Here is a 56672-nt window from a genome sequence, read left to right on the forward strand (position 1 = left end):
GGCCGGCATGCTCTATCTGCCCCGACTGTTCGTCTATCATTGCGAGGCCGAGATCGGCTCGAAACAGTCCGAAACCTTCAAGATGATGGAACGTCGCCTGCTCAAGGCGATCATCAACCCCGCCATGATCGTCACCTGGCTTGCCGGGCTTTACCTTGCCTGGGCCGGCCATTGGTTCACCTTCGGCTGGCTGCACGTAAAACTGGCACTGGTGCTGGCGATGTCTGCGGTCCACGGCTTTTTTTCCCGCTGGCTCAAGGACTTCGCTGCGGACCGGCGCCCGCACAGCCAGAAATTCTTCCGCATTATCAATGAGGTGCCGACCGTCCTGATGATCATCATCGTCTTCATGGTGATCGTGAAGCCGTTCTAGGCAATGATCGGGAATGATCGCCCAGCGCTTCGGCTTGCGGAGTGGGAAGCGATTTTCTATATTATCGATATCCCACCCAACGCAGGCGGATGTGGTTGTGTCCGAGCTTTTTGAAGGCCGGACACCGCATCAGGTTTGAAGCCCCCACCGGCACTTAACCTTGCCAGACCTGCGGACCTTACCTTCTCACGTCCGCATTTCAGAGCCTCCTCGCACCCCTCCCAAGGTTACCCCACAGGACCACCCCAATGCGGGAAATTAAACTCCAGGACCTCAAGTCGAAGACGCCGGCCGAGCTCGTCTCGTTCGCGGAAGAGAACGGGGTCGAGAATGCCAGCACCATGCGCAAGCAGGAGCTGCTGTTCGCCATCCTCAAGCAGCTTGCGCTGGCCGAGACCGACATCGTCGGCGAGGGCGTCGTCGAGGTGCTCTCCGACGGCTTCGGCTTCCTCCGTTCGCCCGACGCGAATTATCTGCCGGGCCCGGACGACATCTACGTTTCGCCGTCGCAGATCCGCCGTTTCGGCCTGCGCACCGGCGACACCATCGAAGGCCACATTCGCAGCCCGAAAGAGGGCGAACGCTATTTCGCGCTGCTGAAGGTCAACACGCTCAATTTCGAAGACCCGGAAAAGGCCAAGCACAAGGTCAATTTCGACAACCTCACGCCGCTGTTTCCGAATCAGCGTTTCCGCATGGAAATCGACGATCCGACGCGGAAAGACCTGTCTGCCCGCGTGATCGATATCGTGGCGCCGATCGGCAAGGGCCAGCGCGCGCTGATCGTCGCGCCGCCGCGCACCGGTAAAACCGTGCTGATGCAGAACATCGCGCACTCGATTACCCACAATCATCCCGAATGCTATCTGATCGTGCTTTTGATCGACGAGCGTCCGGAAGAAGTCACGGACATGCAACGCTCGGTGAAGGGCGAGGTCGTATCGTCGACTTTCGACGAACCGGCCGTACGTCACGTCCAGGTCGCCGAGATGGTGATCGAGAAAGCCAAGCGCCTCGTCGAGCATGGCCGCGACGTCGTGATCCTGCTCGATTCGATCACGCGTCTGGGCCGCGCCTACAACACCGTGGTGCCGTCATCCGGCAAGGTGCTGACCGGCGGCGTCGACGCTAACGCCCTGCAGCGCCCGAAGCGCTTCTTCGGTGCCGCCCGTAACATCGAGGAGGGCGGCTCGCTGACCATCATCGCAACCGCGCTGGTCGATACCGGCAGCCGCATGGACGAAGTCATCTTCGAAGAGTTCAAGGGCACCGGTAACTCCGAACTGATCCTGGACCGCAAGGTCTCGGACAAGCGGACCTTCCCGGCCATCGACATCTCGCGCTCCGGCACCCGCAAGGAGGAGCTCATCACCGACAATCAGGTGCTGAAGAAGATGTACGTGCTCCGCCGCATCCTGAACCCGATGGGCACCATGGATGCGATCGACTTCCTGCTCGACAAGCTGCGCTCGACCAAAAGCAATTCGGAGTTCTTCGACTCCATGAACACCTGAGCCAGGGTGCAGCAAAAAATCAAAGGGCGCCTTCGGGCGCCCTTTTTGTTGTGCGGCTTTGCTGCGGGAAAAGTGCAGCATGACGAGCAGCTGGACTTCAATCCCGTATTTCTTTGAAGCTGTTGATATATCTGGATAATGATTGACTTCTGACCGACCGAAATTGTCTTGGACGGCGATTTCTGCAGCGAAATCCGAAGATTTTATTGCACTGCAATGTGGGAGTTGTTGCGTGCCAGGCCGCAGCAAAATCGTCCTGACCGCGGTCGCGGACGCGACGTTTGCCTTTTCCTCGCCAGCCGGACAAATAGGCCATGCACCCGCGTGACCAGACCATCTTTGCGCTGTCGTCCGGCCGTCCGCCGAGCGCGATCGCGATGGTGCGAGTCTCCGGTCCGCAGGCGAGCTTGGTGCTGACGGCACTCGCGGGCAAGCTGCCGACGCCGCGGCAGGCCAGCCGCCGGCTGCTCCGGGACCATTCCGGCCAACCCATCGACGATGCGGTCGTGCTCTGGTTTCCGGGGCCGGGGACCGCGACCGGCGAGGACGTCGCCGAATTTCACGTCCATGGCGGACGCGCCGTGCTGGCCGCGCTCCTCGCTGCTATTTCGTTAATTCCGAATACGCGCGCGGCCGAGCCTGGCGAGTTCACGCGGCGCGCGTTCGAGAACGGCAAGCTCGATCTCACCGAGGCCGAGGGTCTCGACGACCTCATCCACGCCGATACCGATCGCCAGCGCCGCCAGGCGCTGCGGCAGTTGCAAGGCCTGCTCGGCGATCGCGCGCGTGATTGGCGCGAGCGCATCATCGAGGCCTCGGCGCTGATCGAAGCGGGAATCGATTTTTCCGATGAAGGCGATGTGCCTGCGGAATTGCGTGCGCCTGCGGTGAAAGCGATCAAGGCGCTTCACGACGAAATCACAAAAGTCCTTGCGGCACAGGGACATTCCGAACGCCTCCGCGACGGTCTGGTGGTTGCGATCGCAGGCGAGCCGAATGTCGGCAAGTCGACGCTGATGAACCAACTCGCCCGCCGCGACGTCGCGATCGTTTCGCCGCACGCCGGCACCACCCGCGACGTGATCGAGGTGCAGCTCGATCTCGACGGCTATCCCGTCACGGTGATCGACACGGCCGGCATCCGCGAGACCAATGATCCTGTCGAGCAGGAAGGTGTGCGCCGGGCGAGGGCGCGGGCCGAAGACGCCGACCTCGTGCTGTGGCTGGTGGAGGGCGAGCGCGCCGTCGATCCATCCGGCGGCCAGGTCTGGATCGTCCGCAACAAGATCGATCTTGGGGGAACAGGGGCACGCGGCGAGTTCGGGATCTCGGCGAGCCGGGGCGACGGCATTCCGGAGCTGGTCGAGGCCCTCGTGAAATTTGCGGCGGACTTCTTCGGGACCACCGAGGGCGCATTGGTGACCCGGGCCCGGCAGCGAGACTTGTTGAGCCGCGCCTCGGACAGCTTGCGCCGGAGTCTCGACCTTGTAGAACAGGGCGAAGAGCTCGCGGCCGAAGAGCTGCGTGCCGCGGCTTATGCCCTGGGCCGACTGCTCGGCCGGGTCGATGTCGAGGACGTCCTCGGGGCCATTTTCCAGAAATTCTGCATCGGAAAGTAGCGCTAGTTCTTCAATGTAGAACTAGCGCTTGTTCCATTGCTTGTGTTCCACGTGAAACAGGGTTTGGGGGTTCCGGGCCGTTTCACGTGAAACAGGTACCGTAGGTGGGCAAGGCGGAGCGTGCCCACCATCTCGGTCCGAATATGCCAGCGGCTCGTGGGCACGGCGCGCAAAGGGCGCGCCTTTGCCCACCCTACAGGACCTGTTCCGCACATTGTTTCACGTAAAACAGCAGCCGTTTGGACGCACTTCCTACTGTGCATGGGGTTGTTGTCGCGGAGCCGCGCCGAGCGCTCCAGCACTTCCGTTTCACGTGAAACACCCGCCTCCCCAGTTTCCACTTCCGGCTTTCCTGCCGCTGAGCTAGAAAGTCCGCCCATGCGACCAGAGCGAGAGAGTTTCGACGTCATCGTCATTGGCGGCGGCCACGCCGGCTGTGAGGCCGCGGCTGCGTCTGCCCGGATGGGGGCGACGACCGCTCTGGTGACACACCGTTTCTCGACCATCGGCGCGATGTCCTGCAATCCCGCGATCGGTGGTCTGGGTAAAGGTCATCTGGTCCGCGAGGTCGATGCGCTCGATGGTCTGATGGGCCGAGTCGGTGATGCCGGCGGCATCCAGTTCCGCGTTCTCAATCGCCGCAAGGGCCCGGCTGTCCGTGGTCCGCGGGCCCAGGCCGACCGGAAGCTTTATGCCGCCGCCATGCAGGCCGCGATCCGGGCGACCGAGGGTCTTTCCGTCATCGAAGGCGAGGCCGACGAACTGATCGTGGTCGATGGCCGGGTCACGGGACTTCGCCTGGCGGACGGTCGGGCGCTCCGGGCAGGGGCTGTCGTCATCACCACCGGCACCTTTCTCCGCGGTCTGATTCATCTCGGCCAGAAGAATTGGCCTGCCGGCCGTGTCGGTGAGGCTCCGGCGATGGGTCTTTCGGCCTCCTTTGAGCGCGCCGGCTTCACCCTTGGACGGCTGAAGACCGGGACTCCGCCGCGTCTGGACGGCTCCACGATCGACTGGTCCGCGGTCGAAATGCAGCCCGGAGACGAGCCGCCGGAGCCGTTCTCGGTCATGACCAAGGGGATCACGACCCCACAGATCCAGTGCGGGATTACCCGGACCACGACCGCCACCCATGAGGTGATCCGGGCCAACGTTCATCGCTCTCCGATGTACTCCGGTCAGATCAAGAGCTCCGGTCCGCGCTATTGTCCCTCGATCGAGGACAAGATCGTCCGCTTCGGCGACCGGGACGGCCACCAGATCTTCCTGGAGCCGGAAGGTCTCGACGACACCACGGTCTATCCCAACGGCATCTCGACCTCTCTGCCGGAGGAGGTCCAGCTCGCGATCCTCGCCAGCATCCCTGGCTTGGAGCGGGTCAAGATGGTCCGTCCGGGCTACGCCATCGAATACGACCACATCGATCCCCGCGAACTCGATCCGACCCTGCAGACCAAGCGTCTGCGCGGTCTTTTCCTGGCCGGGCAGATCAATGGCACGACGGGATACGAAGAGGCCGCCGGGCAGGGCATCGTGGCCGGCCTCAACGCGGCGCTCTCCTCCAGCGGAGCCGCGCTGACGGTGTTCGACCGTGCGGACGGCTATCTCGGCGTGATGATCGACGACCTCGTGACCCGCGGGATCAGCGAGCCCTATCGGATGTTCACCTCACGGGCTGAATACCGGCTGACCTTGCGGGCCGACAATGCCGATCAGCGTCTGACCGAGAAGGGAATCGCGCTGGGCTGTGTCGGGAGTGCCCGGACCCAGCATCATCGCGCCAAAATGGACGCCCTGAATGCTGCGCGGACGCTGTCGAAGTCACGGACCATCACCCCGAACGAGGCGATCAAACACGGGCTGTCCCTGAACCGGGATGGCCAGCGCCGCTCGGCCTTCGAGCTGATGGCCTATCCGGATATCGGCTGGAGCCAGGTCCGAGCGATCTGGCCGGAGCTGTCCGCCATCGATCCCGTCATCGCCACTCATCTCGAGATCGACGCCAAGTACGACGTCTATCTCGAGCGCCAGAGCGCTGACGTCGAAGCCTTCCGGCGCGACGAGGGGATGGTGCTGTCGGAGGTCGACTACAGCCTCGTCCCCGGTCTCTCCAATGAGGTTCGGGCCAAGCTGGAGAAGGCGCGGCCGTTCACCGTCGGCCAGGCCGGTCGGATCGACGGCATGACGCCGGCGGCCCTCGGCATCCTCGCGGCCTATCTCCGTCGCGAGGCACGCAAGATTTCCAAAGCAATCGCATAGGCGTTTCACGTGAAACAGCGCGGCGGGGACAAACCGCTCTCCCGACGACCCGGCACAGGTGAGGGCGCCGGTCGTCGAACCGAACCGCCGGCACCGACGAGGCCCAAGATCGACAAGGCCAGCGCCAACGATCAGGCGCTCGATTCCATCATCGCCGCCGACAAGCGCGCGGCCCTGAAGCTCGCGCCCGTTTCACATGAAACAGAGGCGCGGCTTGATCGCTATATCGCGCTGCTGCGGGAGTGGCAGGCCAAGACCAATCTGGTCGCACCCTCGACCCTGCCAAACCTCTGGACCCGGCACATCGCCGACTCGCTCCAGCTCGTCGATCTCGCGCCGACCGCAAAGCGCTGGGCCGATCTCGGCAGCGGCGGCGGATTTCCAGGCGTCGTGCTGGCGTGCGCCATGGCGGGGTCGCCGGGCGCGAGCGTCCACCTCGTCGAGCGAATCGCCAAGAAGGCCGCTTTTTTGCGCGAAGCAATCCGCGTCACCACATCTCCGGGAGTCGTACATCTCGCTGAGATCGGGGATAATGTGGATAGAATCACCGGCCCCGTCGATTGCGTCACCGCCCGCGCGCTGGCTCCGCTACATCAACTCATCGGCTTTGCGGAGCCGCTGATGCGCCAGGGTGCAAAAGCGCTGTTTCCGAAGGGTCAAGATGTAGAGGCTGAATTGACCGAAGCCGCTAAATATTGGAATATTCAGCCGCAACTCCACCGAAGCCGGACCGGTGACGGTTGGATCGTCGAGCTGACTTCAGTTGTACGGCGCGGGTGAGGCGCTCAGGGGTTGAGTTGGGGAATTTTCGATGACCGTGATTGACGAGCCGCAGCAAGAACAGACCGATCAAGTGCCCCATGGTCACCCGCGCATCCTGGCGCTGGCGAATCAGAAGGGTGGCGTGGGAAAAACAACCACGGCGATCAACCTTGGCACGGCACTCGCTGCGATTGGCGAGCGCGTCCTGATCGTCGATCTCGATCCGCAGGGCAACGCCTCGACCGGCCTCGGCATCGATCGCCGCAACCGCTCGTGCTCGACCTATGACGTGCTGATCGGCGAAGCCCCGCTGCGCGAAGCATTGGTCTCGACCGCGGTGCCGCGGCTGCACATCGCGCCCTCGACCATGGACCTTTCCGGCCTCGAGCTCGAGCTCGGCACCACGCCCGGCCGCGCATTCAAGCTGCGCGATGCGATCGGTGCGCTCAACAACAACGTCTCGCCGGACGCCGACTACACCTACGTGCTGATCGACTGCCCGCCGTCGCTGAACCTGCTCACGGTCAATGCGATGGCCGCGTCGGACGCGATCCTGGTGCCGCTGCAGTGTGAGTTCTTCGCGCTCGAAGGTCTGTCGCAATTGCTACAGACGGTGGAGCAGGTGCGCTCGACGCTGAACCCGAACCTGTCGATCCACGGCATCGTGCTGACCATGTTCGACTCGCGCAACAACCTCTCGAACCAGGTCGTGGCCGACGTCCGCCAGTTCATGGGCGAGAAGGTCTACAAGACCATGATCCCGCGCAACGTGCGCATCTCGGAAGCGCCGTCCTACGGCAAGCCGGTGCTGGTCTACGATCTCAAATGCGTCGGCAGCGAAGCTTACTTGCGACTCGCCACCGAAGTCATCCAGCGCGAGCGCGAGCTGCGCGTCACGCATTGAAGCGACGTTGATTTGTAGGATGGGTAGAGCGCAGCGAAACCCATCATCACTTGCACGAACAGCGATGGGTTTCGCTTCGCTCTACCCATCCTACAAGTTTCGATAATTCAGTTCTGGAGTGCTGCAGCGTGAATCCAAGGGAGCTGGCGATGGCCGACGAAGCGCGTTCGCGACTGGGCCGGGGTCTTGCAAGTCTGATCGGTGATGTCGGCGGCGAGGCTCAGCACGTCGACCGTCCGCGCGCGCAGCGCAAGGTGCCGATCGAATTCATCAAGGCCAATCCGCGCAATCCGCGTCGGACCTTTTCGGACACCGAGCTCAGGGAGCTCTCCGAATCCATCAAGCAACACGGCGTGATCCAGCCGATCGTGGTGCGCCCGGTGAAGGGCACGCAGGATCGCTTCGAGATCATCGCCGGCGAACGGCGCTGGCGCGCCTCGCAGATGGCCGGCCTGCATGAAGTGCCGATCGTGCCGGTCGACATCAGCGACAGCGATGCGCTGGAATTCGCGATCGTCGAGAACGTGCAGCGCGAAGACCTCAACCCGATGGAAGAGGCGCTCGGCTACCACGCGCTCGCCAACGAATTCAAGCGCAGCCAGGACGACATCGCCAAGGTCGTCGGCAAGAGCCGCAGCCACATCGCCAACATGATGCGGCTGACCAAGCTGCCGGCCGAGGTGCAGGCCTTGATCACCAGCGGCGATCTGACCGCCGGTCACGCCCGCGCGTTGATCGGTGTGCCCGATCCACTCGCCGCTGCGAAGCGTATCGTCGCGGAGGGCCTCAACGTCCGCCAGGCCGAAGCGCTCGCGCATGAAGAGGGCGTGCCGGAGCGCAAGCCGCAGAAGGCGCGTGCGACTGCCGGGAAGGAAAAGGATCCGGATACGATCGATCTCGAGAAGCGCGTCAGCGATGCGCTCGGCCTCAAGGTCACCGTCAATCACCGCGATCCCGGCGGCTCGGTCCAGATCAACTACCGCAACCTCGATCAGCTCGACGAGGTGATGAAGCGGCTCGCGAAGGGCGCGCTGTAGCTCACGCACACGCTCTATCGCCGTCACCCTGAGGTGGCCGCTTCTTCAGCGGCCCTCGAAGGGCGACGGCCCGGCTACATCGGGGCCGTTCATCCTTCGAGGCTCAGGGCACGATGCTGCGCATCGCGCCACTCGCACCTCAGGATGACGAGTTTGGCGCTTCGCTTCTTTGTTGTGAGCGGTTCTGCATCCACATCGTCATTGCTTCGCTGCGCTCGCAATGACGGGGAGAGAGCTGGGCCTAACCCCGCCGCTTCGCATTCGCGGCGATGGCCATCAGCGTGCGCTGGGCGATGGCGGCGGCGAGCGTTGATTGCTTGCGGGTGTCGAGCGCGGCGGTCGCGAGCTGCTCGATGATGCCGGCGAGCCGTGCCACGCTGAAATTGCGCAGCGCGGTTTCGACCATGGGCTTCCGTGAGAAATGCAGCCGCGGATATCCGCCGTCGAGCACGGCGGAGGCAGGCTGGCCGTCTGCGATCGCGAGCGCGGATTTGTGCAGCCACGCGGCCTGGCGCTGCGCGGCCGAGATGATCACGCCGGGATAAGTGCCGGCGATCATGGCCTTTGCGAATTCGGTCTCGACGATATCGGGCCGGCCGGCGAAGGCGCCATCGACGATCGGATCGAGCTTCAGCTCGGAGGCATCCGCGACGACGGACATCACATCATCCAGCGTGATCTCGCCCTTGCCGTGGGCATAGAGCGTGAGCTTGCGCAGCTCGTTGCGCGAGGCCTGGCGGTCGCCGCCGAGGAACGACATCAGCGCGGCCCGGGCATCTTGCGCGATGCGCAGGTTGGCGATGCGAAGCTCGTCCTCCATCAGTTTGGCGAGGTCGCGCTCGGTGTCGGGATAGCAGCCGATCGCCACGGCCGTCTTGGCTTTCTCGCAGGCCTTGCGCAGCGGCGATTCCGGGCGCAGCTCACCGGCCTCGATCACGATGCGGCATTCCTTCACGTTCATCTCGGCCAGCGTATCGACGCCGCTGGCAAAGCTGCGCGAGCCGGCGCGGATGCGAATGGCGCGGCGGCCGCCGAACAGCGGCACGGTCATGGCCTCGTCGACCAGGCGCGACGGCTCGGCCGAGAGCTCGTCGCCGTCGAGTTTGACCAGCGAGAAGGGATCGTTGGGATCGTCGACGGCGGACGCAATCAGTGCGTCGGCTCGCTCGCGCACGAGGCCGGCATCGGGGCCGTAGAGCAGGATGATCGGGCGGCCCGCGTCGGGGCGGGCGAGGAAGGCGTCGATCTCTTTTCCGCGCAACGCGACCATCGGGCCCAATATGGATCGAGATTCCGGGCTCGCCCGTCAGGCACCCCGAAAGGACAGACTAGGTGCCCGCGGTGAAGAACGCGGCGAGCCTTGTGTTGATGTTGTCGGCAATCTCGTTGGAGGCACGATCCTCGGCGTCACGCACCGCGCGGTTGCGGGAGAAGCGCTGGTAGGAGCCGGGCATGTCGTAAGACACGCGCGAGAACGTCGTGCCGGTCATCACCGATTTGCCGGTCGCGATCTCGATCAGATTGTACTGGCAGTCGATGCCGTAGTTCTCGCTGTTCGGCAAGCCGGTGTTGGGATCGACGATCAGGGACGTCTTGCTGGAGGTGAAGCGGATCACCAGGCGGTGGGTCGGCGGCATGCCCGTGGCCGAACCGTAGAGCTTGAACGCCAACGCGTTGCGGACTTCAACGCCGACGCGGGCCTCGCGGGAGGCATTTGCCTTGTCGATCGGCGGAAGATCGACACCCATCAGCTTCTCGCGCAAGCCGGGGGTGCCGTCGGTATGCTCGGCATACATCGGCTGGAAGCAGCCGGCCGTCGTCGCCGCCAAGGCGGCAACCGCCAGCAAGCGGGCTGCGATACGGATCCTAGCCGACAACATTCACGATCCTCTTGGGGACGATGATCACCTTGCGGACGGGCTTGCCGTCCAGGGCCAATTTTACCGCATCGAGGGCCAAAACGGCAGCCTCGATTTCCGGATTCTGGGCCGCTGTTGCAACTGTGACATCACCCCGTTTCTTGCCGTTGACCTGAACCACGAGGGTCACGCTGTCTTCAACCAGCAAATCGCGTTCGATTTGCGGCCAATTGGCCTCGGAAACCAGCCCCTTGTGGCCGAGAACCTGCCAGCATTCCTCGGCCAGGTGCGGCATCATCGGGGAGAACAGCTGGACCAGGATCTGGCTGGCCTCCCGGATGGCCCAGGCGAGATCGGCCGCCGGCTGGCCGGGGCGCTGCAACACCTCCGAAAACGTATTCGTGAATTCGCGGATATGGGCGAGGCAGACGTTGAAGTGCAGCCGCTCGACGCCGGTCGTCACCTTGTCGAGCGCGCCGTGGGCGGCCTTGCGCAGGAGGAGCGCGTCGTCGCCGAACGAGGCCGGCCGGGCCACGGGGGCGGCCTTGCCGAGTTCAACCGCATCGTTCACCAGCCGCCACAGCCGCTGCACGAAGCGCGAGGCGCCCTGGACGCGCTCGTCGCTCCAGATCACGTCGCGGTCGGGCGGCGAGTCCGACAGCATGAACCAGCGGGCGACGTCGGCGCCATAGGTCGCGATGATGTCGTCGGGGTCGACCGTGTTCTTCTTCGACTTCGACATCTTCTCGATCGCGCCGATCTGGACGGCTTCGCCGGTCGCGAGCAGCGTGGCACGGCGGTCACTGCCGGTGCCTTCGACCTTCACTTCGGCCGGCTGCACCCAGCTGCCGTCGGCCTTCTGGTAGGTCTCGTGCACCACCATGCCCTGCGTGAACATGCCGGCGAACGGCTCGTCGAGCGCGATGTGCCCGGTCGCCTTCATGGCGCGGGTGAAGAAGCGGCTGTAGAGCAGATGCAGGATCGCGTGCTCGACGCCGCCGATATACTGGTCGACCGGCAGCATCCGGTTGGCGACCGCAGGCGTCGTCGGCGCGGTCTCGTTCCAGGGATCGGTGAAGCGCGCAAAATACCAGGACGAATCCACGAAGGTGTCCATGGTGTCGGTTTCGCGCTGCGCCTTGCCGCCGCATTTCGGGCAGGTGACGTGCTTCCAGGTCGGATGATGATCGAGCGCATTGCCCGGCTTGTCGAAGCTCACGTCCTCCGGCAGCACCACCGGCAACTGGTCATCCGGCACCGGTACCACGTCGCACTTCGGACAGTGGATGACCGGAATCGGGCAGCCCCAATAGCGCTGGCGCGAAATGCCCCAGTCGCGCAGGCGGAAATTGACCTGGCGCTCGCCGACCGGCGCATTGCCGCGCAGCTCGTTTTCCAGACGTTTTGCGACTTCGTCCTTGGCTTGATCGATGGTCATGCCGTCGAGGAAGCGCGAATTGATCATGCGCCCGTCACCGTCATAGGCGGTGTCGGATATGACGAACGTCTTGGGATCCTGGCCCTCGGGACACACGACCGGTGTGTTGCCGAGATTGTACTTGTTGACGAAGTCGAGGTCGCGCTGGTCATGCGCGGGGCAGCCGAAGATCGCACCCGTGCCGTATTCCATCAGCACGAAGTTCGCGACATAGACCGGCAGCTTCCAGCTCGGGTCGAACGGATGCACCGCGCGGATGCCGGTATCAAAACCCTGCTTCTCTGCGGTGTCGATGATCGATTGCGCCGTGCCGATCTTCTTGATGTCGGCAATGAACTCCGCAAGCTTCGGGTTCTTCGCCGCGGCCGCCTGCGCCAGCGGATGATCCGCCGAGATCGCCATGAACTTCGCGCCGAACAGCGTGTCGGGGCGCGTCGTGAAGATCTTCAGCTCGCTCTCGCCGGCAGGCGTGGTCGCCTGGTCCAGCGCGAAGCGGACCAGCAGTCCCTCGGAGCGGCCGATCCAGTTGCGCTGCATCAGCCGCACCTTGTCGGGCCAGCGGTCGAGGCTATCAAGCGCGGACAGCAATTCCTGCGAGTACTTCGTGATCTTGAAGACCCACTGGCTCATCTCGCGCTGTTCGACGACAGCACCGGAACGCCAGCCGCGGCCGTCGATCACCTGCTCGTTGGCGAGCACGGTCATGTCGACCGGATCCCAGTTGAGCTTGCGCTTCTCGCGCTCGGCGAGACCTGCGGCGAGCATGTCCAGAAACATCTTCTGCTGATGCTTGTAGTAGCTGGGGTCGCAGGTCGCGAACTCGCGGCTCCAGTCCAGCGACAGCCCGATCGAGCGGAGCTGCTTCTTCATCGCGGCGATGTTGTCGTAGGTCCAGGCCTTGGGCGCGACCTTGCGCTCGATGGCGGCGTTCTCGGCCGGCAGGCCGAAGGCGTCCCAGCCCATCGGATGCAGCACGTTAAAACCCTTGGCGCGCATGAAGCGGGCCAGCACGTCGCCGAGCGTGTAGTTGCGGACATGGCCGATATGGATGCGCCCGGACGGGTAGGGGAACATCTCCAGCACATAGTATTTCGGCCGCGAATCGTCGTTCTTCGAGACGAAGATCGCCTGTTCGTCCCATTGGCGTTGCCAGCGCGGTTCGGCGTCGCGGGCGTTATAGCGTTCGGAGGTCATGGAATCGTTGCGTTTTCGTGGTTTCGGCGGCCTGAAGAGGCCGGACTAGGCCATAGAAGTCCTCGGGGGGTCAATGGGTTGCCGCGGGCGGTGGCGCCCCGCAATGCTGCTCCGCAAAAGTACCGATGAGGGCATTGGGATCGGATTAAGGGGTCGGTGCGAATTTGGCCCTCACAGCACCCCCTGCAGGCGATGGATTCAGGCTTCGACGATCCCGATTACGACTATGCCGCGTCCATCGCCGGACGGGCGGTGCGGAGCATGGAAGACCAGCGGATTCCGCCGACGCCGACCAATTTTGCCATCTGGTTCCAGTATTACGCCGGCAGCCATGATGACCTGCGCAACGCCATCGACCTCCTGATCGACCACAACCGTCCGTTCGACACCAGGACCAATCAGGACCTGTTCGAGACCTATATCGCGCCCCAGGTGAGCGCCGTCGTGGTTCACACGTCCGAGCGGTTGCATGCCCTGATGGGCGCGGCGAAGGAGTTTTTGGCCACCGCGATCGCCGACAATCGCTCCCAGATGCAGGCGATCAGCCAGGTGGCTGACCAGGGCCAGGCCGGCGTCGATCCGAAGACACTGGTTGCCCAGCTCATGAACGAGCTGGCGCGGGCGGCCACCCGAACGACGCGGCTCGAGGCGGGCTTTGCGGAAAAGACACGCGAGCTCGACGTGATCCGTGATTCGCTATCCAAATCCGAAGAGCGCGCCCGGACCGACACGCTGACCGGGCTGGCAAACCGGCGGGCGCTGGATGAATTCCTGCGCAAGGCGCAGACGACGGCGGATTGGGGCGAGCCGCTCAGCGTGCTTCTGCTCGACATCGACCACTTCAAGACCTTCAACGACAATTTCGGCCACGGCGTCGGCGATCAGGTGCTGCGCCTGATGGCCAAGGTGTTGCGCGAAAGGGTGCGCCCGCAGGATCTGTCCGCGCGCTATGGCGGCGAGGAGCTGATCGCGGTGCTGCCGGACGCCGATCTTGCGGCTTGCGCCGAGACGGCCGAGCGCATCAGGCGCGCGATTGCGGAGTGCACCATCACGCGCCGCTCGACCGGCGAAGTGCTGCCGAACATCACGGTCTCAATCGGCGTGGCGCAGTATCGGACGGGTGAGAACGTTGCCGATCTGATCGAGCGCTGCGACCGCGCGCTCTATCTCGCCAAGGGCGGTGGGCGCAATCGCGTGGTGACGGAGAGCGAGCTCGATCGTGCCGAGGCTGCGGGTTAGATCGAGCACAACGCGCGCGGAACAAGCCGTCGCGCTTTAACCTGCCATCGCGATTTCGGCGGTGGTGCCCTCGATCCGCAAAATGCCGTGCTCGACGACATTGTTGCGGCCGCGATGTTTGGCGGCGTAGAGCGCAGCGTCGGCGGCTTCGATCAGATCGCCCGGACGCAAGGTCTCGTTCGGCCGCGTCGCCGCAACGCCGATCGACACGGTCACCACCATGTGGGCCGAGGTGATGTGCGGCAGGCAAAGCTTCAGCACCGCGGCACGCACCAGCTCGCCGATCTCGACGGCGCGGTGCACGTCGGTGTTCGGCAGCAGCAGGCAGAATTCTTCGCCGCCATAACGCGCCGCAAAGCCCATGGTGTCGGCGGCGATGCCGGACAGCGACTCGCCGAGCCGGGTCAGGCAGGAATCGCCTTCGAGATGACCGTAGGTGTCGTTGAACAGCTTGAAATGGTCGACGTCGATCATCAGAAGCGCAAGCTCGCTGCCATATTGCTGCGCGCGCATCCATTCGAAGTCGAGACGGCTCTGGAAGCCGCGCCGGTTGGCAAGCCCTGACAGCATGTCGATCGACGCCATCACCGTCAGCCGGTCATTGGTCGCGATCAGCTCGCGCTCGCGCTGGCTGAGCTGCGCCGCCATCGCGTTGAAGGCGCGCGCCAGCGGCACGAATTCGGACGGCAGCCGGTTGCGCGCCGCGCGGGCCGACAGGTCGCCCTCGCCGAGACGCTTGGCCATGTCGGCAAGCATTTCGATCGGCTTGATCACGAGCTTCTCGGCGGCGATCAGCGCGCCGAGCAGCACGAACACGACGACGAAGGCGAGCTGCAGATAGGCGGTGCGGATGTCGCGGCTGACCGCCGCGGACACCTTGTCCTCGTCGATGCTGGCGATCAGGCGGGCATTGGTGCCGGCGATGCGGGTGTAGCTGACCGCGCGCCGCGAGCCGTCGGCGGCGAGAAACGACAGCGAGCCTTCGTCCTGGTCGGAGCGCAAGGCCATGTCGGCGATCGCCGACATCAGCGGCATGTTGTCGAGCGGGCGTCCGACCGCGCTGTGCTGGTCGGCGGGCGCAGCCAGCACGGTGCCGGCGCTGTCGACCAGCACCGCCGTGATGCCGGCGCGGCCGCCCAGATTGTTCATGACCTTCGACATCCAGTCGAGGTTGACGGTGGCGAGCACGACGGCATCGGCAACGCCGCTGAACGCGGAGACCGGATAGACCGCCATGACGGTCGGCGACTGCACCGGCCGCGACAGGATGAAGTCGGACAGCACGAAGCGGCCGGTCTCCTGCGCCTGCTGGAAGTAGGGCCGGTCGGAGAGATCGAGGCCGACATACATGTTGTTGGTCGCGCACTGGATGCGGCCGTCCTGGCCGGCGATCAGAAGCGTGCGGATCCAGGGAAGACTCGTCGGCAGGCTCGCGCGCAACACGTCGCAGCTCTTGCTGACGCCGCCGGCGGAGGCGCGGATGAAGGCTTCCGATTTCAGGATGGTCTCGACCGACGAGATCACCTCGCGCTGCGCATCGGCGCTGTGCCGTGCGACGGTGGTGAATTCGGCGGTGGCTTGCGCGATCTGCTTGGTGCGGGTGTCCTCGAGCGAGCGAATGCGCTCGAGCATCAACGGCGCGACCAGAATCACCGCGAGCAACGCAAGCCGGGCCCTGATGCCGAGGACCTGCTTGAGTTTTGCTCGTTTGCGGTTGAAACTAACGTTTGCCATCTTCACTGCCCACCCCGCGGGCAAGGTAAAGCGAAGGGTTCAAAAACTCTTTCTTGAACTCGGTAAAATTGGAACTACCTCCGTTACTCCTGCAATTGATCGACGTCATGACAGATGAAAACGCCGCGCCGGTAACCGGCGATTCACCAAATGCGCTCGCCGCGGTCGAAGCGGAAATTGCACGCGCCTGCAAGGATGCGCGGCGCGAGCGCGCCTCCGTGACGCTGATCGCGGTGTCCAAGACTTTCGCGGCGGATGCAATTATCCCGGTTATCGGCGCCGGACAGCGCGTGTTCGGCGAGAATCGCGTGCAGGAGGCCAAAGGCAAGTGGCCGGCGTTAACGTCCGTTTACCCGGACATCGCGCTGCATCTGATCGGGCCGCTGCAATCCAACAAGGCGAAAGAGGCGGTGGCGCTGTTCGATGCCATCCATTCGGTCGACCGTCCGAGCATTTGCCAGGCGTTAGCCAAAGAAATCGAATCCCAGAACAAGCACCCGCAACTCTTCGTGCAGATCAATGTCGGCGAGGAGCCGCAGAAGGCCGGCGTCGCGCCCGCTGACGCCGACGCCTTCCTCGCGAGCTGTCGCGACACCTACGGCCTGACGATCTCCGGCCTGATGTGCATCCCGCCGGTCGACGAGCCGCCGGCGGCGCATTTCGCGCTGACCGCCAAGATCGCTGCGCGCAACGGATTGCAGAACCTGTCGATGGGCATGAGCGCGGACTATGCGACCGCCATCATGCTGGGCGCCACCCATGTGCGCGTGGGCAGCGCGATCTTCGGGCACAGGTAGTTGCTGTCGTCCCGGCGAAGGCCGGGACCCATACCGCGTGATTTTTGATTGGTGCGCGGTCTTCGTACCGGCGAAAGTAAGGTAACTCTGGTCTTCGCCAAACTTCTCCCTTGGGTTATGGGTCCCGGATCTGCGCTTCGCTTGTCCGGGACGACGGTGGAGTGTGAGGCTGCCCCCTACGCGAACCTCACGGACACATTCCCCAACACGCCAAAATCCACCGCAAAGTGATCGCCGGCCTGGATCGGCAGTGGCGGATGGCACGTGCCCGTCGTCACCACCTCCCCTGCCCGCAAGGTGATGCCGAGTCCGCGCAGCTCGTTGGCGAGCCAGGCCAGGGCCACGCGGGGATCGCCGAGCACGTTCTTGCCGTGCCCGACATAACGCTCGCCGCGCAGCGTGATCTGCGGTCGCTCCTCGACGAGATCCATCGCGCGCCAGTTGGCTGACGTCGCGGCACCCAGCACGAACAAATGCGCGCAGGCATTGTCGGCGATCAACTGCGCCTCGCCGGCGCTGGCGAAATCCGTAAAGCGCGAATCCGGAATTTCGATTGCGGGATGCAAGCTGTCGACGGCCGCAAGCACGTCGTCGACGCTGTAGGGCGAAGGCCGCGGCGCCAGATCGCGTCCCATGCGGAAGCAGAATTCGGGCTCGCCAACGCGCATCGCGTTGCCCTTCATCGATGCGGTGCCGCCATCGGCGATGACGGTGTCGCGCATGATGCGACCGGCCAGCGGGCCCGCGACATTGATGTGCTTCTGTCCGGCCTCGCTCGTCGCGGCGATCTTCCAGCCGAATACTTGATCGCCAAGTGCGGCCTGCACCGCGTAACCGTCAGCGCGGCTTTGTGGCCGCAGCGGCGCTTCCAGCGCGTCAAGCTTGCTGCCGTCGCGCCAATGTTGAACGAGGACCTGCGAGGCAGCGGCGATCTGATCCTTGTCGAGCATGTGTCCTCACCCGATGATGATTCTTGTTCTTGGTCCGATCAGCCGCAGCAATTGTAGCATCGCCGCCTTGGTCATGGAGACGCAGCCCGCGGTCGGGCCGAAATTGTCGCGCGCCAGATGCAGGAACACCGCGCTGCCGCGGCCGGCGATGCGCGGCCTGGTGTTGTGGTCGATTTCGATGATGAAGTCATAGAGCTGGTCGGCGCGCTTGAGCCGGTCACCGCCCTCGCCCTCCCCGCGCCGGATCCACCGGTTGTAGTGGCGATCGCCGGGGTCTTCGCACCAGGCGTCCGCGCCGGTGATGAGCCGGGCCGGCAGAAACGTCCGGGGCCGGCTGTGCCGGTCGCCCCGCCACCACAATTGCCGGGGTCGAAAGCTGCCCCTGGGGGTGCCGCCGTCACCCTCGCGCTTGTTGGCCAGAATGCCGCCGCGCCCCAGCGCCACCGGAATCGTCAGCTGTCCGGCCGTCAGCCAGCCCCGGCGCGGATTGCCGGCGGCAGGCTTAACGCGGATCGCCGAGAGCTGCTGGACGCGTCGATTCATGGTATAAGCATCTGACTTGGCGTGATTTTTCATGTGACCGGGCGGTATCGAATTCATTACAGGACATTCATCAATCCGCCCTGCTATTCTGGGTTAGAGTAATTCCGGCTTGTGAATCGGTAACAGCCCACTACTTCAACACGAACAACAATAAAAACAGCGACCCTTTAAACTTCCCATCACGGCTGGGTGCGGCATGCATGCGCGCCTGGTCGACCCCAAAAGGATGATCCCCCATGGCCAATGCCCGCAAGATCCTGATCGTGGATGACGATACCGATCTGCGCGACACGTTGGTGGAGCAATTATCGCTGCACGAAGAATTTGAAGCCTCCGCCGTCGATACTGGCGCCAAGGGCGCCAGCGCCGCAAAGGCCAACGCCCCCGATCTCGTGCTGATGGATGTCGGACTTCCCGACACCGACGGTCGCGAAGTGGTCCGCTCCCTGCGCAAGGGCGGCTTCAAGGCGCCGATCATCATGCTGACGGGGCATGACACCGATTCCGACACGATTTTGGGCCTGGAATCCGGCGCCAACGACTATGTCGCAAAGCCCTTCCGTTTTGCCGTATTGCTGGCCCGCATCCGCGCCCAGCTGCGCCAGCACGAGGCCAGCGAGGACGCGGTGTTCTCGGTCGGCCCCTATTCCTTCCGTCCCGGCTCGAAGATGCTGACCGCTGCCAATGCGCGCAAGGTCCGTCTCACCGAGAAGGAAACGGCGATCCTGCGCTTCCTCTACCGCGCCGGCCAGATGCCGGTGTCGCGCGAGACCCTGCTCCAGGAGGTCTGGGGCTACAATTCGGGCGTCACCACCCACACGCTGGAAACCCACATCTACCGTCTTCGCCAGAAGATCGAGAAGGATGCCGCCAACCCGGAAATCCTGGTGACGGAAGCCGGTGGCTACAAGCTGGTGCCGTGATACGTTCCAGGAACGCGCGATTCGTCGTAAATTAGCGCGTTCCACGAGCCTCGGACCGGAATGTCAATCGATGACGACGTAGCGCTGCTCGAGCGTGTCCCGACACTGCGCCTGTTGGGAGACGCCTCGTTGCGCATGCTGGCGATCGGCTCCGAGCAGCGTGACTTCGTGCGCGGCGACATCCTGTTCAATCTCGGTGACGATGCCGACGCCGGCTTCGTGGTCCAGCGCGGCGCCTTTCGCGTCGACGACGGCGCCGGCGCCGAGATGATTGCAGGCCCCGGTACGCTGATCGGCGAGCTCGCGCTGGTCGTGCCGATGAAGCGGCCCTCGGGCGCGGTGGCGCTGGAACATTCCTCCGTCATCCGCGTCGCGCGCAGCCTGTTTCAGCGCGTGCTCGAAAGCGATCCCGCCGCGGCGCTCCGCCTCCGCGACGAGTTTGCGGTACGCTCCAGCCAGATCGCGAGCGATATTCTGATGGCAGGTGCGAAGCTGAGCACCTGAGCGCGGCGGATTTGGCCGGGCCCTGCTCCGCCGATTTCATTCCTTGTTGAAGGCGTACAGCGCGCTGCGGTCGTCCTGGTAGAGCCGCCGCAGTCCCGGCATGACCGGCAGGCGCGACGCATCGACGTCGAGCAGCCAGATATAGTCGAAGCGATCGCGCGGAATTTGCGCGATCCTTTGCGCGAGCGCAGCGCTCAGATCGCCGTCGCAGTCGACCGGGGCGATTTCGATGTACTGCGACGGATCCGCGTTGAACGCGGTGCCGCGTGCACGGAGCGGTGTCAGGAGTTGCTGACCACCCGATGCGTCCCATTGCGAATTGACGAAGGCGTCCCGCCGGACGATGGCGAGCGACCCCAGATGCGCGACACGCGGTGCACGCCATCGCTCGCAGCTTGGCGGCCGTGTCAGGACCGCGATGCTTGCGCCGCGCGGAACGTCGTTCAGGGCCTGCAGATGTTGTGCGTAACCGGAATCATAGATCGCGAATCCGACAGCCATGGCGGCGATCCGAATCGCAAAAACAGTCAGGGCCATGACGGCGATCATCGCGGCGGCGCGCCGCAGGCGGTCGGTGGGCGCGATGGCGGTGAGGCCGACGATGAAGAAGATGGGCCATAGCCGCACATCGGCATAGACCGCGCCGAACATCTCGCCTGGCATCAGCAGGATCAGAATGAGGAGGCTCGCCGCTCCGACCAGCAGTGCCGGATTGCGCCTGACGTCGCGGCTGCGGATTCCAAAGTACAGCAGGCCGATGGCCAGCAGCAGGCTCAGCGTATCGAGCCAGATATTCTGGTCACGCAGCGTCCAGACCAGTCCAGTGATCTTCGTACTGATGTCGAAGAAATGCCCCGTCGCGGCGGCGCCATTGCCCTGCCGCCAGACGATCATGAGCAAAGCGGGAATCATGACGGGCCAGGCGCGTCGCAGAATGACGAGCACCATGGCAGGCCATGCTGCCGGCGCACGTTTCCAGCTGCGGCAGAGCTCGAAGGCCCCGACGAGGACGACCAGAACGACCCAGCCATAGGCGTGAGCGAGCCAGACCACGCAGGCAGCCGCCGCGAACAGCGCGACGCGCATCAGCGAGCCGTTCTTCCCGGCCGTCTCGACCCAGGATGCGAAAACGTGCAACGCGAGCGCACAGCCGAGCCAGTAATTCACGAAGCCGAGCTGGAACGGATAGGCCACCGCGAACCATGCGGCCGCGATGGCAAAGGGCGTGAGCTCGCCGTGCAGCGCCCGGCTGATACGCCCGATCGCGGAGATCATGAGCAGCGGAAGCGCCAGCGCAATCAGCCAGGCCGCGCGTTCGAGACCGAGCAGAGGCGCCAGCGGCGCGATGAGCAATTCAACGCCGAGATTGCCGACCAGTTGCCAGTGAAAATCCCAGTTCTGCTGGAGCGCCGGCGAGTCCGACAGGTGCAGCTGCACATGGTAACGGCCGATATGGGCGAGGTAATCGATCAGCGGCGGCGTGTGCACGAACCAGAACGGGACCGTGCTCAGCAACATCAATCCCGGCACGACGAAACGGGAATTCCACCACGCACGAACCGGCGGTTCTGGGTGCTCTGACGGTGCGGGCGTGCCCATCGTCGTCTCCGAAGGCCTAGACGTCCAGCGTCACCGTCACCGGCACGTGGTCCGACGGCCGTTCCCAGCTTCGCGCATCGCGCAAGATTTTGAAATCCTGGACCGCGTCTTTCAGCGCGCGCGAGACCCAGATGTGGTCGAGCCTGCGGCCGCGGTCGCCGACGGTCCAGTCGGCGGAGCGATAGCTCCACCACGTGTAGACCTTTTCCGACATCGGGATGCGGTCGCGCGCGACGTCGACCCATTCGCCGGCGCTGAGTGCGGCCTGCAGCTTCTCGGTCTCGATCGGCGTGTGCGAAACGACCTTCAGCAGCTGCTTGTGAGACCACACGTCGTTCTCGTGCGGCGCGACGTTGAGATCGCCGACCAGGATGTGGCGATCATCCCCGCGCGGATGCAGCGGTTCGCACGTCTTCATCTCGTCGAGAAAGCGGAGCTTGTGGTCGAACTTCTCGTTCAGCGCGGGATCGGGAATGTCGCCGCCGGCGGGCACGTAGAAATTATGCAGCACCAGCGGCTTCGCGATGTTCGCCTTCCCGCCGAACGACACCGAGATGTGACGCGAATCCACCTTGTCGCAGAAGGTGCGGATGTCCGTGGATTCGAATGGAATCTTCGAGACGATGGCGACGCCGTGATAGCCCTTCTGCCCGTTCAGCGCGACGTGCTCGTAGCCGAGCCGCTTGAAGCGCTTTAGCGGAAAGGCGTCGTCGATGCACTTGGTCTCCTGGAGACACAGCACGTCCGGCCGCGCGCTCTTGAGAAATTTCGCGACCAGATCGATGCGCAGCCGCACCGAATTGATGTTCCAGGTTGTCAGGGAAAGACGCATGGGAATTGCGTCTTAGCATGGATTGGCGTGGGGGAATCGCTTGTCCACAGGGGCGGTGCCTACCCCGGCGACGGCACGCTGTAATTGGTGAAGTCGATCTTGAACATGCTGGGATCGAGCTTCTTGCCGGCATCGAGATTGTAGACCGCGATCGTGGTGTCGTAGCCCTGCGGATCGGTGACGGTCCATTGCTTGAGCTGGCCGTCCTTGGCGCCGATCATCAGCAGCAGGCGGCTGGTGCCGACCAAAGCCTGCTTCTCCTCGATGGTGACGCTGATGAAGAGATCGTCGGCGGTCACGTTGACCACGTTGGTGTCCTTCATCAGGTCGATGCGGTCCGACAGCAGGAAGCGCAGCGGCGTCTGCGACAGCGGATAGACGTCCTGGGTCGCGAGCTTGCGGTCACGCACCACCACCGAGGATCCGTCGGCGACGATGTCGATCGGGCTCGGCGGATCATATTCGAAGCGCAGCTTGCCCGGCTTCTGAATGTAGAAATCGCCCTGTGTCTTGCTGCCGTCGGGGCCGACCTGGACGAAGTTTCCGACCAGCGTCGACAGCGAGGACAGATAGGCGCTGACCTTGGCCGCCTGCGCCTTCTGCTTGTCGTCGAAGGTCTGGAAGATGCTGCTCGGCACGTTGCGGCGCGGATCGGGAATGATCGGGTTCGGCGGTGTCTGCGTCGCGCCGGTGATCGACGGTCCGCCCGACGGCGGAGCCGCGTCGCGGGCCTTCGGCGCCGGCTTCGGCACGGGCACCGTCTGCGCCATCGACGCCGAGGTCACCATCGCGGCGGTGGCGAGAAGCACGGCCGCCACGCGCGCGCCGCGCGTGGCAAAAGAAGCCGCGAATCGAATGTCCGGATGTTGGGTCAACGCGTCGTCCTGTATGGCTGGGCGTCGTTTTAGCGTGATTTCGGGCAAAAGCAGATAACGATTTTGCGTGAAATAGGACTTTGAGGCGGCTTGCCTCACATATGGCTGTCTTCTTCCTCGACCAGAATCTCGCGCTTGCCGGCGTGGTTGGCGGGTCCGACGATGCCTTCCAGTTCCATGCGCTCCATCAGCGATGCGGCGCGGTTATAGCCGATCTGCAGGCGGCGTTGGATGTAGCTGGTCGAGGCCTTGCGGTCGCGTTTGACGATGGCAACGGCCTGCTGGAACAGGTCGCCGCCGCCATCCGCGCCCATGCCGCTGGCGTCGAACACGGCGCCACCGTCCTCGTCCTCGGTCGGCTCCTCGGCCGTAACCGCCTCGAGATATTCGGGCTGGCCCTGGGTCTTGAGGTGGCGCACCACCTTCTCGACTTCATCGTCCGAGGCGAAGGGACCGTGCACGCGGCTGATGCGGCCGCCACCGGCCATGTAAAGCATGTCGCCCTGGCCGAGCAGCTGCTCGGCGCCCATCTCGCCCAGAATGGTGCGGCTGTCGATCTTCGAAGTGACCTGGAAGGCGATGCGGGTCGGGAAGTTCGCCTTGATGGTACCGGTGATGACGTCGACCGACGGACGCTGCGTCGCGAGGATCACATGCAGGCCGGCGGCGCGCGCCATCTGCGCGAGACGTTGAACGGCGCCTTCGATGTCCTTGCCGGCGACCATCATGAGGTCGGCCATTTCGTCGACGATGATGACGATGTAGGGCAGCGGATCGAGCGAGAGCTTCTCTTCCTCGTAGATCGCCTTGCCGGTCTCCTTGTCGAAGCCGGTGTGCACGGTGCGCGTCGGCTCTTCGCCCTTGGCCTTCAATTCGCCCAGGCGCGTGTTGTAGCCGTCGATGTTGCGCACACCGAGCTTGGCCATGTTCTTGTAGCGCTCTTCCATCTCGCGCACGGCCCATTTCAGCGCGACCACCGCCTTCTTCGGATCGGTCACGACGGGGGTGAGCAGATGGGGAATGCCGTCATAGACGGAGAGTTCGAGCATCTTCGGATCGACCATGATCAGCCGGCACTGGTCCGGGCGCAGCCGATAGACCAGGCTGAGGATCATGGTGTTGATCGCGACCGACTTGCCGGAGCCGGTGGTACCGGCGATCAGCATGTGCGGCGTGCGCGCGAGGTCGATGATGACGGGATCGCCGCCGATGGTCTTGCCGAGGCAGAGCGGCAGCTTTGCAACCGTGTCGACGGTCTCCTTGGCGACCAGCAGCTCGCGCAGATAGACCTTTTCACGATGCGCGTTCGGCAGCTCGATGCCGATGGCATTGCGGCCGGGGACGACGGCGACGCGCGCCGACAGCGCGCTCATCGAACGCGCGATGTCGTCGGCGAGCCCGATCACGCGCGACGACTTGATGCCGGGCGCAGGTTCGAGTTCGTACAGCGTGACGACCGGGCCCGGATTGGCCTTCACGATCTCGCCGCGCACGCCGAAATCCTGCAGCACGCCTTCGAGCGAACGCGAATTGGCTTCCAGCTCGGCCTTGCTGAGCGGCTGGCGATCGCCGGCCTTCGGCGCAGCCAGCACGGAGACGGACGGAAGCTCGAACTTGTCGGAGGATTTCTTGGAAGCGGCTTTCGGTGCAGCCTTCTTGCGCGTCGCGCGCGCGGGCGCCTCTTCCTCTTCTTCCTCCTCCTCGTCTTCCTCTTCTTCTTCCTGCTCGTCCTCGTGCTCTTCGTCCTCGGACTGCGGTGAGATCGAGGGCGCGGCGCGGCCGCCGAGATTGGGTTCCTGCCGGCTGAACGAAACGGCCTTGGTCTTCGAGCCACTCGACACCAGCGAGCGATACGCCGCGCCGAACAGCCAGATCAGCCGCGCCTTGGTGCTCATCAGCGCGTGGAACAGCCAGCCCAGCGATACCGAGCCACGATCGCTCTCCTCGTCGTCCTCGAGCGGCTTGTCGTCGTCCTCGATCTCCGCGAGCTCTTCGTCATGCTCGCGTGCGCCGAGCCCGCAGGCGATCAGGAAGGTCGCAGCCAGCGCGACGAACAGGATGATTCCGAGCACCATGCGATAGATCACACCGGGAGGCCCGAAGATCACCGCCGGCGCGCGCACCAGCGCATCGCCGACCACGCCGCCAAGCCCGGTCGGCAGCGGCCAGGCGCCACCATGCGGCCAGCAGCTGACGAAGCCCGCCGCGATCACGGTGCAGAGAATCCAGGAGCCGAGCCGCAGCGCCTCGCGGTCGAACGGGCGATGCGTCATCATCCGCCAGCCCCACACCGCGACCGTCAGGATCAGCACGATCGCGCCGAGCCCGAGGATCTGCATCGCAAGGTCGGCGCCGATGGCGCCGGCATAGCCGAGAATGTTGTGGATCGGCCGCGAGGTCGCGTGGCTGAGGCTCGGGTCCTGCACCGACCAGGTCATCAGCGCGGCAGACGCGATACCCGACAGCGTGATCAGGCCGAGGCCGGTGAGCTCGCGCACGCGCCGGCTCAGCGCCTCGCGGATCGAGGGCGGCAGATGGCCGACCAGGGGAATCACACGTTCGATTGCCGACATGCTCATGGGCCCGCCTAACCCAGAGTTTCGACCAGCCGGTGCAGCGCCTGCGCCGTGGTCTCACTATCCTGCACCAGTGCCAGGCGAATGTAGCCGGCACCGGGATTGAAGCCGTCGGGCTGACGCCGCGCCAGATAGGAACCGGGCACCACGCGCACGCCGGCTTCCTTGAAAAGCTTGAGAGTCACCGAGACGTCGTCGCCGATCTCGGACGTATTGAGCCAGACGCAGAAGCCGGCGTCGGGCCGGCGATAGCCGTAACGATTGCCGATGATCTGGTCGGCGAGATCGAACTTGATCCGGTACAGCCGGCGGTTCTCCTCGACATGGGCCTCGTCGCCATAGGCAACGGTCGCGACATGCTGGAGCGGCACCGGCACCTGCGGCGCCGCGATGTTGCGCAGCTCCAGGAACATGCCGATGAGCTTCTTGTCGCCGGCAGCGAAGCCGACGCGCAGGCCCGGCAGGTTGGAGCGCTTCGACAGCGACTGGAACGCAGCCACGCGGGTGAAATCGGGGCCCGCGCATTCGAGCGCGCTGCCAGGTGCCTCGCGGGTGTAGATCTCGGAGTAGCACTCGTCGCTCAGGATCACGAAGTTATGGCGATCGGCGAGGCTCTTCAGGCGCGTGAAATAATCGCGCGATGCGACCGAGCCCTGCGGATTGGCGGGCGACGCCAGGTAGAACGCCACCGTGCGCGCGAGCGTCGCTTCGTCGATGGCGTCGAGGTCGGGCAGGAACCCGTTGTCGAGCGTGGTCGGCAGATAGACCGACTCGCAGGCCGCGGCGCCGGCGCCGGCGCCATAGACCGGATAGAACGGGTTCGGCATCAGGATGGCGGGCTTGCCGGGCTTCGGCCCGACATAGCGCGCGGCCGCGATCGCGGCGAGGAACAGCCCCTCTCGGCTGCCATTGAGCACGAGAATCTCGGCCTTGGGGTCGAGCGGCCGCGGCAGCCTGAAGCGCGACGACAGCCAGGCGCTCGCCGCCTGGCGGAATGGCTCGGTGCCCTGGTTCATCGGGTAACGGCCGAAATCGGCGATATGCTTGGCCAGTACCGGACCGACGAAATCGGGCACCGGATGCTGCGGTTCGCCGACTGCGAGCGAAATCAAGGGCTTGCCGGGCTGATGCGGCGCCAACAGCTCGTTCAGCCGGACAAAGGGCGAGCGTTCGGTGTCGGAGCTTCCACTGGCCTGCGGCGCACGGGATGAAGCGGTCATGACCATTCTGGGCGCCAGTACTCTCGGAACGGCCGGTCGCGCGCAGGCGCCGGCGGGAAAGCGGTTCAGTTCACCATAGATAGGGCGAGGTTAAGACGCGATTAACCATCGGTCGGCCGACCCGTCCAGAGCGGGAATAATAAGGCCGGATAACAACGGGATGGCGGGGTTACGGGCGGATGCTGGTTCCCCGACCTCTCCCGCTTGCGGGAGAGGTCGGCGCGCCCCGGGGCGATGCGAAGCATCGTCCCGAGCGTGCCGGGTGAGGGTTCTCTCCACGCAGGGATTGTCCCAATGTTGAAACACCCTCGCCCTAACCCTCCCCCGCAAGCGGAGGAGGGAGCGCACCGTCATCGCAGCTTCAATGCGCCGGCAGCTTCTCGAAGGTCGCCATGCCCGCGGGGATCGCGTGGAACTCCTGCTTGTCGCAGGTGTAGATCGCCATCTGCGGATGGAACTGTTTGGGTTCGTCCAGCGTGCCGACCTTGAGGATGGCCGCCGGCAGTCCCGGAACCTTGGTCACCAGATGGGTGCCGCATTCGGCGCAGAATTCACGGGTGACCGCGCGCTCGAGGTCCTTGCGGGTGAATTGCTTCGGTTGGCCGGTGATGTAGCTGAAGCCTGCCGCCGGCATGGCGATGAAGGTGTTGGGCGCGCCGCCCGAAATGTACTGGCACTCGCGGCAGTGACATTGGGCCTGCATCATCGGATCGCCCTCGGCCACGTAGCGCACTTCGCCGCAATAGCATCCGCCTTCCAAACGCATGACGACCTCCCGTTTTGTTGTTCGTTGTGGTCGTTATTTCTGCGCCGGCTACCTGGAATGGCAATCTTTTTCTGCTGCGCGCGGGTCAAAAAAGAATCCCGCCAAAAAGAAAGGGGCTCCAACTTGCGCTGGAGCCCCTCAACGGTCGGGGCATTGCCGGGTATGTGCCCAAACCGTAGTTGTGGACGCGATCCCCGAGGAGAGATCGCGTCCGGGAGGAGAGGTTACATGTTGTAGGCGCGCTCGGTGTGGTCGGTGATGTCGAGGCCTTCACGCTCGCTCTCGACATTGGCGCGGAGGCCAACGATCACATCGACGACCTTGTAGAGGATCGCCGAACCGACGCCCGACCACACCAGCGTGGTGCAGACGGCTTCGATCTGGGACAGCATCTGCGCCGCGAAGTCGTAATCGGCAACCTTGGGCGGGATCGCGGTGTAGTCGATGATGCCCGCACCACCGAGAGCCGGATTGACCAGGATGCCGGTGCCGAGGGCGCCGACGATGCCGCCGATGCAGTGCACGCCGAAGACGTCGAGCGAGTCATCGTAGCCGAGCGCGTTCTTCACCACGGTGCAGAAGAACAGGCAGACCACGCCGACCACGAGACCGAGGACGATCGCACCCATCACGCCGGAGAAGCCGGCGGCGGGGGTGACGGCCACGAGGCCCGCGACAGCGCCGGAGATGACGCCGAGCACCGACGGATGACCCTTCACGATCCACTCCGCGAACATCCACGACAGCGCGGCGGCTGCGGTGGCGACGAAGGAGTTGGTCATGGCGAGGGCAGCGCCGCCGTTGGCTTCGAGGTTGGAGCCGGCGTTGAAGCCGAACCAGCCGACCCAAAGCAGCGAGGCGCCGATCATCGACATGGTCAGCGAGTGCGGAGCCATCAACTCCTTGCCGTAGCCGGTGCGCTTGCCGATCAGGAGAGCGCCGACGAGACCTGCGATGCCGGCGTTGATGTGCACCACGGTGCCGCCAGCGAAGTCGATCGCGCCCTTCTTGAAGATCCAGCCGGCGTCGGCGTTGATCTCGTCGAGCTTGGCCTGAGCCGCGGTCTTCGCAGCCGCGTCACCCGCAGCAGCCAGAGCCTTGGCAGCGTCCTGGATCGCGTCCGGGCCGGGCCAGTACCAGACCATGTGCGCGATCGGGAAGTAGATCAGCGTGACCCAGAGCGGGATGAACAGGGCGATCGCCGAGAACTTCATGCGCTCGGCGAAGGCGCCTACGATGAGGGCGGGCGTGATCGCCGCGAAGGTCATCTGGAAGCACATATAGACGAGCTCCGAGATGTTGGCGTCGACCGAGAAGGTCGCGGCCTTCGAGTCGGTGGTGACGCCCATCATGAAGGCCTTGGAGAAGCCGCCGATGAAGTCGGAGCCGCCGGTGAAGGCGAGGCTGTAGCCGTACACGGCCCAGATCACGGTAACGACGCAGACGGTGTAGAACACCTGCATCAGGACCGAGAGCATGTTCTTGGAACGAACGAGGCCGCCGTAGAACAGCGCGAGACCCGGGATCGTCATCAACAGCACGAGCACTGTCGATGTCAGCATCCAGGCGTTATCTCCCTTGTTGACCGTTGGCTCGGCATAGGCCGCGGTCGCAGCGAACAGGCCGACTGCGAGAGCCGCCAATCCCGCGCCATAGGGACGCTTAAACGTCATTTCATTTACTCCTGATTGGATTTTGGTTGAGCGCGAAATCAAAGGGCCGCGGCGTCGGCCTCGCCGGTGCGGATGCGGACCGCATGGTCGAGGTTGATGACGAAGATCTTGCCGTCGCCGATCTGTCCGGTTTTTGCAGCCGACGTGATGGCATCGATGGTCTTGTCGACCTGCTCAGAGGCGACAGCGACTTCGATCTTGATCTTGGGCAGGAAGCTCACGGCATATTCGGCGCCGCGGTAGATTTCCGTGTGGCCTTTCTGACGGCCATACCCCTTGACTTCCGTCACCGTGAGACCGTGAACGCCAATGGCGGTCAGGGCGTCACGGACTTCTTCCAGCTTGAATGGCTTGATAATCGCCATAACAATTTTCATGGGTCCTATCCCCGCTTGGGCCCGGTCCGGACGTGGCCGGGCGTTTCTCGACTGGTTCGCCACGAGGGAGAAGTTCACTACGCGGGCACAGCCGGGACCCTTAGAATCAAATGCCGTGCCAGATCGGGCGGCTTGCCTAACGGACTATGAAAACGGGGGTTTTCGCGTTTGACGGGTATTGCGGTGCAGTGCGCTATTACGTCGCGCTCAATCCGTGGTCAGACCTGATCAAAAATCGGGCACGACAGGCTGCCGACACAATTGCTGCCCACGCGTCGGGCAGGTTGAAGGTATTTTGTTACAGGAGAGGTCCGCCAAGGGGCCCCTCCGCGCTGCGAAATGTCGAACCGGCTCTCGGTGTGCTCACGGGATGCGCGCAACCGACCTGGACCTGGACCTGGACCGTCAGGCGGCCTCGCGCTCGGCAAAGACCCGGTCGACCAATCCCCACTCCACCCCTTGCTGGGCGGTCATGAAGTGGTCGCGGTCGAGCGTCCGCTCCACCTCTTCCTCGGTACGCCCGCAATGCTGGGCATAGAGCCGGGTGATGCGCCGCTTGGTCTCCTGCATTTCGTTGGCATGGATCAGGATGTCGGACGCCTGGCCCTGGAAGCCGCCGAGCGGCTGATGCACGTGCAGGCTCGCATTGGGCAGCGCGGCGCGGTGACCGGGCTCGCCGGCCATCAGCAGGAACGAGCCCATCGAGCGCGCGGTGCCCATGCACAGCGTATGAACCGGCGCCTTGATGAACTGCATGGTGTCGTACATGGCGAGCCCGGAGGTGACCACGCCGCCATAGGAGTTGATGTAGAGATTGATCGGCCGGTTCGGATTCTCCGCCTCCAGGAACAGCAGCTGCGCGCATACGAGGCCCGACATCGCATCATTGACCTCGCCGTTGAGGAAGATGATGCGCTCGCGCAGGAGCCGCGAATAGATGTCGAAGGATCGTTCGCCGCGCGCGGATTGTTCGACGACCATAGGGACGAGCTGAAGCATGTCGCGCATCGGCGACCTCCATGTCTGCAGGTGATGAAGTCTTAGTTGGTGTCAGGCCGCCGCGCGCATCAGGCAGCAATTGCTGTTGGCCGCTCGCGGGAGCGGGACCTCGCAGGCTTGCTGGATGATGCGGAAGCGCGTGCCGCCGTCCTCGTTCGGCTCGATCCGGAAGATGACCTGGCTCTCGCGAAACGGCGGTTCTGAATCGCGCAGCCGGTAGCGCACCTCTTCGCCCGTGATCGTTGATTCCGGCTCGGCGCCCGCAAGGTCGCAATCCGGCAGCCAGCGCTCGCGCAGCGCCGGAATGGTCACGGCGCGCCAGACCTTTGCCGGCGGCGCATCGAATTCATATTCGAGCACCAGCTTTGCATCGGGACGATCAGTTTCGGCTGCGTCGCTCATTGATCCATATCCTTCAGGAGGTCAGCGAGTGCTTCCATGCGCTTCGGCCAATAGGCGCGGTAGCGCGCAAGCCATGCCCCGATCGCCACGATTCCGTCGGGGTCGACTTCGTAATTCACAAAGCGGCCCTGCCGCTGCTCGCGCACGAGGCCCGCCGCGCGCAGCACCGAAAGATGCTGCGACATCGCCGGCTGGCTGATCTCCAGACCATCGCGCAAGGCGCTGGCGTTCAGGCTTCCGCCGGCGAGCTTCTCAAAGACTTTTCGGCGCGTCGGATCCGCCAGCGCCTTGAAGATGTCGGCTTCGATCATGCCGACACATAAGCACGTGCTTATGTGTCGTGCAAGCCCTTCCTGACAAGTCCCGCTTACTGGAGCGCTTCGCCGTGCTGCGAGATATCGAGCCCCTCGAGCTCGTGCTCGCGCGACACGCGCAAGGGCACGAACAGGCCGACCAGCTTGAGCAGAATGAAGCTCACCCCCGCCGACCAGACGAAAGTGACGGCGACGCCGTAGAGCTGGATCAGCAATTGCTGCGGATGGCCCTCGAGCAGGCCGGCGGTGCCGCCGATCGCGCTGGTCGCGAACACGCCGGCGAGCAGCGTGCCGGTCAGTCCGCCGATGCCGTGGACGCCGAACACGTCGAGCGAATCGTCGTAATTGAAGCGGTGCTTCAACCAGGTGCAGGCCCAATAGCAAATCCCGCCTGCGGCGATGCCGATGACGATGCCGTGCCACGGCGCGACGAAGCCGGACGCCGGCGTGATGGTGCCGAGGCCTGCCACCGCGCCCGAGATCATGCCGAGCACGGAAGGCTTGCGCCGCGTCGACCATTCGATCGCGCCCCAGGTCAACGCGCCGGAGCAGGCCGCCAGATGTGTCGCGATGATCGCCATGACCGCGCGCGAATTCGCAGCACCGGCCGAGCCGCCGTTGAAGCCAAACCAGCCGACCCACAGCAGGCCGGTGCCCATCACCGCGAGCGAGAGATCGAACGGCGAGAGATTTTCAGTGCCGTAGCCGTGACGGCGCCCCATCACCTTCGCGGCGACGAGGCCACCGGTGCCGGCCGACAGATGCACGACGAGACCGCCGGCGAAATCCAGCACGCCCATGCTGTTGAGGAAGCCGCCGCCCCACACCCAATGCGCCAGCGGAATGTAGACGAAGATGAACCAGGCGACGGAGAACAGCAGATAGGCGGAGAACCGCATCCGGTCGGCGACCGAGCCCGCGACCAGCGCCACCGTGATGATCGCAAACGTCATCTGGTAGAGCATGAACAGCGCTTCCGGGATCGTCTTCGCCGCCGGGTTGACGCTGTCCATGGTCATGCCGGCGAGAAACCAGCGGTCGAGCGAGCCGAGCCACGGGCCGTCGCCGACGAAGCACAGCGAATAGCCGAACGCGACCCAGAGAATGGAGATGATCGTCACCGCGGCGAGGCTCTGCGCCATGGTCGCGAGCACGTTCTTCTTGCGGACCATGCCGGAATAGAACAGCGCGAGCCCCGGGATCGTCATCATCAGCACCAGCGCGGTGGCGACGATCATCCAGGCGGTGTCGGCGGTGTTGATCTCGCCCGTCGCGGCGCGCGCCGGCGAAGCCATGACCAAAGCAAATCCGATCGGCGCAGCCACAGCGGCTACGCGGCGCAACAATCCCGCCATGTCATTTCCCCCGGCATGTAGATGATGACGCACACTGTGGCGTCGTTGCCCGGTGTGTCTCGAAGAAGAAAGAGCCAGTCGCAACTGCGTTCCAAGAACTCCGCCCCTCATCCTGAGGAGCGCGCTTGCGCGCGTCTCGAAGGATGGCCACGGGCGAGAGCTGGGCCTTCATGGTTCGAGACGCGCGTTCCGCGCTCCTCAGGATGAGGGTCTCGTAACGCATTCGAAATCAGAGCGCGTCGCTGTCGGTCTCGCCGGTGCGGATGCGCAGCGCGTGGTCGATCGGCGTGACGAAGATCTTGCCGTCGCCGATCTGCCCGGTGCGGGCGGTCGCGGTGATCACGGCGACCGCCTTGTCGGCGACGTCGGAGGCGACCGCGATTTCGATCCGCAGCTTCGGCAGGAAGTTCACGACATATTCCGCACCGCGATAGATCTCGGTGTGACCCTTCTGGCGGCCATAGCCCTTCACCTCGGTCACGGTCATGCCGTGGACACCGATCGCCGTCAGGGCCTGGCGGACCTCATCGAGCTTGAAGGGTTTGATGATCGCGACGACGAGTTTCATGGTCAGGCCTATTCCCCGGGGATGCGCCGCGCCGTATGTCCCCGGCGCCGCGTCAATCTGGCATCTTTCCGGGCAAATGGCACAAAAAACTTGCAGATTGAAGCGGAAAAACGTTTGGCCAAGGGAGGCCATGTGAACGGCCGCCTCTGTACAGGGCAACGGTTCATCCTTCACAATGCATTTTTCGCATGGATGCGGTGAACCCGCACCTGTCGAGCGGTACATAAGTATTTTGGGGGGCGCTTCATGGCGAGTTGGTTCTACGCATCCGAGGGCAAGCAGCAGGGGCCCTATCCGGAGGGGCAATTCCGCGACCTGATCGCCCAGGGCGTCGTGCGCGGCGATACGCTGGTCTGGTCCGAGGGCATGGCGGGCTGGCAGAAGGCGGCCGAAACTCCCGGTCTGATGGCAGGCGGCGGCGCGCCGCCGATCATTCCCGCCGGAGGGCCGCCGATGATGGGCGGCGGAAGCTATACCGGTGCCGGCAGTGCGGCCGGCGGATCGCTGTCGGTCGATTTCGGCATCCTCGACTTCACCTGGCGCACGCTGGTGATGGTGATTGGCTCGTGCTTCATCATCCCGATTCCGTGGCTGTTCGTCTGGTACACGCAATGGATCGTGTCCTGCGTGAGGGTCCCGGGGCGGCCGAACCTCTCCTTCACCGGCACTGCCATGGCGATCGTGCCGTGGTTCTTCGGCTTCATCGTTGCAGCCATTGTCATCGGCTACATCGGCAGCCAGATTCTGAGCACCGCATTCTACATCGTCCAGATCGTTCTCTACTGGATGCTGCTGAAATGGCTGATCGCCAACATCGCCTCCAACGGGCAGCCGCTCGGCCTCAGCTTCACCGGCTCGGTGCTGGCCTATATCGGCTGGAACCTGCTGTTCGCGATCTCCATCATCACCATCATCGGATGGGCTTGGGTCGCCGCGGCACAGTTGCGTTGGACCTACCGCAACATCCAGGGCACGCGTCGCGAGATCATCTTCCGGGGCAGCGGTCTCGGGATTCTCTGGCGCGGAATCGTGGCCGCGATCCTGTGCAGCTTCATCATCCCGATCCCGTGGGTCTATCGCTGGATCATGAACTGGTTCGCATCGCAGACCGAGCTCGCGCCGCGCGGCGCGATGTAAGCACGACCCAAACAGCCCCGAGCGCGATCGATCGCGCTTGGGGCGCGATCAGCTCCGCCGCTCGCGCACGGAGCCTTCCTGGGCCACGGACGCCACCAGCGTGCCGTCGGGCTTGAAGATCGAGCCGCGGGTCAGGCCGCGGCCACCTTGCGCGCTCGGCGAATCCTGCGCGTAGAGCAGCCATTCGTCGGCGCGGAACGGGCGGTGAAACCACATCGCGTGGTCGAGGCTCGCCGGCATCATGCGCTTGTCGAACAGCGTGCGGCCATAGCGCGCCATGATCGCATCGAGCAGCGAGAAGTCCGAGGCATAGGCGAGTGCGCACATGTGCAGCGCCGGATCGTCCGGCAGCGTAGCCGCCGTCTTGATCCAGACATGGATACGGCCGTCCTCGATCTTCTGGCCGAAGTAGCGGCCGAGCTCGACCGGGCGCAGCTCGATCGGGCGATCCGATTCGTAGTAGCGGCGGATGAAGTCCGGCATCTCGCGGAACATCGGCTGCTTCGCCACCTCCTCCGCCGTGAGCTTTTCCGGCGGTGGCACGTCGGGCATCTTCTCCTGGTGGTCGAACGCGGTCGCTTCCTCGGCATGGAATGACACCATGATCGAGAAGATCGCGTTGCCGTGCTGGATCGCGGTGACGCGGCGGGTCGAATAGCTCTTGCCGTCGCGCAGCCGTTCGACCTGGTAGATGATCGGGATCTGCGGATCGCCCGGCAGGATGAAATAGCAATGCAGCGAATGCGGCAGCCGACCCTCGACGGTGCGGCAGGCCGCGACCATCGCCTGTCCGATCACCTGCCCGCCGAACACCCGCTGCCAGCTCGTCTTCGGGCTGTTGCCGCGGAACAAATTCACCTCGAGCTGCTCGAGGTCGAGGATCGAGATCAGGTCGATCAGGCTCTTGGACATGGAATTCAGCTTTCGCATCGTCATCCCAGCTTCGCTGCTCCGGAATGACACAATGGGGGCGTTCCGCCCTTGTTTCACCGCACTGTTTCGCCCACCTCAAGTCTGCTAGCAAGACCAAGAGTTGGCCGGGAATTTGGTATGTCACAGAATAGCATAGTCATTGGCGGCGGCGCGTTCGCGGGCCTGGCGCTCGCACTTGCCTTGCGCCAGGGGCTCGGACCCGAGATCCCAGTCATCGTCGCCGACCCTGCGCTTGCCACACGGCCGAGCCGCGATCCCCGCGCCACCGCGATCGTTGCGGCCTGCCGCCGCCTGTTCGAGGCGCTCGGCGCCTGGGACGACGTCAAGGCCGAGGTTCAGCCGATCCTCGACATGGTCGTCACCGATTCCAAGCTCGAGGACGCCACCCGCCCGGCATTCCTGAATTTCGCCGGCGACGTCGCGCCCGGCGAGCCCTTTGCGCATATGGTCGAGAACCGCCGCCTGATCGATGCGCTGGTCGTCCGCGCCGAAGCTGAAGGGATCGATCTCCGCGCGACGATTGTTGCGTCCTACGACGCGAGCGCCGATGGCGTCGACGTGACGCTCGGCGACGGCAGCAAGATTGCCGCGAGCCTGCTGGTCGCGGCCGATGGCGCGAAGTCGAAGCTGCGCGAGCGTGCCGGCATCGCCACCCATGGCTGGGAATACGATCAATCCGGCATCGTCGTCACCGTCGGCCACGAGCGCGATCACGACGGCCGTGCCGAAGAGCACTTTTTGCCCGCGGGCCCCTTTGCGATCCTGCCGCTCGCAGGGAAGCGATCGTCGCTGGTGTGGACGGAGCGCCGAGCAGAGGCCGCGCGCATCATTGCGCTCAGCGACGAAGAGTTTCACGGCGAGCTCGAACGCCGTTTTGGTTTGCATCTCGGCGAGATCAAGGCGCTCGACAAGCCGCGTGCGTTTCCGCTGTCCTATTTCGTCGCGCGCTCCTTCGTCGCCGAGCGCCTCGCGCTGGTCGGCGATTCCGCCCACGTCATTCACCCGATCGCGGGGCAAGGCCTCAACATGGGGCTGAAGGATGTCGCAGCCTTGGCCGAAGTCGTGGTCGATGCCGCGCGGCTCGGCATGGATCTCGGCGGCGCCGATGTGCTCGAGCGCTATCAGCGCTGGCGTCGCTTCGACACCATGGCGATGGGGGTTGCCACCAACTCGCTGAACTTCCTGTTCTCCAACCAGTCGACGCTGTTGCGCACGGTGCGCGATATCGGCCTCGGTATCGTCGACCGCACCCCGCCGCTGAAGAATCTGTTCATCCGCCAGGCGGCGGGTTTGACGGGCGAGATTCCGAAGTTGCTGAAGGGCGAGGCGCTGTAGGGAGCTCCCTCCTCGTCGTCCCGGACAAGCGAAGCGCAGATCCGGGACCCATACGCCGCAGCAAGAGTTTTGCGAATATTCGGAGTCACCAGCTTCGCCCCGAACCACGCCCTGTGGTTATGGGTCCCGGCCCCCCGTGCGCAATTGCGCACTAGGCCGGGACGACAGCGAGAGTGTTGCGACGCTATCGCGTAAATCTCGCGCCGGTCTCAATCGATCTTCCGCGCCTCTTCCGGCAGCATGATCGGGATGCCGTCGCGGATCGGATAAGCGAGTTTTGCGGACCGCGAGATCAGCTCCTGCTTGGCCGCGTCGAATTCCAGCGGGCCCTTGGTCAGCGGGCAGACCAGGATCTCCAGCAGTTTGGGATCGACGCTGGCTTCGGGACGTTCGGTGGGCGTGTTCATCGTGGTCTCCGGCGATCGGCTGCCTGTAGCATAGAATAATTCGCCCGCCCATCGCGGGCTAGGCCGAGACCATCCGCTGGATCTCGTCGAGCAGGCCCTGCAGACGTGCGGCCGGCACCGGCGCAGCCGAGAGCGCGTAGCCCAAAAACGTCCAGTACAGGATCTGCGCGCGCGCCTGCGCGCTTGAGGCGGGGAATCCGCGTCGTTGCAGCAGGGCCTCGATATAGTCGAGCCTGCGGCGGTCGATGGCGCGGACGGCCGCCTGCGCCGCCGGATCGAACGCCGCCCAGTTGCGCACCGCGCGCTCCAGATCGAGCCGGGCGCCGAAGGTCCGGCGCAGCAGCGCCGTCAGCGGCTCGTCGCTGTCGGCCTCGACGCGCGCGATGATCTCCTCGGCGGCGATCTCGCGCCAGCGCTTCAGAACGGCCGCGTGGAACGCGCCGAGATCGGCAAAATGCCAGTAAAAGCTGCCGCGGGAGACGCCCATGGCTTTTGCCAATGGATCGGCCTTCAGCGCGGTAAAGCCGCTCCTGGTGAGTGCCTTGAGGCCCTGGCTGATCCAGTCGTCGGCGGAAAGCTGGTCGGTCATGTCGGGTTCCGAAGTCGGGCCATACACTAGTGTATTGACAGGCGGCAGGCCAGCCTCTATCTCACCATACACAGATGTATGGAGGCTTCGATGCGTGATCTCTTGCTCCAGTGCGCCGGAATCCTCGCCATCGTGGTGGCCGTCATCCATGGCGTCCTCGGCGAGACCAAGGTTTTCCCCCGCGCCACGATCGAGCCGCCGCGGCTCCGCACCCTGATCCGCCTGGTTTGGCAGGCTTCGACCGTCGCCTGGATCGGCTGCGGCGTGCTCCTGATCGCGACGCCCTGGATGGACTCCGCGCCGGCGCGCCGCTGGATCGTCCTCACCATGATCTGCGTGTTCGGCTTCTCCGCCTGCGCCAATGCATGGGCGACGCGTGGCCGGCATTTCGGCTGGATGGCGCTGAGCGTGGTCGTGGCGATGGCGGTGGCCGGCTACTGAGGGCGGTGCGGAATTGCAGCCCGTCGAATCCGTGAGACGTAAGGCCGCAGCGCGCCGCAAAACCCGCCCTGCCCTCGGACCGCGCTGATGTTTTGGCGACCGTTAGAATATCTCTAAGGCGTCGCGGCTCCGAACCCCGATTGACTTCACCCTCTCCTTTGTTTCCTTCGGGCGCGCTTCGCGCACACGACAGAGGAGGAGACATTCGTGAGAGTCATTCGTGTTCTTGCCATCGCACTGACGGTCGGGATCGGCATGGGGTCGACGGCGATGGCCGACGGTTTCAAGAACTGCACCAAGCTCGACAAGGCGTCGTGGAAGCCGGCGAGCGAAGCCGAAGCCAAGGCCAAGGCACTGGGCTACGAAGTGCGCCGCTCCAAGATCGAAGGCTCGTGCTATGAGGTCTACGGCGTCAAGGAAGGCAAGCTCTACGAGCTGTTCTACAGCCCGGAAGATCTCAGCCTGAAGCACACGATCGCCAAGTAGGCCTCTGCGCCAAAGGGTGGTCAAGGGTGGTCCCGGCTTGAACGACAAAGCGCTGCGAGAGACGCGCGGGGTGTCCGACCGACGCCCCGCGGATCGGACGGTGGCGGTCTGGGACCTTCCGCTGCGGCTCTGGCACTGGGCGCTCGCGGCCAGTGTCCTGGCCGCGTGGTTCACGCCCACCGTCTACGACAGCCTTCACCGCATCGTCGGCTACACCGTCATCGGGCTTTTGGCGTTCCGCCTGGTCTGGGGATTTTGGGGCAGCCGCTATGCGCGCTTTCGCATGATCGGCGTCAGGCTTCGCGCTGCGCCCAACTATCTCTGGAATCTGCGTCGCGGCATTACCGGCCGCTACATCGGGCTCAATCCCGCCGGCACGTTGATGCTGGTCGCGCTGCTGCTGTCGCTCACCGTCTCGGCGATCACGGGCGCCCTGTCGGTGACCGTCACCTTCTTCGGCGTCTGGTGGATCGAGGACACCCACGCTTACGCATCCGACGCCGCGATCGTCCTGGTCGTGCTGCACATCGTCGGCGTGGTCGCGATGGGCCTGCTTCAGCGCGAAAATCTGATCCGCGCGATGATCACGGGCCGCAAGCGCATCCGAAACCGTCCTTAGGCGGAACGCGCAGCGTTCGAACGGATACAGCCGCGGGCTCACTCACCCGCGTAGTTTCACGGAACTCGCACTCTCTCTTATCCGCACAACTACTGGCAACGGACGCCATTTGCCGCGCAACGTTTACCTCGCGATAGGCATGCAACTGGGCATTGCGGAAAATTAACGCAGAGCAAGTCCGACCGGATCAATTCTCGGTAGTATTGACGAGGGAGCGATATTGCATGTTCCGCGTTTTTAGCTGCCTGACGGCCGAGCACGATTGGCGGCTCGTTGTACTCGCTGGCCTGGTTTGCTTCGCTGCAAGCATTGTAGCCGTCAGCATCTTTCATCGTGCGATCGCGTCGCGCGCCTGGACGCGGCTGATCTGGATTGCGATCGCCGGTGCCGCCATCGGTTATGGAATCTGGGCCACGCATTTTGTCGCGATGCTCGCCTACGAACCCGGCGTCCCGACCGGCTACGGCCTCGTTCTGACAGCGCTGTCGCTCGCTGTGGCGATGATCCTGACGTCGGGCGGCTTCGGAGTTGCCGTCAACAACTCGGGCCGCTGGCGCGCAGCTGCCGGTGGCGGCATCATCGGCGCCGGTATCGCAAGCATGCACTATATCGGCATGTGGGCCCTCGAAGTGCCGGGTCATGTGACCTGGTCGCCGGGACTGGTGCTGGTCTCGATCGGCCTCGGCATGGTCCTGGGTTACGCGGCCCTCGCGGTCGCCATGGGCCGCAAGGGCAAGCGGGCGACCTTCGCCGCGGCGTTGCTGCTGACGCTCGCCATTGTGTCGCATCATTTCACGGCCATGGGAGCCGTGCAGATCGTTCCCGATCCGACGCTGGAAAACGATGCATTGTCGCTTTCGCCGGCCTTCCTTGCCGTTGCAATTGCGGGTGTGGCCCTGTCGGTGCTCGGGATGAGCTTCGTCGGCGTCCTGGCGGATCGTCGCCTTGCGACCCGAACCAGCAGGTTCAGGGAAATCATCAGCGAACTTTCGCGCGCCAGGCAACAGGTGGAAGACTCGCAACGGGAAATCCAGGACCAGAAACTCAGGCTGGATACGGCCATCAACAACATGGTCGAGGCGCTCTGCATGTTCGATGCGGAGAAGCGGCTGGTCGTCTGCAACGAGCGTTACGCCCGGCTCTATGGATTGCCGCCGGAGCTGCTGAAAACCGGGACCCCGCACGCCGACATCATCAGGCATCGCGTCGTGACCGGCATCCTCAAGGGTGAAGCCAGCGAAGGCGCCGCCGAGCAATTCACGACGAAACTGGCCGCGTTGCCGTTCGATGCAGTCTCGAGCAGGATAGATGAGTTCGCGGATGGTCGGTTGATCTGCGTGACGCGACAGCCGATGGCCGGCGGCGGGTGGGTGGCCACGCATCTCGATGTGACCGAGCAACGCCGGTCCGAGGCCAAGATCACCCATATGGCGCAACACGACGCGCTGACCGATCTGCCGAATCGCGTGCTGCTCAGGGAACGGATGGAGCATGCGATTGCGGTGACGCGCAACGGCGGCCTCGATCTGGCCGTGCTCATGCTCGACCTCGACCGCTTCAAGGAAGTCAACGACACCCTCGGGCATCCGGCGGGCGATGCGCTGCTGCGCGCCGTCGCTGCGCGTCTGCGCGACTGCGTCACGGAAACCGCGTTGATTGCCCGGCTGGGCGGCGATGAGTTCGCCGTGATCGATTACGTGACCAACCCGGTCGTCGAGGCCGCCGCCCTGGCCGAGAACATCAGGAAGGCGCTTTGCGAACCCTTCGATCTCGACGATCACCGCGTCACGGTGGGTACCAGCATCGGCATTGCCATCGCGCCGCGCGATGGCGACGATTCCGACGTGCTCATGAAGAGCGCGGATCTCGCCCTCTACTCGGCCAAGAGTGGTGGACGTGGCGCATTCCGCTTCTTCGAGCCGGAACTCGACGAGCTCATGCATGCGCGGCGCAACCTAGAGCGCGACATGCGGGATGCGCTCGCCGGCCGCGAATTCGAGCTGCACTACCAGCCGTTCGTCGATACCGCGACCGGCGAGATCCGCGGCTTCGAGGCCCTGCTGCGCTGGCATCACCCGCGGCGAGGCCTGGTCATGCCCGGCGAATTCATTCCGCTCGCGGAGGAGGCCGGCTTGATCGTGCCGCTAGGAGAATGGATCCTGAGGACCGCATGTCGCGAGGCGGCCAAATGGCCAGCCCATCTCCGGATCGCCATCAACCTGTCTCCGGCCCAATTCAGGAGCAACGAGCTTGTCCCGGTCATCGTCGGCGCACTGGCGGGTTCGGGAGTTGCGCCACACCGGCTCGAGCTCGAGGTGACCGAGACGGTCATCATGCACGACAGCGAAGCCGTCTTCGCAGCACTTGGCCAGCTGCGCGAGCTCGGCGTGCGCGTAGCCCTGGATGATTTCGGCACCGGCTATTCATCGCTGAGCTTTCTGCAGAGATTCCCGTTCGACAAGATCAAGGTCGACCGCAGCTTCGTCAACGAACTGTCCAGCGCAAGCGCGGACGCGCATCATCTCGCGCGGGCGGTCGTTCGCTTCGCGGTCAGCCTCGGCAAGACGACGACCGCCGAAGGCGTCGAAACGAAGGAGCAGCTCGATATTCTCCGCGAGGAAGGCTGTGCCGAAACCCAGGGCTATTATTTCAGCCGGCCGATGCCCGGATCCGGCGTCGCGAAAATCCTGAGGCGGGGTGCCAAGCGAGGTGACAAGGCAGCCGTCTGCGCGGCATGAACCCTCGTATCCCTTACTGCAACGGTGGATCGCCGCTGGTGCGTTTCTTGGCGAGGTCCATCTCGGTCACCGCGATCAAGATCTCGGCGCGGGTCTTCAAATCCAGTGCTTCCAGCATCGCCTGCTTCTCGGCGGGGCCGTAAGGCGACATCATCGCCAGCGCATTGACCAGCGCCTCGTTGGGCGCGCTCTCGACGCCCTCCCAGTCGACCTTGAGGTTATTGGCCTTCAAGAAATCCGCCAGCACCGTCAGCAACGCCTCGCGATCGACGTCGTCCTCGCCCTTGCGCGCGGTGAAGTCGTCGACGTAGGCGAAGAAGTCCACCTTGCACTGCCGGTAGGCGGTCAGCACCTCGAGCTCCTCGACCACCTTGAAGCGTGCGACGCCGGTAAGCTCGAGGATGTAGCGACCGTCGCCGGATTCGGCGAGCTGGGTGATGCGACCGACGCAGCCGACGCGGAACAGCGCCGGCCTGTCGGAATTTTTCGGCGAATGCGCCGCGTCCGGCTGGATCATGCCGATCAGGCGATGGCCATCGCGAAAACTGTCGTCGACCATCGCCAGATAGCGCGGCTCGAAGATGTTGAGCGGCATCTGGCCGCGCGGCAACAGCAGCGCGCCCGGCAACGGAAACACCGGGATGATTTCCGGAAGGTCGGCGGGGCCGCGATATTCGATGTTGATCGGCATCTGGTCCCCGCTGACGCGCTAATCCTATGAAAACAGGATCGTCGACAAGCGCTTGCGCCCCTCGACGGTCGCTTCGTCCGCACCGCCCCAGGCCTCGAAGAACTGCACCAGCTGCTTGCGGGCGCCGTCGTCGTTCCATTTGCGGTCGCGCTTGACGATCGCGAGCAGCTGCTCGGTGGCGGCGGCACGGTTGCCCTGCGCGTTCAGCGCGGTGGCGAGGTCGAAGCGGGCCTGATGATCGAGCGGGTTTGCGGCGACTTTCTGTTCCAGCTCAGTGATGGGCCCGAGCTGTTCCGCCTGTTCGGCGAGGTCGATCGCGGTCTGCACGGCCTTCACGGCCGGGTCGTTGCGCTTGGATTCCGGCACCATGGCCAGCGTCTGCTTGGCCTGCTCCATCGCACCGGAGCTGACGTAGCATTTGGCGAGGCCGGCAAGCGCTGCGATGTTGGTCGAATCGTATTGGAGCACCTCGGCGTAGATCTGGGCTGCGGCTGCGGCGTCGCCCTCGGCGAGAACGGCCTCGGCCTCCTGCAGGATCTCCGCGATGTTGGGCTCACCGGGCGCGGTCACGCCCTTGGTCACCTTTTCGATGAAGGCATTGATCTGGCTCTCCGGCACCGCGCCCATGAAGCCGTCGGCGGGCTGGCCGTTGACGAAGGCGATCACGGCCGGGATCGACTGGATGCCCATCTGGCCCGGAATCGCCGGATGCTGGTCGATGTTCATCTTGACCAGCTTGACCTTGCCCTTGGCCGCCTTGACGGCCTTTTCGAGCACGGGGGTGAGCTGCTTGCAGGGGCCGCACCACTCCGCCCAGAAGTCGATCAGCACCGGCTGGCGCTTCGATTCCTCGATGACGTCCTTCACGAAGGTCTGTGTGGTGGTGTCCTTGATCAGATCGGCTGCAGCCGGGCTCGCTCCGTTACCCTGGTCGATGATCGTCACGGGATCCCCTCGTCTGATGTCTGGAATGGCGGGTCTTTAGCACGTCGCCATCAGATATGCTTCGTTTCAGGCCCTAAAATTGGGCCGGGTCGGCCGAATTTCAATCCATCCGCGGCGATTCGGCAGTTCCGGGGCGTTTTGGGGTGATTCGGCGGGGTTCGGGTTCATATTTGGGCTCGGAAAGCGAATTGATGCCGCCGGTAGCTGTTGCATTCGCCGCCCGCTTTTGGCATACGACAGCCGTTGCCGGCGCGTCACGCGACCGACACAGGATGCGGGTGTAGCTCAGTGGTAGAGCACGACCTTGCCAAGGTCGGGGTCGAGGGTTCGAGCCCCTTCGCCCGCTCCAATTTTTCCCAGCGCATCCAGCCAAACCGGGTCGGGCCGTGGTTTTCCACGCCGCTGGCGGCTGGCTTGGGTCTCCCATGACAATTCTGGTCACCGGCAGCGCCGGCCACCTCGGCGAGGCCATCTTGCGGACGCTCCGGCATCGCGGGTCGTCTGCGCGCGGGCTCGACCTGAAAGCATCGCCTTTCACCGATGCCGTCGGCTCGATCGTCGATCCCGGCTTCGTCCGGGCGCAGATGGACGGCGTTACTGCCGTCATCCACACCGCAACGCTGCACAAGCCGCATGTGGCGACCCACAGCAAGCAGGCCCTTGTCGACACCAACGTCACTGGCACGCTCAATCTGCTCGAGGCGGCGGTCGCCGCCGGCGTGAAGAGCTTTGTCTTCACCAGCACCACCAGCGCGTTCGGCTCGCAGCTCAGGCCCGAGGCCGGGCAAGCCGCGGTGTGGGTCACCGAGGAGTTACCGGCGAGCCCGAAGAACATCTATGGCACCACAAAGCTGATGGCCGAAAATCTGTGCGAGCTGTTCTTTCGCGAACGTGGACTGCCGGTCGTCGTGCTGCGGACCTCGCGGTTCTTTCCGGAGGACGACGACGATCCCGCAATGCGGTCGGCCTACGAGCTGGACAACGCGCAAGCCAACGAGCTGCTCTATCGGCGGCTGGACATAGCGGACGCGGTCAGCGCCCATCTGCTCGCCGTGACGCGAGCGCCGGAGATCGGGTTCGCCCGCTATATCGTGCCGGCTACAACCCCCTTTGGACGGCACCATCTTGCGGCCCTCGCCCGTGACGCGGCCGGTGTCGTGCGCGAGCTCTACCCGGATTGCGCCCAGCTCTATGCGACGCGCGGCTGGCGGCTATTCCCCGAGATCGACCGCGTCTATGTCAACGCGCGCGCACGGCGCGAGCTGGGTTGGCATCCGGAGTTCGATTTTGCCCATGTGCTGCGCAGCCTGCGCGATGGCTCCGATGTCCGCAGCTCCCTGGCGCGCGAGGTGGGCTCGAAGGGCTATCACGACAGGCAGTTTGACGACGGGCCGTATCCTGTCGCCGGGTAGCTCTCGCCGTCACTCCAAACGGATCTGCACACCGCCGGCTCCGTTCAGCAGGCGCCTGAGGTGATATCCGGCCAGGCGATCGCCCGCGTTGTTTGCGACCAGCGCCGCGAAGGCCGGCAGGGCATCCGCCTCTTTTCCCTCCAGCTTGGCATAGGCTTTGAGATAGCCGGCGGTGTTCTCGGTCGCGAAGTCCGCGGCCGACATCGGCTCGAAAGCCTGGATGGGCTCGCTCCTGCCGCGCAGCATCAACTCGCCGATCGGCCGGCCATGGAATCGGTCCGCCCGGCCGGCGACGGCGCCGCTTGCGCAAATCCTGGTTCCCAGGAACTTGTTCGCAGCCTCCAGCCGCGCAACCGTGTTCATGGTGTCCCCGTGAGCGGTGTAGTCGAAGAACCTTTCTCCTCCGAAATTGCCAACGAGCGCCGTGCCGGCATGTACGCCGATGCGGGTCGATCCGAAATCGACGTCCCTTTGCTTCCAGCGCAACCTGAAATTCTCGGCCCAGCCATCGAGTGCATGCGCGCAGGAAATGGCACGCGTTGCGTAGTCCGCCTGGTCGGCCGGCGCGTTGAACAAGACCTGGATCGCGTCACCGACCACCTTCGCGACCGTGCCCTCATAGTTGAAGACGATCTCGGTCATGCCGAACATGTACTCGTTCAGCAAGTCGCCCAGAATCGAGGGCGGCATCTTCTCGACGAGAGACAGGAAGCCGGTGATGTCGGTGAAGATCACGCCGATCTCGCGAGAGTGCGCATTCATGCCGTCGCTTTCCGAGCCGCGGGCCAGGCGTGTGGCAAGCTGGGGAGAAAAATAGCGTGAAAGGGACGTGTGGGCGCGCTCGGCTTCCAATTGACGCCTGCGAATATCGCGCATCATGCCGACGTGACGTATTGTCTTTTTGAGCGTCAGCTCCAGGTCTTCGAGGTCGATCGGCTTGGTCACGAAGTCGAAGGCCCCACGGTTCATCGCACCGCGGATATTCTCCATGTCGCCATAGGCCGAAACGATGATCGTCGATTTCATGTCGTCCGCCTGCTGCAGTTTCTGCAGCGTGGACAGGCCGTCCAGCCGGGGCATGTTCAGGTCCAGCAGCACGACCTCGATTTGCGGATTTCCCTGCACGGACTGCAGCGCCTCCAACCCGTCATGGGCGAACAGGAAGCTGATCTGTCCATCGCCGATCTGCCGCTCGAAATGCTGAAGGATGACATCCTTCAGATCGGGCTCATCATCGACAACAAGAACTGTTGCGGTCATGGCAATTCCAATCCGGGCTTATTCGAGCTTTCCGCGGGGCAGGCGTACGATGAACTCACAGAAGTCGCCCGGCTCCGTCTCGACATCGATGGTGCCGCCGTGTTGCTTCACCACCACGTCATGCGAGATGGACAGGCCGAGGCCGGTCCCTTCGCCTGCGGGCTTGGTCGTGAAAAAGGGATCGAATATCTTGTCCCGGATCAGCGGCGAGATGCCGTCGCCGTTGTCGCGGATTCGCACCTCGACTGAATCGCCCAGATTGACGGTCTTGACGCTCAGCATCGGCTCAAAGTCTTCTCCCGAGCTGTCAGTCCGACGGTGGGTTGCGGCGTAAAAGCCGTTGGAGATCAGGTTGAGGAAGACGCGGGAAATCTCTTGCGGGTAGAGGTCGAGTTTCCCGGCGTCATCGTCGAGCTCGCGCTGCAGCTTCACGCTGAAGCCTGGTCGTTGCGCCCGTGCACCATGGAACGCCAGATTGAGCGTCTCATCCAGGAGGCCGTTGATCTCGATGGGGCGATGATCACCCGATCCGGAGCGCGAGTGCATCAGCATGTTGTTGACGATGCTGTCCGCCCGTTTGCCGTGCTGGACGATCTTCGCGAGATTGTTCTGGATGGTGATCGTCAGGCGATTGATGTCGACGACCGTCTTCGACGCCGTCGTGGCGTCGCCGAGAACGGCCATCAGCTCCGCTACCCGGTCGCTCGATAGCCGGGCGAAATTGTTGACGAAGTTCAGCGGATTCTTGATCTCGTGCGCGATGCCGGCGGTCAGCTGGCCGAGTGATGCCAGTTTCTCCGCTTGAATGAGCCGGTCTTGCGTGGCGCGCAGTTTTTCGAGTGATTGGGAAAGCTCCTGCGCCAGCTTCTTGTATTTTTCCTCGCTTTGGCGAAGCGCTTGCTCGGCTAGCACCTGATCCGTGACATCGGCGTGAGCGCCGACCAGGCGGACGGCCTTTCCGTTGTCGTCGCGTTCGATCTCCGTCTTCGCGAGAATCCACCGCGTCTCGCCGTCACAGGGCCGAATGATCCTGTACTGTATCGAGTAGCCCTCGACGTCGCCGTTGATGGCGTCGAGAAACGTGCCTTCGGCCCTGGATCGGTCCTCCGGATGGATGCGCCTCACCCAATCTTCGTGGGTTTCGGTGGCGGCTTCCGGCGGCAGGCCGTGGATGGCGAGGTATTCGGGCGAGCGACGATTGCGGAAGCCGGCGGTGAGATTGACCTCAAGGCCACCGATCTTTCCGATCTGCTGAACGCGAGCCAACTCCGCCTCGCGTGCCAACAGGGCCAGCGTCGCCCGATATTCCTGGGTCTCATCGCGGCAGACAACCAGCACGCCCTGGACAGTGTCTCCCTGCTCGATCGGGCTGAAACTGTAGGTCCAGTAGTGCTGCTGTGATCCGGCGAGGTCCGCCGGCATCAATCGATGTTCTCGCCAAACGCCGCCTTTGCCGCTCATGACGTGCTCGACGTCAGGACCGATAACCGACCAAAGAGCCCGCCAATAGGAGCGTCCGGATGTCCCGAGCGCCGGCTTTTGGAGTGCGTTCGCTGCGATCGCGGAGAAGGCGTCGTTGTAGAACTGGATCAGGTCCGGTCCCCACCAGACCAGCATCGGGTGATTGGTCGTCAGAAGGACTTTCAAAAAGATCCGCAGAGGTTCTGGCCAGCGATCAGGCGTGCCGAGCCTGGTGCTGGACCAATCGAATTGGCGCATGGCAGCGCCCATCTCTCCACCCCCGGCGAGACATGATTCCAGCAAATCTCCTGAATCCGACATTCTCATCGTCCAGGCAGGAAGGGGATCAGACCTCTCAATTCCCAGTCGATCGGGTGCAACGAAGGGAAGTGTTACCTTCTCAAGCTACTAAAACGCGAGTTGGTTGGAAACTCCGAAAGTCAAGTGCGGCCCCGCGGCAAGGCTAGCAGGGATCATCGATGCCATATGTGAACGGCTTCACTGCGTGGTGCCCGCATGCAGCTCGTGCGGCGCAGGCCGGGAAAGGGGATCACGACGCGCAATTTGACAACGAACCTGTCCCCCGCCAAACAGTCGCCGCTTTTGTCAAATCGCACGATGTTTCAGCTGCGTGGCTGGTGGCACCGCGCATCGTCCGGTCTCGACCGTTCTACTGTGCATGGGGTTGTTTTCGCGGTTCTGGATTGGTCGACCATTCTGCTGCCTGCAAATGAGGCGCACGTCATTGCGATTCCGCGTTGCAGCGAGATTGTTGTCGTTATCTCGTGCGTTCGAATGGAAGATCCGTCTCAATTTTTATTGAGCGCAACTGCAGTGCACGTGACGCGCTTTTCACCGTTCGCAGATGTGCTAACCTTTTTGCGTCTGCCACCTCGACAGACTCCAAACTTCGCCTCTCGAACTATCAGAACAAAATAATGTGCAGCCCTGACGGCTGCCTTAGGGGAGTGACGCGATGAAATCGATCATCCATCGATCCGTGTTGGCGCTTGCAGCGGTTGCCCTTCTTGCCGGGACCAGCGTTGTCAATGCACAACAAGACAAGGGCCGGGCCCTGAAGAAGTACGAATCCGGCACCAAGGAATTCTGGACCCATCCGCCGGATGACTGGTTCCTCGGCGACGAGACCGAGGCGCAGAAGGGCCTCGCGCCGCCCTCGGGTCCGCCGACCGGCGCCTCCGATGCCGAGCTCGCCAACATCATCAAGAAGGTGAAGCTGCCGGCGGGCTTCAAGATGGAGGTCTACGCCTCCGGCGTGCTGGCCGCGCGGCAGATGGCCTGGGGTGACAAGGGCACGCTGTTCGTCGGCTCGTTCGGCCTCGGCAACGTCTATGCCATCAAGGACAATGGCGGGAAGAAAGAGGTCAAGACCATCCTCAAGGGCCTGAACATGCCCACGGGTCTGGCCGTCAAGGACGGTGCGCTCTACGTCATCGCGGTCGACAAGCTGATCCGCTACGACGACATCGAGAACAAGCTCGACAATCCCGGCGAGGGCAAGGTCGTCTATGACGACATGCCGTCCTACGCCGCGCATGGCTGGAAGTATCTCGCGGCCGACAAGGACGGCTGGTTCTACATTCCGTTCGGACCTCCCTTCAACGTCGGCATTCCCCCGACCAGCGTCTCGCAGATCCGGCGCGTCGATCCCAAGACCGGCAATGCCGAGATCGTGGCGCTCGGCGTCCGCAACTCGGTCGGCGGCGACGTCGATCCGCGAACCGGAAAATACTGGTTCACCGAGAACGCCCGTGACTGGGTCAGCGACGATCTGCCGTCAGACAAGCTGAACATGGTCTCGAAGATGGGCGAGCACTTCGGCTATCCCTACTGCCACCAGGGCGACCTTCCCGATCCGAAGTTCGCCATGGGCCACAAATGCTCCGAGTTCACGCCGCCCGTGCTGAACCTCGGCGCCCACGTCGCTCCGCTCGGCATGAAGTTCTATACCGGCGACCAGTTCCCCGCCGAATACAAGAACAACATCTTTATCGCCGAGCACGGCTCCTGGAATCGTCACAAGTACCAGGGCGGCAACATCACGCGCGTGATCGTCGGACCCGACGGCAAGAATGCCAAGAAGGAGGTGTTCGCCTCCGGCTGGATCGAGGGTGACCAGGGCTATCTCGGCCGCCCCGATGACATCATCCTCGCCAAGGACGGTTCGATCCTCGTCGCCGACGATTGGGCCGGCGCGATCTATCGCATCAGCTACAGCAAGAAGTAGCGTACGACGACACGAGGCTGCGGTGGCCGGGAGGCGCCGCAGCCTCTTTCATTTCAACTTCGATGTCGTTCCGGAATGCGTGCCAGCGCAACTCCGGAACTCATACCCTCGACTGGGGGTTATGGATTCCGGGCGCGAGCTTCGCGCCCCCCGGAATGACGCAGTCGACAGATCGGAATTCCATCATGCGCCGGCAGATCATCTCGCACGCAATCAGCGCGGCTGCGCTCCTCACGCTTGGCGCCCTCTCTGCAAGCGCCGCCGACAATACCGCGGTCCAGGAGAAGGCTGCCGTCTGCTCCGGCTGCCACGGCGAGAACGGCATCTCGCAGACCGAGAACATTCCCTCGCTGGCCGGTCAGCCCGATCAATTCCTGCAATGGCAGCTCGTGTTCTTCCGCGCCGGCTCGCGCAAGAACGAGCAGATGCAGCCGATCGCCCAGGAGATCACCAACGAGGATATCCGCAGCCTCGGCGCCTATTTCGCGGCGATGACGCCGCCGAAGGCCGCGGAGGACAAGGATCCGGACCTCTCGAAGAAGGGCGCGCAGGTCGCGGTCGGCCGCCGCTGCGCCTCATGTCACACGGACAGCTTTGCCGGCACCAAGGCCGTCGCGCGGCTTGCGGGTCAGCGCGAGGAATATCTCGTCAAGGCGCTGCAAGACTACAAGAGCAGCCAGCGCGTCGGCGGCGGCGGCGCCGCGATGGCCGACGTCGCCTATCACATGAGCGAAGAGGAAATCACCGCGGTCTCGCACTATCTCGCGTATTTCAAATAGCGCCGCGGTGCTGTTGCGACAAGTCCAGCTGTCGTCCCGGCGTAGGCCGGGACCCATACCGCGTGACCCATCCGAGATTGGAAGTATGAGTACCGCGGAAAGCTGAACAACTATCGGTCTTCGCCAAACCGCACCCTGTGGTTACGGGTCCCGGCTTTCGCCGGGACGACCACGGAGTGTGCGGTTGGTAAACTACCCGGCCCGCTGCTTCTCATACGCCTTCAGATGCGTGTACGCGATGCGCAGCTTCGGCACCGGGACCTTGGCGGCATCTGCGCGTGCGATGAGGTCGCCGATCACGTGGTCGGCCTCGACCGGAAAGCCTCCCTTGATGTCGCGGAACATCGAGGCCGTCATCGGCGAGCCCTCGGTGGTGAGATTGCCCTTCACACGCTCGAAGAACGGTCCGCCCGGCGTGTAGCCCGACGCGGTGGCGATCGAGCTGGTTTCGTCGAGCATGCCGAGCAAAAAGTCGCGACCGCCAGGCGCGGCGAGGATGTTGCCGACGGAGGTGCGCATCAGGCTGGTGGAAGCTGCGAGCGACGACAGGAACACCCACTTCTCCCACATGTCCTGCATGATGTTCTGGCTGGCGGTGGCGCCGACAATGCCGCTCTTGAAGGCTTCGTCGATCGCCTTGACGCGGTCCGACGGCTTGCCGTCGCGCTCACCGTAGCTGATCGCCTGCATCGGCTGCAGCTGCACCACTTCGCGCTTCTCGTTCAATGTCGCGGCAATGGCGCAGAGACCGCCGAGCACGCGTTCCTTGCCGAACTTGGCATCGAGCGTGTCGAGATGCTTCATGCCGTTGAGCATCGGGATGATCGCGGTATTCGGACCGACTGCGGCCGCGAATGACTTGATGGCATCGTCGAGGTCGAACGCCTTGCAGCTCAGCAGCACGACGTCGAATTTTTCCTTGAGCGCGTCGGCCTGCACGGTCGGCGGGTTCTTCAAGGTCACGTCGCCATTCGGGCTCTTGATGACGAGGCCGTCGCTCGCGAGCTCGCCGGCGCGCTTGGGGCGGACCAGGAAGGTGACGTCGCGGCCGGCCTGCAACAGCCTGCCACCAAAATAGCCGCCGATGGCGCCGGCGCCGACCACGAGGATACGCATGGGAAAGTCCTTATTGTTGCTATTGGCGGTCTATCTATAATCGCCCTTGCCCGCGAAGCGAAGCAATCCAGAATGGTGCCGCGATCACATTCTGTCGCTGGAGATGTGGTGACTACGTCTCCAGCACCATCTCCTCGACCTCGCGCAGCTGCTCCTTGCCGAAGAACATCTCGTTGCCGACGAAGAAGGTCGGCGAGCCGAATGCGCCGCGCGCGACCGCTTCCTCGGTATTCTTGATCAGCTTGCCTTTCACCTCCGGCTCCTGGGCGCGGGCGAACAGCTTCTGGGCATCGAGACCCGAGGACGCCAGCGCCTTCGCGGCCACTTCAGGATCGTCCATCTTCTTCGGCTCGCGCCACATGTGGTGGAAGGCGGCGTCGACATATGTCTCGAACACGCCCTCGAGCTGCGCCGCGATCGCGGTGCGCATCAGGTTCAGCGTGTTGACGGGAAAGTTGGGATTGAAGACGTAAGGCTGGACCTTGAATCGCTTCAGGAAGCGCTCGGTCTCGACCTGCTGGAATTCGCGCTTGTTCTTGATGCCGGCGAGCGTCTCGGCCGGCGACTTGTTGTTGGTCGACTTGAAAATGCCGCCGAGCAGGATCGGCACATATTCGAATTTGACGCCGATGCGGCTTTCGATCGCCGGGATCGCCAGATGGCTGAGATAGGCGTTCGGGCTGCCGAAATCGAACAGGAATTGCGGGGCTGTGCGGGTCAAAATCGTTCTCCCTGACGTCACTTTTCATCCATTGTGGCGCAGGGCGCGCCACAGGTCCACCGTTTAATGATGGTCATAATATCTTGATGGTCAGATCAGGCGCTGGATCGCCTTCTTGCGCCACACCAGGAGGTAATAGCCCATCTGCAAAACGAACATGGCGCAGAACACTATCGGATAGGCGGCCCACACGCCCTCGAGGCCGATGGTGCGGCTCAGGATCACCGCCGCCGGCAGCTCGATCGCGACGATGGCTGATATCGACAACAGCATCGGCGTCAACGCCACGCCCGCCGCGCGCATCGCGCCGGAAAACGTGGTCGCAAGGCCGAACGGCACCGAACTCCACAAGGCGACGAAGAGCAACCCCTTCGCCAGATCGAGCACGGCGCCGTCCGTGATGAAGATACCGAGCACGGCGCGCGGCGCCAGATAGATCAACGCCACGAGCCCGCCAGTCAGCACGAGGTTGAACGTCAGCCCGGTGCGGACGATGCCGTCGAGCCGCGCCCGGTCGCCGCCGCCGATGGCTTGCGCGCCGAGGATCGAGACGGCGATCGAAATCGACATTGCCGTGAACTGCGTGTAGCCCATCACCTGGTTGACCGCACCGTAAGCCGCGGTCGCGTCCGAACCGAAGCCGTTGACGAGGCCGAGCAGAACCAGCTCGGCGATCGCCATCACCACCATGCCGACCGCACTGGGTAATCCGATGCCGAGGACTTGCCCGATCACGGCGCGATTGAGCCGCACCTGTCGCAGCAGTGAGAAATCCGGCGCGAGCGCGTGCTTCTTCCGCAGCAGATAGGCCGCGAGCGCGAGCAGCGTCACTGTATTGGAGATCGCGGCCGCCCAGGCCGGGCTGGTGATGCCGAACGCCGGCAGTCCGAAAGCGCCGCGGATCAGCATCGGCGTCAGGATCAGCCCGATCGCCGTCGACAATGCCAGCGCCAGCAGCGGCGTCACTGCGTCGCCGACGCCGCGGATCATCGCCGTCATCAGCAGGAAGGTGAAGCCGAGCGGCATCGTCAGCAGCATGATGCGCGCATAGCGGCTGGCCTCGTCGAGAATGTCCGCGGGCGTTGCGAGCAGCATCATCAGCTGCCGGCTGAACAGGCCGCCGGTCAGTCCCACCGATATTGAGAGCAGCAGGCCGACGGCGAGCGTCGTGCCGACCACGATCTTGATTCTGTCGTGCTTACCCGCACCATAGGCCTGGCCGATCAGCACGGTGGCGCCGGTGCTCAGGCCCATGACGAAGGCGAACAGGAAGAAGAACACCGGGAAGAACACCGAGACCGCCGCGAGCGCGTTCACGCCGATCATCTGGCCGAGATAGACATTGCTGACGGTGCCGAACAGCGATTGCAACGCGTTGCTCAGCATCAACGGTGCGAGAAAGCGCAGGAAGTGTTTCCAGAGCGGTGTCGGAGCGGACATGGATGGGCCTTTCATCAGGGCGAGCGAAGCCGTTGCCGCGCGAAGCACGCGCGGCCCAGCCGTCGATGGGGTTGTTGGAGAGCGCCGCGCGGTTTACGCGCGGTCGCTGTAGGCGAGTTTGACGATGTGGTCGCGGATGTCGGTCGGCCAGTCGGCGATCAGTCCGGTGAAGCGCCGCCGGTCATCTGCGAACAGTGCGCGCGAGGCTTCCTCGAACTGCGCGAGATTGCCGGCCATGGTCGACATGAAGTGATAGGCCGCATCGCGCGCCTGCCGCTCCCGATCCTTGTCGCCGCTCGCGCGTCGCGCCTCGTCGACGAGTTTTCGCAGCGCGACCGAAGCACCGCCCGGCTGCGCGCCGAGCCACTCCCAGTGTCGCGGCAGCAGTGTCACCTCGCGCGCGACCACGCCGAGCTTCGGCCGGCCGCGCCCGCGCGGCTCGGTCGGTGGTGCATCTTCCTCGACCGGCGGCGGGATCAGCCTCGCCAGGCGCGCCAGCACCTCGCGGTCGCCGCCGCGCAGATCGAAGTCGATCGATCGGCCGGTGGCGTCCTCGAAGATGATGATCGGCTCGTCCGGCCGCGGCGCCACCCGCTTGACGACCAGCGCGACCTCTCCTGCCGGCCCGGACACCAGACGACGCGGTCCCTGGAAAGCGGTGAAAATCTTCTGCATTGAAATCATTGCCATATTGACGATCTTGGGCGATTTAATACCCGGGTAAATTGCGAAGGTCAATATACCCGGATGAAAATACCCATCCGGATGGCTCGACATTGCGGTCCCGGGCTGGCACCTACGCGACCGACCGACCACGCTTAAGCCCCGAGGATCTCGCGATGCTGACCGTCCACCACCTCAACAATTCGCGTTCGCAGCGGGTGCTGTGGTTGCTCGAGGAGTTGGGCGTCCCCTACGAGATCGTGCGTTATCAGCGCCAGCCCGACATGCGTGCGCCGAAAGAGCTGCGGGCGATCCATCCGCTCGGCAAGTCGCCGGTCATCACCGACAACGGCAACACCATCGCCGAGTCCGGCGCGATCATCGAATATCTCATCGCGACCTACGGCAACGGCCGCCTGATCCCGCCGCAGAATACGCCGGAGCGGCTGCGCTTCACCTATTGGCTGCACTATGCGGAAGGGTCAGCGATGTCGCCGCTGTTGTTGAAGCTGCTGTTCACGCTGATGCCGAAGCGCGCGCCGGCGCTGCTTCGTCCGCTGGTGCGCAAGGTCTCGAACCAGGCGCTCACCGCGCTGGTCAATCCGCAGCTCAAGCAGCACATGGATTATTGGGAAGGCGAGCTCGGCAAGAGCGAATGGTTCGCCGGCAGCGAGTTTACCGCGGCCGACATCCAGATGAGCTTTCCGCTGGAAGCAGCCCAAGCCCGCGGCGGGCTCGAGCAGGGCCATCCCAAGGCGATGGCGTTCCTGGAGCGCATCCATGCGCGGCCGGCTTACGCGCGTGCCCTCGAGAAGGGCGGGCCGTACCAGGTGGGGCGGTAAGCTTCCTCACCGCCCCGCGATGATCCGTCAGTCCGCGTGGAGCACGCGCCCGCGCGTCTCCGGCAGCGCGAAGGCGGCGATGAAGAACAGCGCGTAAGCCACCACCGCGAAGATCGCGATCGCGTTGGCGAGCGATGTCGATGCCGACAGCGCGCCGACGAGGAACGGAAACAGCGCGCCGATGCCGCGGCCGAAATTGTAGCAAAAGCCCTGGCCCGAGCCGCGCAACCGCGTCGGATAGAGCTCGGTCAGGAACGCGCCGACGCCCGAGAAATAGCCCGAGGCGAAGAAGCCGAGCGGGAAGCCGAGCACCCACAGGATCTCGTTGGTGAGCGGCAGCTGCGTATAGAGCAGCACGATCGCCATCGCGCCGATCGAGAAGATGAGGAACAGGTTGCGTCGCCCGATCCGGTCGGCGAGCCAGGCGCCGACGAGATAGCCGATGAAAGAGCCGATGATCAGCGTCGAGAGATAGCCGGTGGAGCCGACGATCGACAGATGCCGTTCCTTGGTCAGAAACTGCGGCACCCAGAAGGTGATCGCGTAGTAGCCGCCCTGACAGCCCGTCGCCGCGAGCGACGCCAGGATCGTGGTCTTCAGGATCGGGCCCGAAAAGATCTCCCAGAGCGCGGGGCGGTCGCCGGCCGCGGCCTGCTTCGCGCGGGCCTCCGCCGCGATCTCGGGTTCGGTGACGGAGCGGCGGATGTAGAACACCAGCAGCGCCGGCAGCGCGCCGATCACGAACATCCAGCGCCACGCCGTCTCCGCCGGCATCAGTGAGAACAGGATCGCCTGCGACAGCACGGCAAGGCCCCAGCCGACCGCCCAGCCCGATTGCACCGAGCCTACCGCGCGTCCGCGATATTGCGGCCGGATCGCTTCGCCCATCAGCACGGCGCCTGCCGCCCATTCGCCGCCGAAGCCGAGACCAAGCACCGCGCGCGCGATCAACAGCTGTTCGAAATTCTGCACGACCGCGCAGACCAGAGAGAAGAACGAGAACCAGATGATGGTGATCTGGAGCGTCCTGACCCGCCCGATATGATCGGAGAGGTAACCGCCGAGCCAGCCGCCGATGGCGGACGCCAGCAGTGTCACCGTGCCGGCAAGACCGGCTGAGGCCGCATCGACCTTCCACAGTGCGATGATGGTGCCGATCACCAGCGGATAGATCATGAAGTCCATGCCGTCGAGCGCCCAGCCC

The 56672-nt window shown here is 64.1% G+C and carries 53 protein-coding genes and 1 tRNA gene (2 of these 54 only partly in view); 23 read left to right on the forward strand and 31 right to left on the reverse strand.

Annotation, left to right across the window (positions count from 1 at the left end):
- The 7 genes from hemJ to NLM31_RS01080 form a co-directional block, all read left to right on the forward strand.
- On the forward strand, positions 1 to 373 hold the 3' portion of the coding sequence (hemJ, locus tag NLM31_RS01050; RefSeq protein WP_254191210.1) for a protoporphyrinogen oxidase HemJ. Its footprint begins 62 nt before the window's first position; the window shows 373 of its 435 coding nt (coding positions 63-435); its start codon lies off the left edge, out of view; it ends in the stop codon at positions 371 to 373.
- A gap of 248 nt (positions 374 to 621) precedes the next feature.
- Positions 622 to 1887 carry a transcription termination factor Rho gene (gene rho, locus NLM31_RS01055; protein WP_027535007.1) on the forward strand — a complete coding sequence of 422 codons (1266 nt, stop codon included), beginning with the start codon at positions 622 to 624 and terminating at the stop codon, positions 1885 to 1887.
- 314 nt (positions 1888 to 2201) lie between these two features.
- Positions 2202 to 3506: a tRNA uridine-5-carboxymethylaminomethyl(34) synthesis GTPase MnmE gene (mnmE, locus tag NLM31_RS01060; protein WP_254191211.1), complete on the forward strand. Its 1305-nt coding sequence runs from the start codon at positions 2202 to 2204 to the stop codon at positions 3504 to 3506.
- 378 nt (positions 3507 to 3884) lie between these two features.
- Entirely contained in the window at positions 3885 to 5765 is a 1881-nt protein-coding gene (mnmG, locus tag NLM31_RS01065; RefSeq protein WP_254191212.1) for a tRNA uridine-5-carboxymethylaminomethyl(34) synthesis enzyme MnmG, read from the forward strand.
- Between the two features lie 108 nt (positions 5766 to 5873).
- On the forward strand, positions 5874 to 6545 hold the full coding sequence (gene rsmG / locus NLM31_RS01070) for a 16S rRNA (guanine(527)-N(7))-methyltransferase RsmG (RefSeq protein WP_254196116.1): 672 nt from the start codon (positions 5874 to 5876) through the stop codon (positions 6543 to 6545).
- Positions 6546 to 6576: 31 nt separating this feature from the next.
- A complete protein-coding gene (locus tag NLM31_RS01075) occupies positions 6577 to 7431 on the forward strand; it encodes a ParA family protein (protein WP_254127389.1) in 855 nt (284 codons plus the stop codon).
- Between the two features lie 149 nt (positions 7432 to 7580).
- The gene (locus tag NLM31_RS01080; RefSeq protein ID WP_254191213.1) at positions 7581 to 8468 is read left to right on the forward strand and encodes a ParB/RepB/Spo0J family partition protein; all 888 of its coding nucleotides are present in this window, start codon (positions 7581 to 7583) and stop codon (positions 8466 to 8468) included.
- A gap of 241 nt (positions 8469 to 8709) precedes the next feature.
- Here the strand turns inward: NLM31_RS01080 and holA are convergent, their stop codons facing one another.
- The 3 genes from holA to leuS are packed head-to-tail and all read right to left on the reverse strand — an operon-like array spanning position 8710 to position 12959.
- A complete protein-coding gene (gene holA, locus NLM31_RS01085) occupies positions 8710 to 9738 on the reverse strand; it encodes a DNA polymerase III subunit delta (protein WP_254196117.1) in 1029 nt (342 codons plus the stop codon).
- A gap of 58 nt (positions 9739 to 9796) precedes the next feature.
- Entirely contained in the window at positions 9797 to 10348 is a 552-nt protein-coding gene (gene lptE, locus NLM31_RS01090; RefSeq protein WP_254127391.1) for an LPS assembly lipoprotein LptE, read from the reverse strand.
- A complete protein-coding gene (gene leuS, locus NLM31_RS01095) occupies positions 10335 to 12959 on the reverse strand; it encodes a leucine--tRNA ligase (protein ID WP_254191214.1) in 2625 nt (874 codons plus the stop codon). The genes lptE and leuS overlap by 14 nt, the downstream gene beginning before the upstream one ends.
- 192 nt (positions 12960 to 13151) lie before the next feature.
- Here leuS and NLM31_RS01100 point away from each other — a divergent pair, with 192 nt between their 5' ends.
- Positions 13152 to 14198 carry a GGDEF domain-containing protein gene (locus tag NLM31_RS01100; RefSeq protein ID WP_254127393.1) on the forward strand — a complete coding sequence of 349 codons (1047 nt, stop codon included), beginning with the start codon at positions 13152 to 13154 and terminating at the stop codon, positions 14196 to 14198.
- Positions 14199 to 14234: 36 nt separating this feature from the next.
- Here NLM31_RS01100 and NLM31_RS01105 read toward each other — a convergent pair whose 3' ends face one another.
- On the reverse strand, positions 14235 to 15932 hold the full coding sequence (locus NLM31_RS01105) for a diguanylate cyclase domain-containing protein (RefSeq protein WP_254127394.1): 1698 nt from the start codon (positions 15930 to 15932) through the stop codon (positions 14235 to 14237).
- Positions 15933 to 16039: 107 nt separating this feature from the next.
- Here NLM31_RS01105 and NLM31_RS01110 point away from each other — a divergent pair, with 107 nt between their 5' ends.
- Entirely contained in the window at positions 16040 to 16729 is a 690-nt protein-coding gene (locus NLM31_RS01110) for a YggS family pyridoxal phosphate-dependent enzyme (RefSeq protein ID WP_254127395.1), read from the forward strand.
- Between the two features lie 176 nt (positions 16730 to 16905).
- Here the strand turns inward: NLM31_RS01110 and NLM31_RS01115 are convergent, their stop codons facing one another.
- Both NLM31_RS01115 and NLM31_RS01120 read right to left on the reverse strand, forming a co-directional pair.
- Entirely contained in the window at positions 16906 to 17679 is a 774-nt protein-coding gene (locus NLM31_RS01115) for a 2-keto-4-pentenoate hydratase (RefSeq protein WP_254191215.1), read from the reverse strand.
- Positions 17680 to 17685: 6 nt separating this feature from the next.
- On the reverse strand, positions 17686 to 18222 hold the full coding sequence (locus NLM31_RS01120) for a L,D-transpeptidase (RefSeq protein ID WP_375167460.1): 537 nt from the start codon (positions 18220 to 18222) through the stop codon (positions 17686 to 17688).
- Positions 18223 to 18458: 236 nt separating this feature from the next.
- On the opposite strand from NLM31_RS01120, the gene NLM31_RS01125 reads away from it, so the two are divergent.
- Both NLM31_RS01125 and NLM31_RS01130 read left to right on the forward strand, forming a co-directional pair.
- On the forward strand, positions 18459 to 19145 hold the full coding sequence (locus NLM31_RS01125; protein WP_007598630.1) for a response regulator transcription factor: 687 nt from the start codon (positions 18459 to 18461) through the stop codon (positions 19143 to 19145).
- Between the two features lie 60 nt (positions 19146 to 19205).
- Positions 19206 to 19649 (forward strand): cyclic nucleotide-binding domain-containing protein, encoded by a 444-nt coding sequence (locus NLM31_RS01130; RefSeq protein WP_254127397.1) that lies wholly within the window; start codon positions 19206 to 19208, stop codon positions 19647 to 19649.
- 36 nt (positions 19650 to 19685) lie between these two features.
- Here NLM31_RS01130 and NLM31_RS01135 read toward each other — a convergent pair whose 3' ends face one another.
- The 13 genes from NLM31_RS01135 to NLM31_RS01195 form a co-directional block, all read right to left on the reverse strand.
- A complete protein-coding gene (locus NLM31_RS01135; protein WP_254191217.1) occupies positions 19686 to 21248 on the reverse strand; it encodes a hypothetical protein in 1563 nt (520 codons plus the stop codon).
- Positions 21249 to 21264: 16 nt separating this feature from the next.
- Entirely contained in the window at positions 21265 to 22080 is an 816-nt protein-coding gene (xth, locus tag NLM31_RS01140; protein ID WP_254127399.1) for an exodeoxyribonuclease III, read from the reverse strand.
- A gap of 59 nt (positions 22081 to 22139) precedes the next feature.
- Positions 22140 to 22898 (reverse strand): outer membrane lipoprotein carrier protein LolA, encoded by a 759-nt coding sequence (locus NLM31_RS01145; protein WP_254135179.1) that lies wholly within the window; start codon positions 22896 to 22898, stop codon positions 22140 to 22142.
- Positions 22899 to 23050: 152 nt separating this feature from the next.
- The gene (locus tag NLM31_RS01150; protein ID WP_254191218.1) at positions 23051 to 25534 is read right to left on the reverse strand and encodes a DNA translocase FtsK; all 2484 of its coding nucleotides are present in this window, start codon (positions 25532 to 25534) and stop codon (positions 23051 to 23053) included.
- Positions 25535 to 25542: 8 nt separating this feature from the next.
- Positions 25543 to 26757: an aminotransferase class I/II-fold pyridoxal phosphate-dependent enzyme gene (locus NLM31_RS01155; protein ID WP_254191219.1), complete on the reverse strand. Its 1215-nt coding sequence runs from the start codon at positions 26755 to 26757 to the stop codon at positions 25543 to 25545.
- A 355-nt stretch (positions 26758 to 27112) separates the two neighbouring features.
- Complete coding sequence (locus tag NLM31_RS01160) at positions 27113 to 27517, reverse strand: GFA family protein (RefSeq protein ID WP_254127402.1); 405 nt, start codon at positions 27515 to 27517, stop codon at positions 27113 to 27115.
- A gap of 224 nt (positions 27518 to 27741) precedes the next feature.
- Positions 27742 to 29190: an ammonium transporter gene (locus NLM31_RS01165; protein WP_254127403.1), complete on the reverse strand. Its 1449-nt coding sequence runs from the start codon at positions 29188 to 29190 to the stop codon at positions 27742 to 27744.
- Between the two features lie 38 nt (positions 29191 to 29228).
- Positions 29229 to 29567 (reverse strand): P-II family nitrogen regulator, encoded by a 339-nt coding sequence (locus NLM31_RS01170; protein WP_027535364.1) that lies wholly within the window; start codon positions 29565 to 29567, stop codon positions 29229 to 29231.
- A gap of 405 nt (positions 29568 to 29972) precedes the next feature.
- Positions 29973 to 30575, reverse strand: coding sequence for an ATP-dependent Clp protease proteolytic subunit (locus NLM31_RS01175; RefSeq protein ID WP_097660508.1), 603 nt, complete (start codon positions 30573 to 30575; stop codon positions 29973 to 29975).
- Between the two features lie 42 nt (positions 30576 to 30617).
- A complete protein-coding gene (locus NLM31_RS01180; RefSeq protein WP_254191220.1) occupies positions 30618 to 30968 on the reverse strand; it encodes an SRPBCC domain-containing protein in 351 nt (116 codons plus the stop codon).
- Entirely contained in the window at positions 30965 to 31279 is a 315-nt protein-coding gene (locus tag NLM31_RS01185) for a helix-turn-helix transcriptional regulator (protein ID WP_018646000.1), read from the reverse strand. The genes NLM31_RS01180 and NLM31_RS01185 overlap by 4 nt, the downstream gene beginning before the upstream one ends.
- 56 nt (positions 31280 to 31335) lie before the next feature.
- Complete coding sequence (locus NLM31_RS01190) at positions 31336 to 32637, reverse strand: ammonium transporter (RefSeq protein ID WP_254191221.1); 1302 nt, start codon at positions 32635 to 32637, stop codon at positions 31336 to 31338.
- A 229-nt stretch (positions 32638 to 32866) separates the two neighbouring features.
- The gene (locus tag NLM31_RS01195) at positions 32867 to 33205 is read right to left on the reverse strand and encodes a P-II family nitrogen regulator (protein ID WP_008142802.1); all 339 of its coding nucleotides are present in this window, start codon (positions 33203 to 33205) and stop codon (positions 32867 to 32869) included.
- A 246-nt stretch (positions 33206 to 33451) separates the two neighbouring features.
- On the opposite strand from NLM31_RS01195, the gene NLM31_RS01200 reads away from it, so the two are divergent.
- Positions 33452 to 34342, forward strand: a complete 891-nt coding sequence (locus tag NLM31_RS01200; RefSeq protein WP_254191222.1) for a DUF4339 domain-containing protein — start codon at positions 33452 to 33454, stop codon at positions 34340 to 34342.
- A 48-nt stretch (positions 34343 to 34390) separates the two neighbouring features.
- On the opposite strand, the gene tesB is transcribed toward NLM31_RS01200, so the two are convergent.
- Positions 34391 to 35254: an acyl-CoA thioesterase II gene (gene tesB / locus NLM31_RS01205; protein ID WP_254196118.1), complete on the reverse strand. Its 864-nt coding sequence runs from the start codon at positions 35252 to 35254 to the stop codon at positions 34391 to 34393.
- A gap of 138 nt (positions 35255 to 35392) precedes the next feature.
- Here tesB and NLM31_RS01210 point away from each other — a divergent pair, with 138 nt between their 5' ends.
- Positions 35393 to 36610, forward strand: a complete 1218-nt coding sequence (locus NLM31_RS01210) for a ubiquinone biosynthesis hydroxylase (protein WP_254191223.1) — start codon at positions 35393 to 35395, stop codon at positions 36608 to 36610.
- 209 nt (positions 36611 to 36819) lie between these two features.
- On the opposite strand, the gene NLM31_RS01215 is transcribed toward NLM31_RS01210, so the two are convergent.
- Both NLM31_RS01215 and NLM31_RS01220 read right to left on the reverse strand, forming a co-directional pair.
- Positions 36820 to 37017 carry a Trm112 family protein gene (locus NLM31_RS01215; protein ID WP_166811546.1) on the reverse strand — a complete coding sequence of 66 codons (198 nt, stop codon included), beginning with the start codon at positions 37015 to 37017 and terminating at the stop codon, positions 36820 to 36822.
- Between the two features lie 58 nt (positions 37018 to 37075).
- Entirely contained in the window at positions 37076 to 37606 is a 531-nt protein-coding gene (locus tag NLM31_RS01220) for a TetR/AcrR family transcriptional regulator (RefSeq protein WP_254191224.1), read from the reverse strand.
- Between the two features lie 90 nt (positions 37607 to 37696).
- Here NLM31_RS01220 and NLM31_RS01225 point away from each other — a divergent pair, with 90 nt between their 5' ends.
- From NLM31_RS01225 to NLM31_RS01240, 4 genes are all read left to right on the forward strand, one after another.
- Positions 37697 to 38047 (forward strand): hypothetical protein, encoded by a 351-nt coding sequence (locus tag NLM31_RS01225; protein ID WP_254127410.1) that lies wholly within the window; start codon positions 37697 to 37699, stop codon positions 38045 to 38047.
- A gap of 207 nt (positions 38048 to 38254) precedes the next feature.
- Entirely contained in the window at positions 38255 to 38533 is a 279-nt protein-coding gene (locus NLM31_RS01230) for a PepSY domain-containing protein (RefSeq protein WP_254127411.1), read from the forward strand.
- A 70-nt stretch (positions 38534 to 38603) separates the two neighbouring features.
- Positions 38604 to 39152, forward strand: a complete 549-nt coding sequence (locus NLM31_RS01235) for a cytochrome b/b6 domain-containing protein (protein WP_375143511.1) — start codon at positions 38604 to 38606, stop codon at positions 39150 to 39152.
- Between the two features lie 224 nt (positions 39153 to 39376).
- Positions 39377 to 41890 carry an EAL domain-containing protein gene (locus tag NLM31_RS01240; protein ID WP_254191225.1) on the forward strand — a complete coding sequence of 838 codons (2514 nt, stop codon included), beginning with the start codon at positions 39377 to 39379 and terminating at the stop codon, positions 41888 to 41890.
- A gap of 13 nt (positions 41891 to 41903) precedes the next feature.
- On the opposite strand, the gene NLM31_RS01245 is transcribed toward NLM31_RS01240, so the two are convergent.
- Positions 41904 to 42581 carry an LON peptidase substrate-binding domain-containing protein gene (locus NLM31_RS01245; RefSeq protein WP_254191226.1) on the reverse strand — a complete coding sequence of 226 codons (678 nt, stop codon included), beginning with the start codon at positions 42579 to 42581 and terminating at the stop codon, positions 41904 to 41906.
- Between the two features lie 24 nt (positions 42582 to 42605).
- The gene (gene trxA / locus NLM31_RS01250; RefSeq protein WP_254191227.1) at positions 42606 to 43526 is read right to left on the reverse strand and encodes a thioredoxin; all 921 of its coding nucleotides are present in this window, start codon (positions 43524 to 43526) and stop codon (positions 42606 to 42608) included.
- Positions 43527 to 43800: 274 nt separating this feature from the next.
- Here trxA and NLM31_RS01255 point away from each other — a divergent pair.
- Both NLM31_RS01255 and NLM31_RS01260 read left to right on the forward strand, forming a co-directional pair.
- A tRNA-Gly gene (locus tag NLM31_RS01255) sits at positions 43801 to 43875 on the forward strand.
- Positions 43876 to 43951: 76 nt separating this feature from the next.
- The gene (locus tag NLM31_RS01260) at positions 43952 to 44938 is read left to right on the forward strand and encodes an NAD(P)-dependent oxidoreductase (RefSeq protein ID WP_254191228.1); all 987 of its coding nucleotides are present in this window, start codon (positions 43952 to 43954) and stop codon (positions 44936 to 44938) included.
- Between the two features lie 9 nt (positions 44939 to 44947).
- On the opposite strand, the gene NLM31_RS01265 is transcribed toward NLM31_RS01260, so the two are convergent.
- Both NLM31_RS01265 and NLM31_RS01270 read right to left on the reverse strand, forming a co-directional pair.
- On the reverse strand, positions 44948 to 46198 hold the full coding sequence (locus NLM31_RS01265; RefSeq protein ID WP_254191229.1) for an adenylate/guanylate cyclase domain-containing response regulator: 1251 nt from the start codon (positions 46196 to 46198) through the stop codon (positions 44948 to 44950).
- Positions 46199 to 46216: 18 nt separating this feature from the next.
- Positions 46217 to 47917: an ATP-binding protein gene (locus NLM31_RS01270; protein ID WP_309143665.1), complete on the reverse strand. Its 1701-nt coding sequence runs from the start codon at positions 47915 to 47917 to the stop codon at positions 46217 to 46219.
- Positions 47918 to 48175: 258 nt separating this feature from the next.
- Between NLM31_RS01270 and NLM31_RS01280 the strand changes: the two genes are divergently transcribed.
- From NLM31_RS01280 to NLM31_RS01290, 3 genes are all read left to right on the forward strand, one after another.
- The gene (locus NLM31_RS01280; protein WP_254191230.1) at positions 48176 to 48598 is read left to right on the forward strand and encodes a hypothetical protein; all 423 of its coding nucleotides are present in this window, start codon (positions 48176 to 48178) and stop codon (positions 48596 to 48598) included.
- 37 nt (positions 48599 to 48635) lie between these two features.
- Positions 48636 to 49907, forward strand: a complete 1272-nt coding sequence (locus NLM31_RS01285) for a sorbosone dehydrogenase family protein (RefSeq protein ID WP_254127455.1) — start codon at positions 48636 to 48638, stop codon at positions 49905 to 49907.
- Positions 49908 to 50092: 185 nt separating this feature from the next.
- The gene (locus NLM31_RS01290; RefSeq protein WP_254191231.1) at positions 50093 to 50686 is read left to right on the forward strand and encodes a c-type cytochrome; all 594 of its coding nucleotides are present in this window, start codon (positions 50093 to 50095) and stop codon (positions 50684 to 50686) included.
- A 192-nt stretch (positions 50687 to 50878) separates the two neighbouring features.
- Here NLM31_RS01290 and panE read toward each other — a convergent pair whose 3' ends face one another.
- The 4 genes from panE to NLM31_RS01310 form a co-directional block, all read right to left on the reverse strand.
- The gene (gene panE / locus NLM31_RS01295; protein WP_254191232.1) at positions 50879 to 51802 is read right to left on the reverse strand and encodes a 2-dehydropantoate 2-reductase; all 924 of its coding nucleotides are present in this window, start codon (positions 51800 to 51802) and stop codon (positions 50879 to 50881) included.
- A 112-nt stretch (positions 51803 to 51914) separates the two neighbouring features.
- Entirely contained in the window at positions 51915 to 52523 is a 609-nt protein-coding gene (locus NLM31_RS01300) for a 2-hydroxychromene-2-carboxylate isomerase (protein WP_254191233.1), read from the reverse strand.
- Between the two features lie 90 nt (positions 52524 to 52613).
- Positions 52614 to 53963 carry an MATE family efflux transporter gene (locus tag NLM31_RS01305; protein ID WP_254191234.1) on the reverse strand — a complete coding sequence of 450 codons (1350 nt, stop codon included), beginning with the start codon at positions 53961 to 53963 and terminating at the stop codon, positions 52614 to 52616.
- Between the two features lie 93 nt (positions 53964 to 54056).
- Complete coding sequence (locus NLM31_RS01310; protein ID WP_254191235.1) at positions 54057 to 54653, reverse strand: DUF2239 family protein; 597 nt, start codon at positions 54651 to 54653, stop codon at positions 54057 to 54059.
- 149 nt (positions 54654 to 54802) lie between these two features.
- On the opposite strand from NLM31_RS01310, the gene NLM31_RS01315 reads away from it, so the two are divergent.
- Positions 54803 to 55468 carry a glutathione S-transferase family protein gene (locus tag NLM31_RS01315; RefSeq protein WP_254127461.1) on the forward strand — a complete coding sequence of 222 codons (666 nt, stop codon included), beginning with the start codon at positions 54803 to 54805 and terminating at the stop codon, positions 55466 to 55468.
- A gap of 27 nt (positions 55469 to 55495) precedes the next feature.
- Here the strand turns inward: NLM31_RS01315 and NLM31_RS01320 are convergent, their stop codons facing one another.
- Positions 55496 to 56672: the 3' portion of an MFS transporter gene (locus NLM31_RS01320; protein ID WP_254127462.1), read on the reverse strand. 119 nt of this gene lie beyond the right edge of the window; 1177 of the gene's 1296 nt are visible here — the last part of the coding sequence; its start codon lies off the right edge, out of view; it ends in the stop codon at positions 55496 to 55498.

It is taken from the genome of Bradyrhizobium sp. CCGUVB4N (assembly GCF_024199945.1).
In the GTDB taxonomy this organism is placed as follows: Bacteria; Pseudomonadota; Alphaproteobacteria; order Rhizobiales; family Xanthobacteraceae; genus Bradyrhizobium.

Excerpts from the sequence above, each read along its gene's own strand:
- holA (WP_254196117.1), bottom strand. The coding sequence starts at position 9,738 with ATGGTCGCGTTGCGCGGAAAAGAGATCGACGCCTTCCTCGCCCGCCCC.
- NLM31_RS01100 (WP_254127393.1), top strand. The coding sequence starts at position 13,152 with ATGGATTCAGGCTTCGACGATCCCGATTACGACTATGCCGCGTCCATC.
- rho (WP_027535007.1), top strand. The coding sequence starts at position 622 with ATGCGGGAAATTAAACTCCAGGACCTCAAGTCGAAGACGCCGGCCGAG.
- NLM31_RS01290 (WP_254191231.1), top strand. The coding sequence starts at position 50,093 with ATGCGCCGGCAGATCATCTCGCACGCAATCAGCGCGGCTGCGCTCCTC.
- lptE (WP_254127391.1), bottom strand. The coding sequence starts at position 10,348 with ATGTTGTCGGCTAGGATCCGTATCGCAGCCCGCTTGCTGGCGGTTGCC.
- NLM31_RS01310 (WP_254191235.1), bottom strand. The coding sequence starts at position 54,653 with ATGGCAATGATTTCAATGCAGAAGATTTTCACCGCTTTCCAGGGACCG.
- NLM31_RS01315 (WP_254127461.1), top strand. The coding sequence starts at position 54,803 with ATGCTGACCGTCCACCACCTCAACAATTCGCGTTCGCAGCGGGTGCTG.
- panE (WP_254191232.1), bottom strand. The coding sequence starts at position 51,802 with ATGCGTATCCTCGTGGTCGGCGCCGGCGCCATCGGCGGCTATTTTGGT.
- NLM31_RS01130 (WP_254127397.1), top strand. The coding sequence starts at position 19,206 with ATGTCAATCGATGACGACGTAGCGCTGCTCGAGCGTGTCCCGACACTG.
- NLM31_RS01155 (WP_254191219.1), bottom strand. The coding sequence starts at position 26,757 with ATGGTCATGACCGCTTCATCCCGTGCGCCGCAGGCCAGTGGAAGCTCC.
- leuS (WP_254191214.1), bottom strand. The coding sequence starts at position 12,959 with ATGACCTCCGAACGCTATAACGCCCGCGACGCCGAACCGCGCTGGCAA.
- NLM31_RS01270 (WP_309143665.1), bottom strand. The coding sequence starts at position 47,917 with ATGCGCCAATTCGATTGGTCCAGCACCAGGCTCGGCACGCCTGATCGC.
- NLM31_RS01180 (WP_254191220.1), bottom strand. The coding sequence starts at position 30,968 with ATGAGCGACGCAGCCGAAACTGATCGTCCCGATGCAAAGCTGGTGCTC.
- mnmG (WP_254191212.1), top strand. The coding sequence starts at position 3,885 with ATGCGACCAGAGCGAGAGAGTTTCGACGTCATCGTCATTGGCGGCGGC.
- NLM31_RS01285 (WP_254127455.1), top strand. The coding sequence starts at position 48,636 with ATGAAATCGATCATCCATCGATCCGTGTTGGCGCTTGCAGCGGTTGCC.
- NLM31_RS01240 (WP_254191225.1), top strand. The coding sequence starts at position 39,377 with ATGTTCCGCGTTTTTAGCTGCCTGACGGCCGAGCACGATTGGCGGCTC.
- NLM31_RS01200 (WP_254191222.1), top strand. The coding sequence starts at position 33,452 with ATGGCGAGTTGGTTCTACGCATCCGAGGGCAAGCAGCAGGGGCCCTAT.
- NLM31_RS01160 (WP_254127402.1), bottom strand. The coding sequence starts at position 27,517 with ATGCGTTTGGAAGGCGGATGCTATTGCGGCGAAGTGCGCTACGTGGCC.
- NLM31_RS01245 (WP_254191226.1), bottom strand. The coding sequence starts at position 42,581 with ATGCCGATCAACATCGAATATCGCGGCCCCGCCGACCTTCCGGAAATC.
- NLM31_RS01115 (WP_254191215.1), bottom strand. The coding sequence starts at position 17,679 with ATGCTCGACAAGGATCAGATCGCCGCTGCCTCGCAGGTCCTCGTTCAA.
- NLM31_RS01170 (WP_027535364.1), bottom strand. The coding sequence starts at position 29,567 with ATGAAAATTGTTATGGCGATTATCAAGCCATTCAAGCTGGAAGAAGTC.
- NLM31_RS01210 (WP_254191223.1), top strand. The coding sequence starts at position 35,393 with ATGTCACAGAATAGCATAGTCATTGGCGGCGGCGCGTTCGCGGGCCTG.
- NLM31_RS01125 (WP_007598630.1), top strand. The coding sequence starts at position 18,459 with ATGGCCAATGCCCGCAAGATCCTGATCGTGGATGACGATACCGATCTG.
- tesB (WP_254196118.1), bottom strand. The coding sequence starts at position 35,254 with ATGTCCAAGAGCCTGATCGACCTGATCTCGATCCTCGACCTCGAGCAG.
- NLM31_RS01195 (WP_008142802.1), bottom strand. The coding sequence starts at position 33,205 with ATGAAACTCGTCGTCGCGATCATCAAACCCTTCAAGCTCGATGAGGTC.
- xth (WP_254127399.1), bottom strand. The coding sequence starts at position 22,080 with ATGCGTCTTTCCCTGACAACCTGGAACATCAATTCGGTGCGGCTGCGC.
- NLM31_RS01075 (WP_254127389.1), top strand. The coding sequence starts at position 6,577 with ATGACCGTGATTGACGAGCCGCAGCAAGAACAGACCGATCAAGTGCCC.
- NLM31_RS01150 (WP_254191218.1), bottom strand. The coding sequence starts at position 25,534 with ATGAGCATGTCGGCAATCGAACGTGTGATTCCCCTGGTCGGCCATCTG.
- NLM31_RS01105 (WP_254127394.1), bottom strand. The coding sequence starts at position 15,932 with ATGGCAAACGTTAGTTTCAACCGCAAACGAGCAAAACTCAAGCAGGTC.
- NLM31_RS01185 (WP_018646000.1), bottom strand. The coding sequence starts at position 31,279 with ATGATCGAAGCCGACATCTTCAAGGCGCTGGCGGATCCGACGCGCCGA.
- NLM31_RS01260 (WP_254191228.1), top strand. The coding sequence starts at position 43,952 with ATGACAATTCTGGTCACCGGCAGCGCCGGCCACCTCGGCGAGGCCATC.
- NLM31_RS01080 (WP_254191213.1), top strand. The coding sequence starts at position 7,581 with ATGGCCGACGAAGCGCGTTCGCGACTGGGCCGGGGTCTTGCAAGTCTG.
- NLM31_RS01305 (WP_254191234.1), bottom strand. The coding sequence starts at position 53,963 with ATGTCCGCTCCGACACCGCTCTGGAAACACTTCCTGCGCTTTCTCGCA.
- NLM31_RS01110 (WP_254127395.1), top strand. The coding sequence starts at position 16,040 with ATGACAGATGAAAACGCCGCGCCGGTAACCGGCGATTCACCAAATGCG.
- NLM31_RS01135 (WP_254191217.1), bottom strand. The coding sequence starts at position 21,248 with ATGGGCACGCCCGCACCGTCAGAGCACCCAGAACCGCCGGTTCGTGCG.
- NLM31_RS01190 (WP_254191221.1), bottom strand. The coding sequence starts at position 32,637 with ATGGCGGGATTGTTGCGCCGCGTAGCCGCTGTGGCTGCGCCGATCGGA.
- NLM31_RS01220 (WP_254191224.1), bottom strand. The coding sequence starts at position 37,606 with ATGACCGACCAGCTTTCCGCCGACGACTGGATCAGCCAGGGCCTCAAG.
- NLM31_RS01215 (WP_166811546.1), bottom strand. The coding sequence starts at position 37,017 with ATGAACACGCCCACCGAACGTCCCGAAGCCAGCGTCGATCCCAAACTG.
- NLM31_RS01280 (WP_254191230.1), top strand. The coding sequence starts at position 48,176 with ATGCAGCTCGTGCGGCGCAGGCCGGGAAAGGGGATCACGACGCGCAAT.
- mnmE (WP_254191211.1), top strand. The coding sequence starts at position 2,202 with ATGCACCCGCGTGACCAGACCATCTTTGCGCTGTCGTCCGGCCGTCCG.
- NLM31_RS01120 (WP_375167460.1), bottom strand. The coding sequence starts at position 18,222 with ATGAATCGACGCGTCCAGCAGCTCTCGGCGATCCGCGTTAAGCCTGCC.
- NLM31_RS01265 (WP_254191229.1), bottom strand. The coding sequence starts at position 46,198 with ATGACCGCAACAGTTCTTGTTGTCGATGATGAGCCCGATCTGAAGGAT.
- NLM31_RS01165 (WP_254127403.1), bottom strand. The coding sequence starts at position 29,190 with ATGACGTTTAAGCGTCCCTATGGCGCGGGATTGGCGGCTCTCGCAGTC.
- NLM31_RS01175 (WP_097660508.1), bottom strand. The coding sequence starts at position 30,575 with ATGCGCGACATGCTTCAGCTCGTCCCTATGGTCGTCGAACAATCCGCG.
- NLM31_RS01225 (WP_254127410.1), top strand. The coding sequence starts at position 37,697 with ATGCGTGATCTCTTGCTCCAGTGCGCCGGAATCCTCGCCATCGTGGTG.